55 protein-coding genes (1 of these 55 cut by a window edge) are annotated in these 55,096 nt (G+C 69.9%); 31 read left to right on the top strand and 24 right to left on the bottom strand.

Translation table 11 applies throughout. The features are described from left to right. Positions 1-417, bottom strand: partial view of a mechanosensitive ion channel family protein gene (locus FHP08_RS10535; RefSeq protein ID WP_147704428.1) — the 5' end (the start) only. 858 nt of this gene lie to the left of the window's left edge; 417 of the gene's 1,275 nt are visible here — the first part of the coding sequence; the start codon lies at positions 415-417; the stop codon falls past the left edge of the window. 70 nt (positions 418-487) lie between these two features. Then, the gene (locus tag FHP08_RS10530) at positions 488-1,270 is read right to left on the bottom strand and encodes an exodeoxyribonuclease III (RefSeq protein ID WP_147704427.1); all 783 of its coding nucleotides are present in this window, start codon (positions 1,268-1,270) and stop codon (positions 488-490) included. Positions 1,271-1,301: 31 nt separating this feature from the next. Between FHP08_RS10530 and pyrE the strand changes: the two genes are divergently transcribed. Further along, positions 1,302-1,976, top strand: a complete 675-nt coding sequence (pyrE, locus tag FHP08_RS10525) for an orotate phosphoribosyltransferase (protein WP_147704426.1) — start codon at positions 1,302-1,304, stop codon at positions 1,974-1,976. 29 nt (positions 1,977-2,005) lie between these two features. Here pyrE and FHP08_RS10520 read toward each other — a convergent pair whose 3' ends face one another. The 6 genes from FHP08_RS10520 to gatC all read right to left on the bottom strand — a co-directional run bounded on the left by FHP08_RS10520 (position 2,006) and on the right by gatC (position 7,210). Beyond that, positions 2,006-2,494, bottom strand: coding sequence for a glycine zipper 2TM domain-containing protein (locus FHP08_RS10520; protein ID WP_147704425.1), 489 nt, complete (start codon positions 2,492-2,494; stop codon positions 2,006-2,008). A gap of 175 nt (positions 2,495-2,669) precedes the next feature. Next, positions 2,670-3,413: an SDR family NAD(P)-dependent oxidoreductase gene (locus FHP08_RS10515; protein ID WP_147704424.1), complete on the bottom strand. Its 744-nt coding sequence runs from the start codon at positions 3,411-3,413 to the stop codon at positions 2,670-2,672. Between the two features lie 19 nt (positions 3,414-3,432). Further along, positions 3,433-4,932, bottom strand: a complete 1,500-nt coding sequence (gene gatB, locus FHP08_RS10510) for an Asp-tRNA(Asn)/Glu-tRNA(Gln) amidotransferase subunit GatB (RefSeq protein ID WP_147704423.1) — start codon at positions 4,930-4,932, stop codon at positions 3,433-3,435. Between the two features lie 19 nt (positions 4,933-4,951). Further along, positions 4,952-5,440: a hypothetical protein gene (locus FHP08_RS10505; RefSeq protein WP_147704422.1), complete on the bottom strand. Its 489-nt coding sequence runs from the start codon at positions 5,438-5,440 to the stop codon at positions 4,952-4,954. After that, positions 5,437-6,885, bottom strand: a complete 1,449-nt coding sequence (gene gatA, locus FHP08_RS10500; protein WP_147704421.1) for an Asp-tRNA(Asn)/Glu-tRNA(Gln) amidotransferase subunit GatA — start codon at positions 6,883-6,885, stop codon at positions 5,437-5,439. Before gatA ends, FHP08_RS10505 begins: the two co-directional genes overlap by 4 nt. Before the next feature lie 37 nt (positions 6,886-6,922). Further along, positions 6,923-7,210 (bottom strand): Asp-tRNA(Asn)/Glu-tRNA(Gln) amidotransferase subunit GatC, encoded by a 288-nt coding sequence (gene gatC, locus FHP08_RS10495; RefSeq protein WP_147704420.1) that lies wholly within the window; start codon positions 7,208-7,210, stop codon positions 6,923-6,925. 376 nt (positions 7,211-7,586) lie between these two features. On the opposite strand from gatC, the gene FHP08_RS10490 reads away from it, so the two are divergent. Genes FHP08_RS10490 through rodA form a run of 5 tightly spaced genes read left to right on the top strand, consistent with a single transcriptional unit; the run spans position 7,587 to position 13,125 of the window. Next, positions 7,587-8,630 (top strand): rod shape-determining protein, encoded by a 1,044-nt coding sequence (locus tag FHP08_RS10490; RefSeq protein ID WP_147704419.1) that lies wholly within the window; start codon positions 7,587-7,589, stop codon positions 8,628-8,630. A 1-nt stretch (position 8,631) separates the two neighbouring features. Continuing rightward, the gene (gene mreC / locus FHP08_RS10485) at positions 8,632-9,528 is read left to right on the top strand and encodes a rod shape-determining protein MreC (RefSeq protein ID WP_147704418.1); all 897 of its coding nucleotides are present in this window, start codon (positions 8,632-8,634) and stop codon (positions 9,526-9,528) included. A 9-nt stretch (positions 9,529-9,537) separates the two neighbouring features. Continuing rightward, the gene (mreD, locus tag FHP08_RS10480) at positions 9,538-10,047 is read left to right on the top strand and encodes a rod shape-determining protein MreD (protein ID WP_147704776.1); all 510 of its coding nucleotides are present in this window, start codon (positions 9,538-9,540) and stop codon (positions 10,045-10,047) included. A 13-nt stretch (positions 10,048-10,060) separates the two neighbouring features. Further along, positions 10,061-12,016: a penicillin-binding protein 2 gene (mrdA, locus tag FHP08_RS10475; RefSeq protein ID WP_147704417.1), complete on the top strand. Its 1,956-nt coding sequence runs from the start codon at positions 10,061-10,063 to the stop codon at positions 12,014-12,016. Continuing rightward, entirely contained in the window at positions 12,013-13,125 is a 1,113-nt protein-coding gene (gene rodA / locus FHP08_RS10470; RefSeq protein WP_147704416.1) for a rod shape-determining protein RodA, read from the top strand. Before mrdA ends, rodA begins: the two co-directional genes overlap by 4 nt. A 10-nt stretch (positions 13,126-13,135) precedes the next feature. Here the strand turns inward: rodA and FHP08_RS10465 are convergent, their stop codons facing one another. Further along, positions 13,136-14,122, bottom strand: a complete 987-nt coding sequence (locus tag FHP08_RS10465; protein WP_222707880.1) for an NAD(P)H-quinone oxidoreductase — start codon at positions 14,120-14,122, stop codon at positions 13,136-13,138. Between the two features lie 110 nt (positions 14,123-14,232). Between FHP08_RS10465 and cnbZ the strand changes: the two genes are divergently transcribed. Next, positions 14,233-15,030 (top strand): 2-amino-5-chloromuconate deaminase CnbZ, encoded by a 798-nt coding sequence (gene cnbZ, locus FHP08_RS10460; RefSeq protein ID WP_147704414.1) that lies wholly within the window; start codon positions 14,233-14,235, stop codon positions 15,028-15,030. 99 nt (positions 15,031-15,129) lie between these two features. On the opposite strand, the gene FHP08_RS18745 is transcribed toward cnbZ, so the two are convergent. Next, positions 15,130-15,264 carry a hypothetical protein gene (locus FHP08_RS18745; RefSeq protein WP_267285492.1) on the bottom strand — a complete coding sequence of 45 codons (135 nt, stop codon included), beginning with the start codon at positions 15,262-15,264 and terminating at the stop codon, positions 15,130-15,132. 106 nt (positions 15,265-15,370) lie between these two features. Between FHP08_RS18745 and FHP08_RS10455 the strand changes: the two genes are divergently transcribed. The 21 genes from FHP08_RS10455 to FHP08_RS10350 all read left to right on the top strand — a co-directional run bounded on the left by FHP08_RS10455 (position 15,371) and on the right by FHP08_RS10350 (position 36,172). Continuing rightward, the gene (locus FHP08_RS10455; RefSeq protein WP_147704413.1) at positions 15,371-15,820 is read left to right on the top strand and encodes a type 2 periplasmic-binding domain-containing protein; all 450 of its coding nucleotides are present in this window, start codon (positions 15,371-15,373) and stop codon (positions 15,818-15,820) included. 270 nt (positions 15,821-16,090) lie between these two features. Continuing rightward, positions 16,091-16,438: a cupin domain-containing protein gene (locus FHP08_RS10450; RefSeq protein ID WP_187272251.1), complete on the top strand. Its 348-nt coding sequence runs from the start codon at positions 16,091-16,093 to the stop codon at positions 16,436-16,438. A 52-nt stretch (positions 16,439-16,490) separates the two neighbouring features. Beyond that, complete coding sequence (locus FHP08_RS10445; RefSeq protein WP_147704411.1) at positions 16,491-17,489, top strand: tripartite tricarboxylate transporter substrate binding protein; 999 nt, start codon at positions 16,491-16,493, stop codon at positions 17,487-17,489. Between the two features lie 507 nt (positions 17,490-17,996). Next, a complete protein-coding gene (locus FHP08_RS10435; RefSeq protein WP_222707866.1) occupies positions 17,997-18,719 on the top strand; it encodes a uracil-DNA glycosylase family protein in 723 nt (240 codons plus the stop codon). After that, on the top strand, positions 18,716-19,654 hold the full coding sequence (locus tag FHP08_RS10430) for a 1-phosphofructokinase family hexose kinase (protein ID WP_147704408.1): 939 nt from the start codon (positions 18,716-18,718) through the stop codon (positions 19,652-19,654). The genes FHP08_RS10435 and FHP08_RS10430 overlap by 4 nt, the downstream gene beginning before the upstream one ends. A 90-nt stretch (positions 19,655-19,744) precedes the next feature. Beyond that, positions 19,745-20,131: a MerR family transcriptional regulator gene (locus FHP08_RS10425; RefSeq protein ID WP_147704407.1), complete on the top strand. Its 387-nt coding sequence runs from the start codon at positions 19,745-19,747 to the stop codon at positions 20,129-20,131. 144 nt (positions 20,132-20,275) lie between these two features. Beyond that, positions 20,276-21,487, top strand: coding sequence for an isovaleryl-CoA dehydrogenase (locus FHP08_RS10420; protein WP_147704406.1), 1,212 nt, complete (start codon positions 20,276-20,278; stop codon positions 21,485-21,487). Between the two features lie 10 nt (positions 21,488-21,497). Continuing rightward, positions 21,498-23,381: a bifunctional isocitrate dehydrogenase kinase/phosphatase gene (gene aceK, locus FHP08_RS10415; protein ID WP_147704405.1), complete on the top strand. Its 1,884-nt coding sequence runs from the start codon at positions 21,498-21,500 to the stop codon at positions 23,379-23,381. Continuing rightward, the gene (locus FHP08_RS10410; protein WP_147704404.1) at positions 23,378-24,574 is read left to right on the top strand and encodes an acetyl-CoA C-acetyltransferase; all 1,197 of its coding nucleotides are present in this window, start codon (positions 23,378-23,380) and stop codon (positions 24,572-24,574) included. The genes aceK and FHP08_RS10410 overlap by 4 nt, the downstream gene beginning before the upstream one ends. Positions 24,575-24,593: 19 nt before the next feature. Next, on the top strand, positions 24,594-25,271 hold the full coding sequence (locus FHP08_RS10405; protein ID WP_147704403.1) for an SDR family oxidoreductase: 678 nt from the start codon (positions 24,594-24,596) through the stop codon (positions 25,269-25,271). A gap of 4 nt (positions 25,272-25,275) precedes the next feature. Continuing rightward, positions 25,276-26,418, top strand: coding sequence for an acyl-CoA dehydrogenase family protein (locus FHP08_RS10400; protein WP_147704402.1), 1,143 nt, complete (start codon positions 25,276-25,278; stop codon positions 26,416-26,418). 4 nt (positions 26,419-26,422) lie between these two features. After that, positions 26,423-27,058 carry a glutathione S-transferase family protein gene (locus FHP08_RS10395; protein ID WP_147704401.1) on the top strand — a complete coding sequence of 212 codons (636 nt, stop codon included), beginning with the start codon at positions 26,423-26,425 and terminating at the stop codon, positions 27,056-27,058. 130 nt (positions 27,059-27,188) lie between these two features. Next, a complete protein-coding gene (locus FHP08_RS10390; protein WP_147704400.1) occupies positions 27,189-27,851 on the top strand; it encodes a TetR/AcrR family transcriptional regulator in 663 nt (220 codons plus the stop codon). A gap of 24 nt (positions 27,852-27,875) precedes the next feature. Beyond that, positions 27,876-29,483 (top strand): carboxyl transferase domain-containing protein, encoded by a 1,608-nt coding sequence (locus tag FHP08_RS10385; RefSeq protein ID WP_147704399.1) that lies wholly within the window; start codon positions 27,876-27,878, stop codon positions 29,481-29,483. Positions 29,484-29,561: 78 nt separating this feature from the next. Beyond that, the gene (locus tag FHP08_RS10380; protein ID WP_147704398.1) at positions 29,562-30,362 is read left to right on the top strand and encodes an enoyl-CoA hydratase/isomerase family protein; all 801 of its coding nucleotides are present in this window, start codon (positions 29,562-29,564) and stop codon (positions 30,360-30,362) included. Then, entirely contained in the window at positions 30,362-32,392 is a 2,031-nt protein-coding gene (locus FHP08_RS10375) for an acetyl/propionyl/methylcrotonyl-CoA carboxylase subunit alpha (RefSeq protein WP_147704397.1), read from the top strand. The genes FHP08_RS10380 and FHP08_RS10375 overlap by 1 nt, the downstream gene beginning before the upstream one ends. 5 nt (positions 32,393-32,397) lie before the next feature. Further along, entirely contained in the window at positions 32,398-33,327 is a 930-nt protein-coding gene (locus FHP08_RS10370) for a 2-hydroxyacid dehydrogenase (protein WP_147704775.1), read from the top strand. A gap of 150 nt (positions 33,328-33,477) precedes the next feature. After that, complete coding sequence (locus FHP08_RS10365) at positions 33,478-34,407, top strand: hydroxymethylglutaryl-CoA lyase (RefSeq protein ID WP_147704396.1); 930 nt, start codon at positions 33,478-33,480, stop codon at positions 34,405-34,407. After that, entirely contained in the window at positions 34,404-34,646 is a 243-nt protein-coding gene (locus FHP08_RS10360; RefSeq protein ID WP_147704395.1) for a DUF1289 domain-containing protein, read from the top strand. The genes FHP08_RS10365 and FHP08_RS10360 overlap by 4 nt, the downstream gene beginning before the upstream one ends. Continuing rightward, positions 34,643-35,563, top strand: coding sequence for an MBL fold metallo-hydrolase (locus FHP08_RS10355; protein ID WP_147704394.1), 921 nt, complete (start codon positions 34,643-34,645; stop codon positions 35,561-35,563). The genes FHP08_RS10360 and FHP08_RS10355 overlap by 4 nt, the downstream gene beginning before the upstream one ends. 33 nt (positions 35,564-35,596) lie before the next feature. Next, positions 35,597-36,172, top strand: a complete 576-nt coding sequence (locus tag FHP08_RS10350; RefSeq protein ID WP_147704393.1) for a GNAT family N-acetyltransferase — start codon at positions 35,597-35,599, stop codon at positions 36,170-36,172. On the opposite strand, the gene FHP08_RS10345 is transcribed toward FHP08_RS10350, so the two are convergent. From FHP08_RS10345 to FHP08_RS10305, 9 genes are all read right to left on the bottom strand, one after another. Next, positions 36,157-36,387, bottom strand: a complete 231-nt coding sequence (locus FHP08_RS10345; protein ID WP_147704392.1) for a hexameric tyrosine-coordinated heme protein — start codon at positions 36,385-36,387, stop codon at positions 36,157-36,159. The genes FHP08_RS10350 and FHP08_RS10345 overlap by 16 nt on opposite strands. 34 nt (positions 36,388-36,421) lie before the next feature. Beyond that, complete coding sequence (locus FHP08_RS10340; protein WP_147704391.1) at positions 36,422-37,324, bottom strand: SDR family oxidoreductase; 903 nt, start codon at positions 37,322-37,324, stop codon at positions 36,422-36,424. A 39-nt stretch (positions 37,325-37,363) separates the two neighbouring features. Beyond that, positions 37,364-38,623 carry a phenylacetate--CoA ligase family protein gene (locus tag FHP08_RS10335; protein ID WP_147704390.1) on the bottom strand — a complete coding sequence of 420 codons (1,260 nt, stop codon included), beginning with the start codon at positions 38,621-38,623 and terminating at the stop codon, positions 37,364-37,366. Positions 38,624-38,648: 25 nt separating this feature from the next. After that, positions 38,649-39,500, bottom strand: coding sequence for an ABC transporter ATP-binding protein (locus FHP08_RS10330; RefSeq protein WP_147704389.1), 852 nt, complete (start codon positions 39,498-39,500; stop codon positions 38,649-38,651). Between the two features lie 68 nt (positions 39,501-39,568). Continuing rightward, complete coding sequence (locus FHP08_RS10325) at positions 39,569-40,810, bottom strand: ABC transporter substrate-binding protein (protein WP_147704388.1); 1,242 nt, start codon at positions 40,808-40,810, stop codon at positions 39,569-39,571. A 108-nt stretch (positions 40,811-40,918) separates the two neighbouring features. Next, a complete protein-coding gene (locus FHP08_RS10320; RefSeq protein WP_147704387.1) occupies positions 40,919-42,004 on the bottom strand; it encodes a branched-chain amino acid ABC transporter permease in 1,086 nt (361 codons plus the stop codon). A 3-nt stretch (positions 42,005-42,007) separates the two neighbouring features. After that, entirely contained in the window at positions 42,008-42,901 is an 894-nt protein-coding gene (locus FHP08_RS10315) for a branched-chain amino acid ABC transporter permease (protein WP_147704386.1), read from the bottom strand. Between the two features lie 11 nt (positions 42,902-42,912). Further along, positions 42,913-44,871: a long-chain fatty acid--CoA ligase gene (locus FHP08_RS10310; RefSeq protein WP_147704385.1), complete on the bottom strand. Its 1,959-nt coding sequence runs from the start codon at positions 44,869-44,871 to the stop codon at positions 42,913-42,915. Continuing rightward, positions 44,871-45,665, bottom strand: a complete 795-nt coding sequence (locus FHP08_RS10305; protein WP_147704384.1) for an ABC transporter ATP-binding protein — start codon at positions 45,663-45,665, stop codon at positions 44,871-44,873. Before FHP08_RS10305 ends, FHP08_RS10310 begins: the two co-directional genes overlap by 1 nt. Positions 45,666-45,839: 174 nt before the next feature. On the opposite strand from FHP08_RS10305, the gene FHP08_RS10300 reads away from it, so the two are divergent. Next, the gene (locus FHP08_RS10300) at positions 45,840-46,475 is read left to right on the top strand and encodes a Crp/Fnr family transcriptional regulator (RefSeq protein ID WP_147704774.1); all 636 of its coding nucleotides are present in this window, start codon (positions 45,840-45,842) and stop codon (positions 46,473-46,475) included. A 68-nt stretch (positions 46,476-46,543) separates the two neighbouring features. On the opposite strand, the gene FHP08_RS10295 is transcribed toward FHP08_RS10300, so the two are convergent. From FHP08_RS10295 to mdeB, 3 genes are all read right to left on the bottom strand, one after another. Continuing rightward, entirely contained in the window at positions 46,544-47,398 is an 855-nt protein-coding gene (locus FHP08_RS10295; RefSeq protein WP_147704383.1) for a 3-hydroxybutyryl-CoA dehydrogenase, read from the bottom strand. Positions 47,399-47,934: 536 nt separating this feature from the next. After that, complete coding sequence (locus FHP08_RS10290; RefSeq protein WP_147704382.1) at positions 47,935-49,134, bottom strand: threonine ammonia-lyase; 1,200 nt, start codon at positions 49,132-49,134, stop codon at positions 47,935-47,937. 52 nt (positions 49,135-49,186) lie between these two features. Continuing rightward, positions 49,187-52,021, bottom strand: a complete 2,835-nt coding sequence (gene mdeB, locus FHP08_RS10285) for an alpha-ketoglutarate dehydrogenase (protein ID WP_147704381.1) — start codon at positions 52,019-52,021, stop codon at positions 49,187-49,189. Positions 52,022-52,205: 184 nt separating this feature from the next. On the opposite strand from mdeB, the gene FHP08_RS10280 reads away from it, so the two are divergent. Then, positions 52,206-52,694 (top strand): Lrp/AsnC family transcriptional regulator, encoded by a 489-nt coding sequence (locus FHP08_RS10280; RefSeq protein WP_147704380.1) that lies wholly within the window; start codon positions 52,206-52,208, stop codon positions 52,692-52,694. Positions 52,695-52,719: 25 nt separating this feature from the next. On the opposite strand, the gene FHP08_RS10275 is transcribed toward FHP08_RS10280, so the two are convergent. Continuing rightward, the gene (locus FHP08_RS10275) at positions 52,720-53,991 is read right to left on the bottom strand and encodes a DUF2254 domain-containing protein (protein WP_222707864.1); all 1,272 of its coding nucleotides are present in this window, start codon (positions 53,989-53,991) and stop codon (positions 52,720-52,722) included. 114 nt (positions 53,992-54,105) lie between these two features. On the opposite strand from FHP08_RS10275, the gene FHP08_RS10270 reads away from it, so the two are divergent. After that, the gene (locus tag FHP08_RS10270; protein ID WP_222707863.1) at positions 54,106-54,930 is read left to right on the top strand and encodes a DUF2189 domain-containing protein; all 825 of its coding nucleotides are present in this window, start codon (positions 54,106-54,108) and stop codon (positions 54,928-54,930) included. A 39-nt stretch (positions 54,931-54,969) separates the two neighbouring features. Here FHP08_RS10270 and FHP08_RS10265 read toward each other — a convergent pair. Beyond that, the coding region (locus FHP08_RS10265; protein WP_147704379.1) for an integrase core domain-containing protein at positions 54,970-55,096 on the bottom strand (127 nt) is incomplete at its 5' end.

Below are 55,096 nucleotides of genomic sequence, written 5' to 3'. Positions count from 1 at the left end.
GAGCTGCACGTGGCTCTTGATCGAGCGCACGGGGGGGCCGCCGTTGTCGCCCGAGCGAGCGTGCTCCGCCTGGACCGCGTCGAGCAGCGACATCAGTACCCGCACGACGTGCAGGACGGTGACCGCCACGGCAACGTTGCGGATGACCGTGGCCGCCGTCTCGGGCAGGAAGGGCACCAGCCCGACCGTGAACTGCACCACCAGCGACGGCAGGACCTGCGCCAGGCGGGCGAGGACCTCGCGGCACAGGACGACGCGCGCCACGCGCGACGGCGCCGACTCGGCCAGCCGGCCGAAGCCGCGCATCAGGATCAGGTGGGCGAGGCCCCTGGCGGCGAAAGCCAGCAGGGCCATGGCGGCCAGGCCCGAAGCGGCCTGGACCCAGTGCGGCTGATCCGCAAGGAACTGCAAGGACATGTTCACGAGTCTGACGCGTGGCCCCGGCCTTACGCCGGGCCCGCTGGAGAGGGCGGCCGAGTACGCGAGCTCAGGACGGGAAGTCGTAGTCGATCGTCAAGGGCGCGTGGTCGCTGAAACGCTGGTCCTTGTAGATCGCGGCTCGGCGGGCGCTGGCGGCTAGCGCCGGCGTGGCGATCTGGTAGTCGAGCCGCCAGCCCACGTTCTTCGCCCAGGCCTGGCCGCGGTTGCTCCACCAGGTGTAGCTCTCGTCGGTGGCCTCGGGATGCAGCCGGCGGTAGACGTCGACCCAGCCGACCTCGTCGAACACGCGGGTGAGCCAGGCGCGCTCCTCGGGCAGGAAGCCCGAGTTCTTCTGGTTGCTGCGCCAGTTCTTCAGGTCCTTCTCCATGTGCGCGATGTTCCAGTCGCCGCACAGCACGATCTCGCGGCCGCTCGCCGCGAGCTCGACCAGGTGCGGCAAGAAGCAGTCCATGAAACGGAACTTGGCCTGTTGCCGTTCCTCGGAGCTCGAGCCGGAGGGCAGGTAGATCGACACCGCGGTGAAGGCGCCGAAGTCGGCCTCGATGTAGCGGCCCTCGGCATCGAACTCGGGATTGCCGAAGCCGGTCCGCACCGCCTGCGGCGGCTTGCGCGAATACAGGCCCACGCCGCTGTAGCCTTTCTTCTCGGCGCAGTGGAACCGGCCTTGCATGCCGGCCGCCACGCGCAACGCGTCGTCGAGGTCGGCTTCCTGCGCCTTGAGCTCCTGGACGCAGAGCACGTCGGCCTGCTGGGCGGCTGCCCAGTCGAGCCAGCCCTTGCGGGCGGCGGAGCGGATGCCGTTCAGGTTCAGCGAGATCACTCGGAGCATGAGGGGAGCACGGGGCCGTTAAACTGTCGCGATGGATACCAGGCAAGAGTTTATTCGCTTTGCCCTCGCGGCCGGGGTGCTTCGCTTCGGCGAGTTCAGGACCAAGGCAGGGCGGCTGTCGCCGTACTTCTTCAACGCGGGCCTGTTCGACGACGGCGCGCGGCTGGGCAGGCTCGGCGAGTTCTATGCCCGCACGCTGCTCGAGGCCGAGGCGGCGGGCCGGCTGTCCTTCGACATGCTGTTCGGGCCCGCCTACAAGGGCATCACGCTGGCCTCGGCGACCGCGGTGGCGCTGGCCGGCATGGGCCGCAACCTGCCCTTCGCCTTCAACCGAAAGGAAGCGAAGGATCACGGCGAAGGCGGCACGCTGATCGGCGCGCCGATGAAGGGCCGCGTGGTCATCGTCGACGACGTGATCTCGGCGGGCACCTCGGTGCGCGAATCGGTGGAACTGATTCGCGCGGCCGGCGCCGAGCCCTCGGGCGTGCTGATCGCGCTGGATCGGCAGGAGCGCGGGGGCGACGCGACGACCCCCTCCGAGCACTCGGCCACGCAGGACGTGGCCCGGCTCTACGGGATTCCCGTGATCGCGATCGCCTCGTTGGCCGACCTGCTGGCCTTCCTGGAGTCGGGCGGCGCAGAGGCGCAGGCGCTGGCCGAGTACAGGCCGCAGGTGCAGGCCTACCGGGAGCGGTACGGGGTCTGAGCGGCCGGGCGCAGACCCGGCCGCGCGACCTATCGGTACAACTGGTCGTTCTCGATGCGCACCCGGTCGCCGACGCGCACGTTGGGTTGCTCGGCGTAATCGAAAGAACGGATTCCGCCGTTGTCCTGCTGCACGGTCACACGGTAGAGCTGGGTGACCGTCGGCGGCACCTGGTTCCTCTGAATGGCGTTTCCGACCAGGGCGCCGCCCACGACCCCCGCAACGGTGGCGATGTCCTGCCCGGTGCCGCCGCCGACCTGGCGACCCAGCAGGCCTCCCACCACGCCGCCGATGACCGCCCCGGCACCGATGCCGGACGAAGGCGGCTGCTGCTCGGTGCTGATCAGCTCGACATTGGTGACGCGCGCGTACTGGACGTAAGCCTGAGTGGTCGGACCCGAAGGATACGGAGTCGACGTCGTCGTGGTCGGCGACGTACCGGGAAGCATTGCGCAGGCCGACAGTGCCGCGATCGAGGCCGCAACTGCAACCCGCTGAAGTGTGTTGATGCCAGGCATGGAGGCCTCCTTGACAGGTCGATGCAAGCAGACCCATCATCCCACTCGCTGGCGCAACAAGGGGAAATTACCTTATCTCTATTAAGTATTAATCCTGACAACAATCAAACCCGACCGGATCGTGCAGCGGGTCAGGCGCGTTCTGCGGGCGCCGCTGGCGTGCCCCCCTCGCGCGTCACAGATGCCGGCCGCCGTCGACCACTATGCGGATGCCGGTCGAGGCCCGCAGGTGCGTGACGCAGGCCAGCACCGCCGATGCGACATCCTCCGGCTCGACAACCCGCTTGAGCGGCGTGCTCGCCGCAAGCTTCTCGAGCGTGTCGCGACCGCGGCCGGCGACGAAGTCGGTGGCCACCGCGCCCGGCGATACGCACAGGAAGCGCACCTCGGGCCCGAAGGCGCGGGCCATCGACATCGTCATCGTGTCGAGGGCGGCCTTGGCCGCGCCGTAGGCGATGTTGCTGCCCGAGCCCCGGAAGGCGGCGAACGAGGAAACGTTGACGACCACCGCGTCGCCCGCGGCCTTCAGGAGCGGCAACAGCGCGCGAACGACGGTGAACGGACCGCGCGCGTTGGCCAGCAGGATCTCGCCGAACAGCGCGTCGTCGAGCGTGTCGAGATCCGCGTGCGGGATCGGGCGGGTGTAGCCGGCCGAATTGACGAGGATGTCGAGTCGCCCGGCGGTGTCGCGCAGGTGGCGCGCCAGCGCCGCCGCGGCGGGCGGGTCTTCCAGGGGCAGGCTCACGCATTCGTGGCCGGCGCCCGGCAGCGATGCGCGCAAGGCCTCGGCCCGGTCGGCGCCCTGGTAATAACCGATCACGACACGCGCGCCGGCCTCGGCAAGCCGGCGCACCGTCGAGGCGCCGATGCCGCTGCTGCCGCCGGTGACGACCGCGACCTTGCCTTCGAGAGTCATCATGCGAGGGAGCTTCCGGCGATCAGCCCAGGCGCGCCCTGAGCAGGTCGTTGACCTGCTGCGGGTTCGCCTTGCCCCGGGTGGCCTTCATCACCTGACCGACCAGCGCGTTGAAGGCCTTGTCCTTGCCGGCGCGGAACTCCTCGACCGACTTCGGGTTGGCAGCCAGCACCTCGTCGACGATCTTCTCGATCGCGCCTGCGTCGCTGATCTGCTTCAGGCCGCGCGACTCGATGATCCGGTCGGCGAGGTCCGCGCCCCGGGACGGCTCGGCCCACATCGCGGCGAACACGTCGCGGGCGATCTTGCCGGAGATCGTGCCGTCCTGGATTCGCGCAATCAGCCGCGCAAGCTGGTCCGGCGCGACCGGGCTGGCCTCGATCTCGAGGCCGTCGCGGTTCAGCGCGGCGGCCAGGTCGACCATCACCCAGTTCGCCGCGGCCTTGGCCAGCGCCGGCCTGTCGGCGCTCTCGCCAGCGGCGGCGAGCAGGGCGGCGACCCCCGCGTCGAAGTAAGCCGCGGTGCCGCGGGTCGCGGTCAGCGTCGTGGCGTCGTAGCCCGACAGCCCGTATTGCTCGACGAAGCGTTGGCGAATCCCGGCCGGCAACTCGGGCAGCGAGGCGCGCACCCGCTCCACCCACTCCGGCTCGATCACCAGCGGCGGCAGGTCGGGGTCGGGAAAGTAACGGTAGTCGTGCGCCTCTTCCTTGCTGCGCATGGACCGGGTCTCGTCGCGGTCGGGATCGTAGAGCCGGGTCTCCTGCACCACGCGCCCGCCGTCCTCGATCAGCTCGATCTGGCGGCGCACCTCGCAGTCGATCGCCCGCTCGAGGAAGCGGAAGGAGTTCAGGTTCTTGATCTCGCAGCGCGTGCCGTACTCCGCCTGGCCCAGCGGCCGCACCGACACGTTGGCGTCGCAGCGGAAGGAGCCTTCCTGCATGTTGCCGTCGCAGATGCCGAGCCAGACCACCAGGCCGTGCAGGGCCTTCGCGTAGGCCACCGCCTCCTTTGCGGAGCGCATGTCGGGCTCGGTGACGATCTCGAGCAGCGGCGTGCCGGCGCGGTTCAGGTCGATGCCCGACATGCCGTGGAAGTCCTCGTGCAGCGACTTGCCGGCGTCTTCCTCGAGGTGGGCGCGGGTCAGGTGGACGAAGGTCTCGTGGACCTGCGACTCGCCGCCCCGGCCCTCGGTCTTCCACGCGACCGCCAGGCCGCCGCCGGACACCACCGGGATCTCGTACTGGCTGATCTGGTAGCCCTTGGGCAGGTCCGGGTAGAAATAGTTCTTGCGGGCGAAGACCGAGCGCGGCGCGATCTCGGCGCCGACGGCGAGGCCGAAGCGGATCGCGCATTCGACCGCCGCGCGATTGGCCACCGGCAGCACGCCGGGCAGCGCCAGGTCGACCGGGCAGGCCTGGGAGTTCGGCTCGGCGCCGAAGTCGGTCGATGCGCCCGAGAAGATCTTCGAGCGGGTGGCGAGCTGGGCGTGAGTCTCCAGCCCGATGACGATTTCCCACTGCATGGCGGCGTGTCCGTGCGAATCAGAGATTGCGCGCGCAGCCGCCGGCGGCCGGGTCGAACATCGCCGGCCAGGCCTGGTCGTCGATGCCGCGCGGCACGCAGCGGTTGGCGCAGTTCGAGTGGGCCAGCGTGATCCGGCGCGGCTCCTGCCAGACCAGCAGCTTGCAGGCGCTGCCGTCGCGGGCCACCAGCTCGATGTGCGGGCGGGTCTTCGTCTGCCGGAACTCGGCCAGGTCGAAGCGGCAGCTGCCCTTGCGGCCGACCGTGATCTCCCACGACAGGGCCTGGACCTGGTTGTTGCGAACGACCAGCCTTGCCCGCTCGCGAAAGCCGTCCTCTTCGGTCTGGGCGCAGGAGCCGTCGAGATTGATCGCGCGATCGGCGATCGGGGTCGGCCGGGGCGCTGACGGAAGGATGTCGGGCATCAGGCCGCAGGAGGCGAGCAGCGAGGCGGCGAGCGCAGCGAGCGCGAGGCGCGCCCGCCCGGCGGCGACCGGTCGTGCACTCATGCCGGCACCTTCAGGTGCCAGTCGGTGGCCTGCTGGAAGCGGTGCGCCACATTGAGCAGGCGCGCCTCCTCGAACCAGCGGCCCACGAGCTGCAGCCCGACCGGGCGGCCGTGCTCGCCGAAGCCGGCCGGCATCGACAGGCCCGGCAGGCCGGCCAGCGAAGCCGGCAGCGTGTAGACGTCGGCCAGGTAGTTGCGCACGGGGTCGTCGGTGCGCTCGCCGAGGTTCCAGGCCACCGTGGGCGACACCGGGCCGGCGATCAGGTCGACCGACCCGAAGGCGGCACGGAAGTCGTCGGCGATCAGCCGGCGCAGCTTCTGGGCCTGGAGATAGTAGGCGTCGTAGTAGCCGTGCGAGAGCACATAGGTGCCGATCAGGATCCGCCGCTTGACCTCGGCGCCGAAGCCCTCGGCCCGGGTGCGGCGGTACATGTCGTTCAGGTCGGCGTACTGCGCCGCGCGGTGGCCGTAGCGCACGCCGTCGAAGCGGCTCAGGTTGCTCGAGGCCTCGGCCGGCGCGATCACGTAATACGCCGGGATCGCAAGTTCGGTCTTGGGCAGCGAGATGTCCACGATGCTCGCGCCGAGCCCGCGCAGCGCGTCGAGGCCCCGCTCGACCGCGGCGCGCACGTCGTCGGCCAGGCCCTCGCCCATGAACTCGCGCGGCACGCCGATTCGCAGACCGTCGAGCGGGCGATCGAGGTCTCGGGAAAAGTCTTCCGCGGGCTGGTCGACGCTGGTGGAATCGCGCGGATCGAAGCCGGCCATGGCGGTGAGCAGCGCGGCACAGTCCTCGGCGCTGCGCGCCATCGCGCCCCCCTGGTCGAGGCTGGAGGCGAAGGCGATCATGCCGTGGCGCGACACCCGGCCATAGGTGGGCTTGACGCCGGTGATCCCGCACATGGCTGCGGGCTGGCGCACCGAGCCGCCGGTGTCGGTGCCGGTGGCCAGCGGCGCGAGCCCGGCAGCGACTGCCGCCGCCGCGCCGCCGGAGGACCCGCCGGCGATCGCCGAGCGATCCCAGGGGTTGCGCACCGGACCGAAGAAGGAGTTCTCGTTGGCGCCGCCCATCGCGAATTCGTCGCAGTTGGTCTTGCCCAGGCAGACCGCGCCGGCGACGGCCAGGCGCTCGACGACCGCGGCGTCGAAGGGGCTCACGTAGTGCTCGAGCATCCGCGAGCCGGCGGTCGAGCGCCAGCCGCGGGTCACGAAGATGTCCTTGTGCGCGACCGGGATGCCGAGCAGCGGGCCGCGCTCGCCGCGCGCCCGCCGGGCGTCGGCCTCGCGCGCCTGGGCGAGCGTGAGCTCGGGCTGCACGTCGATGAAGGCATTGAGCTCGCTGGCGGCGATCCGGTCGAGGAAGGCTCCGGCCAGCCCGACCGCGCTGGTTTCGCCGGTGTCGAGCGCGGAGCGCAGTTGCCTGAGGGAAGCGGTGTCGAGGTTCATGGCGGCGGATTGCGGCGCCGCAAGGGCGCCGCGTCGGTCATTCGATGACGCGGGGAACCAGGTAGAGGCCTCGCTCGACCGCCGGCGCCACGGCCTGGTAGTCGGCGCGCCGGTCGGGCTCGGTGACCTGGTCTTCGCGAAGGCGCAGGGCCAGGTCGCGCGCGTGGGTCATCGGCGCCACGCCGGTGGTGTCGACAGCCTGCAGCGTCTCGATCAGGCCGAAGACCGCATTGAGCTGGGCGAGCGTGCGGGCGGCCTCGTCGGCATCGAGCTCGATGCGGGCGAGCGTCGCGAGGCGCTGGACGTCGGACGATGTGAGCGACATGGGAGAATGGGCAAGCGACCGGGTGGGAGGGAGGCCGGGAAACAGGCCGGGAAACAGGCCGGGAAACAGGCCGGGAATGCCCCGGGACATCGGGATCGAAGCCGCCTGACGCCCGGCGATGCCCGCAACGCATCCGAAGCTGGGCCTTTCAGCTGCGATCCAGTCGGCTTCCGGCTGCAACTCCGAGTGGAAACCCGGCTGTAAATCCGCTGATTTTGCAAGGGATTATACGGTATCATTCGGGCGAATTTTCGTCGGCCGCGCGCGCCGCCAGTGCCCTTTCGACGCGTCGACCGCGCACCAGGCCGCCGTCGGCCGAACTTCCGATGCGCCCGGGTGCGACAATCCCGACCTTCGAACCCAGAACGGAAGCAACATGCTCGGGTTTCTCCGCAAGTATTTCTCCAACGACCTCGCGATCGACCTCGGCACCGCCAACACGCTGATCTACGTCCGCGGCAAGGGCATCGTGCTGAACGAGCCCTCGGTCGTTGCGATCCGCCAGGAAGGCGGCCCGAACGGCAAGCGCACGATCGCGGCCGTCGGCTCCGAGGCCAAGCAGATGCTCGGCCGGGTGCCCGGCAACATCGAGGCCATCCGCCCCATGAAGGACGGCGTGATCGCCGACTTCACGGTCACCGAGCAGATGCTCAAGCAGTTCATCAAGTTGGTGCACGAGTCGCGGCTGCTGTCACCCAGCCCGCGCATCATCATCTGCGTGCCCTGCGGCTCCACCCAGGTCGAGCGCCGCGCGATCCGCGAATCGGCGCTGGGCGCCGGCGCCTCGCAGGTGTTCCTGATCGAGGAGCCCATGGCCGCCGCGATCGGCGCCGGCCTGCCGGTTTCCGAGGCGGCGGGCTCGATGGTCGTCGACATCGGCGGCGGCACCACCGAGGTCGGCGTGATCTCGCTGGGTGGCATGGTCTACAAGGGCTCGGTGCGCGTGGGCGGCGACAAGTTCGACGAGGCGATCATCAACTACATCCGGCGCAACTACGGGATGATGATCGGCGAGCCCACCGCCGAGGCGATCAAGAACAACATCGGCTCGGCCTTCCCCGGTTCCGAGATCCGCGAGATGGAAGTGAAGGGGCGCAACCTGTCCGAGGGCATCCCGCGCAGCTTCACCATCACCTCCAACGAGATCCTCGAGGCGCTCACCGATCCGCTCAACCAGATCGTGTCGGCGGTCAAGATCGGCCTCGAGCAGACCCCGCCCGAGCTGGGCGCCGACATCACCGAGCGCGGCATCATGCTCACCGGTGGCGGCGCGCTGCTGCGCGACCTCGACCGCCTGCTGATCGAGGAGACCGGCCTGCCGGTGCTGGTGGCCGAAGACCCGCTGACCTGCGTGGTGCGCGGCTGCGGCATGGCGCTCGAGCGGATGGACAAGCTGGTCACCATCTTCACCAACGAGTAGTGTGGATCGCAGCCCGCCGCCGTTCTTCAAGCAGGGCCCGTCCGCCAACGTAAGACTTGCGTTCTTCTCGCTGCTGGCGATCGCGCTGCTGATCGTCGATGCGCGCTTCGAGACCATGTCGAAGCTGCGTCAGGGGATCGCGACCGTGCTCTACCCGGTCCAGCGCACGCTGCTGGTGCCGCGCGAGCTCGCGGGCACGGCCGGCGGGTACTTCGTCGAGATCGACCGGCTGCGCGCCGAGAATGCCGAGATGCGCCGCATCGAGGCGACCAATGCCCGGACCCTGCTCCAGGCCGAGCAGCTCGCCAGCGAGAACGCCCAGCTGCGGCAGCTGCTCGGCATGCGCGAGCGCACGCCGGTGCGCACCACGGTGGCCGAGGTGCTCTACGATGCCCGTGACGCCTTCTCGCGCACGCTCGTGGTGGACCGCGGCCAGCAGCACGGGGTGCAGGCCGGCCAGCCGGTCATCGACGCGCACGGCGTGATCGGCCAGGTGACGCGCGCGCACCCGCTGTCCAGCGAGGTGACGCTGGTCACCGATCGCAACTCCACGGTGCCGGTCGAGGTGCGCCGCACCGGGGCCCGCACGCTGGCCTGGGGCGGCAGCCTGCCCGGCACGATCGAACTGCGCTTCCTGCCGGTGGTCACCGACATCCGCGAGGGCGACGAGCTGGTCACCTCCGGGCTGGACGGCCTCTTCCCGCCGGGCCTGCCGGTGGGCCGGGTCAGCTCGGTCGCGCCCGGGTCGACCTCGGCCTTCCTGAGCGTGCGGGCGACCCCGGCGGCGCGCGTGGAACGCACGAAGCTGCTGCTGATCCTGCTGGCCGAGCCGCCCGCGCAGGCGCCGCCCGCCCCGGAACCGAAGGACTCGAGCGCGCGCCGCGCGCGAAGGGGCTGAACCATGCCGATGCCGCCGCAATACCTGCTGCTGCCAGCCAGCCGGGCCTTCATCACCTTCTCGCTGATCGCCGCCTTCGTGCTGAACCTGCTGCCCTGGGGCCGGATCCCGGGCGTGCCGGACTTCATGGCGCTCGCGCTGGTCTTCTGGAACATCCACCAGCCGCGGATGGTCGGCATCGGCATCGCCTTCCTGTTCGGCCTGCTGCTCGACGTGCACGACGCCTCGCTGCTCGGCCAGCACGCGCTCGCCTACACGCTGCTCTCCTACGGCGCGATGAGCCTTCACCGCAGGGTGCCCTGGTTCGAGATGCCGGCGCAGATGCTGCACGTGCTGCCGCTCTTCCTGCTCGCCCAGGCGGTCACGCTGGTGGTGCGGCTGGCCGTGGGCGGCGACTTCCCCGGATGGGGCTGGTTCCTGCCGGGCATCGCCACCACGCTGCTGTGGCCGTTGGCCGACCTGCTGCTGCTGGCGCCGCAGCGCCGCGCGGTCGACCGCGACGAGAACCGGCCGATCTGAGGCAGCGCCGGCGATGGTCGAAGTCCGGAACCCCGAACGCGAGCTGCGCCGGCTCAGGCTGCGGCTCGTCGCCGCGATGCTGTTCGTGGTGGCCTGCTTCGGGCTGCTCGTCGCGCGCTTCGCGTGGCTGCAGGTGCACCGCTACGAGGACTTCCACGCGCAGGCCGAGGAGAACAGGATCTCGCTGCTGCCGGTGCCGCCTTCGCGCGGGCTGATCTACGACCGCAACGGCGTGCTGCTCGCCGAGAACGTGTCGGCCTACACGCTCGAGCTCTCGCCCAAGCGGATCGGCTATGCGAAGCTCGACGCCACGATCGACGCGCTGACCCGGATCGTCGAGGTCACGCCGCTCGAGCGGCGCCGGTTCAAGCGGCTGGCCGACGAGAACCGCAGGGCCGACAGCCTGCCGCTGAAGACCCGGCTGACCGACGAGGAAGTGGCCCGGCTCGCGGTGCAGCGCTACCGCCTGCCGGGCGTGGAGATCCGGGCGCGGCTGTTCCGCCACTACCCGCTCGGCGAGACCGCCGCGCACGTGCTCGGCTACATCGGCCGGATATCGATCGACGACCAGAAGCGGCTCGAGGACCAGGAGCTGCTGTCGCGCTACGCGGGCTCCACGCACATCGGCAAGCTGGGCGCCGAACTGTCCTACGAGCGCGAGCTGCACGGCAAGCCGGGCGTCGAGGAGGTCGAGGTCTCGGCGGGCGGCCGCGTGGTGCGCACGCTGTCGCAGACGCCGCCGCAGCCGGGCGCCAATCTGTACCTGTCGATCGACATCCGGCTGCAGAAGCTGGCCGAGGACGTGTACGCCGGACGACGCGGCGCGCTGGTCGCGATCGAACCGAAGACCGGCGACGTGCTGGCGATGGTGTCGAGCCCCTCCTTCGACCCGAACCTGTTCATCGACGGCATCGACACGCAGACCTGGCAGGCGCTCAACGAGAACCCCGACCTGCCGCTGCTCAACCGGCCCTTGCGCGGCGCCTACCCGCCCGGGTCGACCTACAAGCCCTTCGTGGCGCTGGCCACGCTGAGCGCCGGCCTGGTCAGGCCCGGCGACACGATCAGCGACCCGGGGTACTTCCAGCTGGGCAACCACCGCTTCCGCGACTCGCGGCCCGGCGGCCAGGGCACCGTGGACCTGCGAAAGTCGATCGTGGTGTCGAGCGACACCTACTACTACAAGCTCGCCTACGAGATCGGCGTCGACAAGCTGCACGACCTGATGAAGCCCTGGGGCTTCGGCCAGCTGACCGGCATCGACCTGGAGCACGAGACCGCCGGCATCCTGCCATCCTCGGCCTGGAAGATGCGCCGCTACAAGAAGCGCTGGCTGCCGGGCGAAACGCCGTCGATCGGCATCGGCCAGGGCTACAACGCCTTCACGATCCTGCAGCTCGCGCACGCCACCGCCACGCTGGCCAACGGCGGCGTGGTGATGCGCCCGCACGTGGTGCGGGCGATCGAGGATCCGGCCACCCACGAGCGGCGGCAGATCGTCACCGGCGAGTCGAGCCGCATCCCGCTGCGCCCGGAACACCTCGAGCTGGTCAGGTCGGCGATGATCGAGGTCAATCGCTCGGGCACCGGCAGGCATGTGTTCGGCAAGGCGCCCTACTCCGTGGCCGGCAAGACCGGCACCTCGCAGGTGATCGGCATCAAGCAGGGCGAGCGCTACGACGCCAGGCGCATCGACGAGCGGCATCGCGACCACTCGCTGTTCGTCGCCTTCGCGCCGGCCGAAGCGCCCCGGATCGCGGTGGCGGCGATCGTGGAGAACGGCGGATTCGGCGCCCAGGCGGCGGCGCCGCTGGTGCGCGCGGTGCTCGACTACTACCTGCTCGGGAAGCTGCCCGACGACTTCCCCGGCGACGCCCTGCCGCCGCTGCCGGACGAGGCCGAGATGCGCGACATCCCGGAAAGCCTCGAACCCGAGACCGTGAATCCCCCCGAGGGCGAGCGCAGATGATCCACGAGAACCCGCCCCTGCTCACCCGGATCCGGCCCTGGGTCTTCGTGTTCGACGGCCCCCTCGCGGTCGGACTGGCCCTGCTCGTGGGGATCAGCCTGGTCACGATGTACTCGGCGGCCAGCGACTACGACGGCCGGATGTTCGACCACGTCCGCAACCTGTCGCTCGCATTCGTCGTGATGTGGGCGGCCGCCTGCCTGCCGCTGCCGTGGATGATGCGCTCGGCGGTGCCGCTCTACCTGCTGGGCGTCGCCCTGTTGATCGCGGTGGCGCTGTTCGGGGACATCGCGAAGGGCGCCCGGCGCTGGCTCGACCTGGGCGTGACGCGAATCCAGCCCTCCGAGCTGATGAAGATCGCCATGCCGCTGATGCTCGCCTGGTGGTTCCAGAACCGCGAAGGCGTCCGGCGCTGGTACGACTTCGCGATCGCCACGGTGCTGCTGCTCGTGCCGGTGCTGCTGATCGCCCGCCAGCCGGACCTGGGCACGGCGCTGCTGGTGTCTGCTGCCGGTCTCTACGTGATCTTCTTCGCCGGCCTGCCCTGGAAGGTGATCGCCGGCGGGATCGTGGCGGGGCTCGCCGCGCTGCCCCTGCTGTGGAGCGTGATGCACGACTACCAGAAGCACCGGGTGATGATGCTGCTGGACCCGACCTCGGACCCGCTCGGCAAGGGCTTCCACATCATCCAGTCGACGATCGCGGTCGGCTCGGGCGGCATCTGGGGGAAGGGATGGATGGAGGGCACCCAGGCGCACCTGGAGTTCGTGCCCGAGCGCACCACCGACTTCGTCTTCGCGGTCTTCGCCGAGGAGTTCGGCCTGGTCGGCAACGGCGTGCTGCTGCTCGTGTACCTGCTGGTCATCGGCCGCGGACTGGTGATCGCCGCCAGCGGGGCCAGCGTGTTCGCCCGGCTGCTGGCCGGCGCGATCACGCTGATCTTCTTCACCTACGCCTTCGTGAACATGGGCATGGTGACCGGTGTGCTGCCGGTGGTGGGGGTGCCGCTGCCGCTGATGTCCTACGGCGGCACCGCCATGGTCACGCTCGGGCTCGGCCTGGGCCTGCTGATGAGCATCAGCCGGCAACGCCGGCTGGTGCAGAGCTGAACCGCGAGCCTCAGCCGCCGGCCACCTCGAGCATGATCTTGCCGATGTGGGTCGACGACTCCATCAGCGCATGCGCCGCCGCGGCCTCGGCCAACGGATAGACCTTGTGGATGACCGGCAGCGCGCGGCCCTGCTCGAGCAGCGGCCAGACCTGCGCGCGCAGCGCATCGGCGATCGCGGCCTTGTCGGCGGCGCTGCGCGGACGCAGTGTGGAGCCGGTGAAGGTCAGGCGACGCGTCATCAGCGTGGTCCAGTCCACCTCGACCCTGGGCGCCTGAAGGAAGGCGATCTGCACCAGGCGGCCGTCCAGCGCCAGCGATTTCAGGTTGCGGCCGATGTAGTCGCCGCCCACCATGTCGAGGATCAGGTCCACCCCCTTCTTGTCGGTGAGCCGCCCGATCTCCTCGACGAAGTCCTGCTCGCGGTAGTTGATCGCGGCGGAGGCGCCGACGTCCAGGCAGACCTTCGCCTTCTGCGCGTTGCCCACCGTGGTGTACACGGTGGCCCCGCGCGCGGCCGCCAGCTGGATGGCGGTCAGGCCGATGCCCGACGAGCCGCCGTGCACCAGGAAGGTCTCGCCCGCGGCCAGGCGGCCGCGCTCGAACACGTTGGTCCAGACGGTGAAGTAGTTCTCCGGGATCGCGGCAGCCTGCAGCAGCGAAAGTCCCTTCGGCACCGGCAGCGCCTGCCCCTCGGGCGCCACGGCGTACTCGGCGTAACCCCCGCCGTTGGTCAGCGCGCAGACCTTGTCGCCGATCCTCCATTTCGAGGCGCCGTCGCCGAGCGCGACCACCTCGCCCGCCACCTCGAGGCCGATGAAGGGCGACGCGCCCGGCGGCGGCGGATACTTGCCCTGGCGCTGGATCACGTCCGGGCGATTGACCCCGGCGTAGGCCACGCGGATCAGCACCTCGCCCGGGCCGGGCGCCGGCAACGGGCCCTCGGCAGCCCTGAGGACCTCGGGCGCGCCGCCGGCGCCATGGTCGATGTAACGCATCGTCTGGGGGATCTGGGTCATGTTTGCGGATGATTCCGGTTGATGCGGGCTTGCGACAGTCTGCCGGCTCGCTCATAGTGGGCCCCGACCGAACGGCGGGGAGAAGGAAGTTGCCAACCTTACACAATTCCTCCGGAAGCGACTACGCGTACATCCCGGGCGGCCTGCCGTTCTCCTCCGCGGTCGTTGCACTGCCCGGTTTCGAGATCGTCCGCGCCCGCTTCGCGCGGCCGCTGCCGGTGGCCACCGGCTTCGACGCGATCGCCGCGCACCTGCGCGAGCACGGCCGGCCGCTCACCGCGCTGTGCGCGGCCGAACTGCGCTCCCCGGAGCCCTTCTCCTTCGACGGCTTCGCCGAGTTCAATGCATCGTGGGTCGGCACCCTGCGGCGCTGGGGCCTGGTGCGGCAGGAAGGCAATCCGGTGGCGCGCAGCAACGTGTGCCCGGTGCACCAGCCGCCGGCGGCTCCGGTCTTCCACGCCTTCTGCTACACGGTACCCTCGGCGGCCGCCCAGGCGGGCCTGCTCACCACCTCCGACCACTCCGAGCGCGCCCCGGGGCCCCGCAGCTTCGTGCTGGCCGGGTACGCGGAGTGGGCCGAGGGGACGGCTTTTCCTGACGGCATCGTGGCGCGCGGCGACCGGTCGAGCGCCGGGCTCGAGCAGAAGGCCGCATTCGTGCTCGACACGCTGCAGCGGCGATGCCTGCAGTTGGGCGGCGACTGGCGGGCGCTCACCGCGGTGCAGGTCTACACCGAGCACGACATCGGACCGCTGGTGGCCAGCCAGTTCGCGCCGCGCGGCCTGCTGCCGCTGGGTTTGCACTGGTACCCGTGCAAACCGCCGGTGCAAGGGCTGGAGTTCGAGATCGACGCGCGCTGCGTGCGGCGGGAACTGGTCATCGACTGAGGTCGTGTCCCTGTCACGACGCCATTCGGATCGGGACACGTTCTCGCAGTCTCCCGTTCTCGTCAGCGTCATCATCATGGACGCAGGACTCTCGGCCGATCAGGCCGGCTTGTCCCGTCTCTTGCGGATCGCCGCCACGCTTCGCGCCAGCGCGGCCAGCATTGCGATGTCGCCTTTGCCTACATGGGCCCCGTGGTGCTGCCACACGTCCTTCAGCGCGTACACGTAGCTCACCGTGAAGCTGGCCGACGGCCCCGTCAGGCTTGATCGCGTCCGGCATCGTCGCCCTCCGCCAGGAGGGTGGCGCCGGGCAGCGCAGCATCCCGAGCTCCTCATCGAGTTGGTCACCTGCTCGCAGCAGGTCAACGTCAACCGGCGCGAGGCCGGCGTCTTCGTGAGCTTCTTCGAGCCCGGCGGCCGAGGCATGACCGGCCGGCGGGTCGACAACCTTGCCCTGAGCCGGTACGGCGCCGAGGCCTGCTTTCGCGAGCACGGCCGCCCGGCCTCGGTGGCCGGCCTCGATCGCCACTGGTTCGCCGGCTATCTGGAAGACATGATCCAGGTCGACGCTGTGCACTGGCTCGATGAGGTGATCGTCGATCCGAGGACGCGGCTCCGCTCGAACAGCATGACCGCGCAGGCGACCGCCGCATCGGTCGGCATGGGGCGGAGCCGCTGCCGCGTTTCTCGGTCGAGAACGAGCCGGCAGCAGGCCCGTTCCGGCCCGCCGGCAGGGTTCGTTCGATCCGGCGTGCAGACCTGCGGCATCTGCGTCTCGAAGCCGCAATAGAGCATCTGGTACAGCCGAGTCCGGCTCGGTCGATCACCACTGAGATCCCTGCCCGACCAAGGGCTGACGTCTCGCAGGAAAGGGATGCGCGCCCGATACTTCGGCGACGCGCCACGCCGACACAGGCATCGCCCCGACAATCCGTTCGGCCGCGCGAGATGACACCAGAAATGCGCACAGTAGTGTGCGGATTCTCTGCTTGTCCCCTGCGACCCCAGGCGCATCATTGCCGAGTGGTCATCGCAGGCGACTCGACATCAGGAGACTCACGTGTCGGAACGCGCTCCAGGCAAGAACTACGACGTCGCAAGCATCATTGAAGTTGCCCGAAGCGCAGACGTGTGGGTTCGGGAGTTCACGGTGCAGATCGGAGAAGAGGTGCCATGGCATCGTCACAGCGAGGTTCGTGATCGCTGCTACGGCCTGGAGGGCCTGGTCCGCGTCCAGTTTGTCAATCCCCGCGACAGCGTCGAATCCCTGCTGCTCGCCCCGGGAGAATCCTGTGACCTGCCACCTGGCACTGCCCATCGGCTCACCTGCGCACAGGGGAACCGAGCGCGCTATCTCCTCGTCCAGACGGGTTCCTACGATTTCGTGAAGGTTCAGTCGCCCGAATGAGCCCTGCGGCCAAGCGGAAGCGACCTGCCACCCCAAGCCGGAAGGAGCCGAGATGAATCTTCCCGTACGCCACCGCGTCGCAACGCTGTCACGCCGTCGATTCCTCGCCATGGCCGCCGCGCTGGGCGCCGCGCCGAAGGCCAGCGCGGCGAACGACTTCCCCTCGCGCGCAATAAGGATACTTGTCGGGTTCTCTGCGGGCAGTCCGTCGGACCTCCTTGCCAGGGGCGTCGCCGAGAAGATGCAGAACCACCTCGGCCAGCCAGTCGTTGTCGAGAACAAGCCCGGGGCCGGCGGGATCATAGCGGCCCGCAGCCTCTTGAGCGCACCCGCCGATGGCTACACCCTGCTCGTGGTGTCCGCCGCGCATGCGGCCGCCCCGGTCGTGACCCGCAACCTCGGATTCGATCCCGTACGCGATCTCGCCGGGATCACCAGGATCGCGAACGTACCCAGCCTGTTGGTGGTCAGCCCCGCGCTCGGCGTCAAGAGCCTGGCCGAACTGCTCGGGCGAATGCGCGAGGCGCCAGGAAAGCTGAACTTCTCGTCCCCGGGAAAAGGCAGCGCGAACCACTTCGCGGGCGAGTACATGCTTGCCGAGGCCGGCGTGGAGGCCATCCACATTCCGTACCGCGGCGTGCCCGAGGCCGTCTCCGCGGTCATGGCGGGGGACAGCCAGTTCTCCTTCGTCCCGATACCCAATGCCTTGCCGCTCATCGCGAGCGGCAAGCTGCTGGCGCTCGCAACCTCGACAGGCGAGAGGTCGAAGGTCGCCCCCGATCTGCCGACCGTGGCCGAAGCCGGCATATCGGGTTACCGGTTCGACCCGTGGTTCGGCCTGCTTGCAAGCGCCGGGGTGCCCGGCGAGGCACGGGCGACCCTGATCGCCGCCGCCGTGAAGTCCTTGTCGTCCCCGGACCTCGCGTCGCGCTTCGGAACCGCTGGCGCCGAAATCAGCGCTTTGCCGGGACGGCGCTTCGACGAGTACATCGAGAAGGAGATTGCGAAGTTCAGGTACATCGCGACCCGGGCTAAGATCGAGCCAACCTGAGCGACGCAGGTGTCGGGGTCGCGGGCATCGAGGCACGCAATGCCAGACCCTCACAAGGGTCGGTGAGGCTTGGCTTGGGCTGCGCCGAGGGAGCCGAGTTGGGCGGATCTTCGTACGCCAGGCTCGCCATGGTCGGGGCCCAGACTCCATCCCCCCCGTCCTTGACCGTCCGCGCCGGACGGTATTAGGCTTTGACCCGAGGCGCCGGCCCGTCCGGCGCCGCCGAATCCGACAGCGGTTCGCGCATGACCGACCACCCCCGGGCCCGAGTTGCCCGGTTCGGCAGCCGGCATCGCTCGAGGAGAGGCAGCCGCCACTCGCGGCTCACGGGGGCGCGGTAGACATCCGCGCCCCTTTCTTTTGCGGCAGCCCGACTCGCCACCGCCCCACCGCAGCACCGCCATGCCGACCTCGTCCCCTTCCCCCTTCCCCGTTCCCCCTTCGCCTCCCTCATCCGCCGACCGCCTCGTCACCGCCGCGCTTGCGCTGCGCGACCGGATCGACACAATGCGCTTCTCGGCGCCGGTTGCTCACGTCTACGACCCGCTGGACTATGCCTGGGCGGGTCACGAGGCCTATCTTCGGCGCTTCGGCGGCGGCCGCAAGCGGGTCGTCTTCCTCGGCATGAATCCCGGGCCCTTCGGGATGATGCAGACCGGCGTGCCCTTCGGCGAGGTGGCGGCCGTGCGCGACTGGATGGGCATCGAGGCGCCGATCGGCCGTCCCGCCGCCGAGCACCCGAAGCGACCGATCGAGGGATTCGCCTGCGGGCGATCCGAAGTGAGCGGTCGCAGACTGTGGAGCTGGGCTGCGGAGCGCTTCGGCGCGGCGGAGCGCTTCTTCTCGGAGTGCTTCGTGCTGAACTACTGCCCGCTGGTCTTCCTGGAGGCGGGCGGCCGCAACCTCACGCCCGACAAGCTGCCGACGGCCGAACTCGGCCCCTTGCAGCAGGCCTGCGATGCCCACCTGCGCGCGGCGCTGGCGGCCTTGCAGCCGGACTGGGTCATCGGCATCGGGGTCTGGTCGATGAAACGGGCCCTGGCCGCGCTGGGCGGCGATGCGGCCGGCAGTCGCGGCGCCGACGCGGCCCCGGCCGAGGCCCTGCCCTCGTCCCGCCGCCCGCGCATCGATACCATCCTGCACCCGAGCCCGGCCTCGCCCGCCGCGAACCGGGGTTGGGCGCCCGCGGTCGACAAGCGCCTGGCCGAACTGGGCGTGTTCGACCGATGACCCGGATCCTCACCATCACGCCGAACCCGGCCCTCGACCTCTCGACCACGACCGAGACGGTCAGGGACACGAGCAAGCTTCGCTGCACCGCGGCCCGCTTCGACCCCGGCGGCGGCGGGATCAACGTGGCCCGTGTCGTCCGGCGGCTCGGCGGCGACTGCCTCGCCGTGTTTCCGGTGGGCGGCGCAACCGGGCAGCGCCTGCGGGGCTTGCTCGAGGAGGAGGACCTTCCCTGCCACTGTGTCGACATCGCCGGAGAGACGCGGGAGAGCTTCTCGGTTCGCGAGCGCTCCACCGGCCGCGACTTCCGCTTCGTGTTGCCGGGCCCCGAGCTCGCGCCGGCCGAGTGGCAGGCCTGCCTCGACGCGCTCGCGACGCATGCGAGACCGGGCGGCTTCGTGGTCACGAGCGGCAGCCTCCCGCCGGGCGCGCCCGCCGACTTTCACGCGCGGGTGGCGCAGCGGGCGCGCGCTGTCGGCTGCCGGGTGGCCGTCGACGCCTCCGGTCTGCCGCTCGCCGAGGCGCTGAGGGCCGGCGTGGACCTGGTCAAGCCGAGTCTGCGGGAGTTGCGCGAGCTGACCGGACTGCCGCTCGCCACCGAACCGGAACGGCTGGCGGCCGCACGCGCGCTCGTGCGAGACGGGCGGGCCGGCATCGTGGCCTTGTCGCTGGGCGCCGAAGGCGCGCTGCTGGTCGGCGCCGGCACCGAGCTGCGCGCCCCGCCGGTGCCGGTCGAGGTCGCCACCACGGTCGGCGCCGGAGACAGCTTCCTGGCCGGCCTGATCTGCGTGCTGGCCTGCGGCGAGCCGCTCGAAGAGGCCTTCCGGACCGGCATGGCGGCGAGCGCCGCCGCCCTGCTGGGCCTCGGCACCACGCTCTGCCGGGCATCGGACGTGCGGCGGCTGCGCGAGGCGGTGACGATCGCGCGCATCTGAGCGCTGCGCCCGCTGGACCGCGGGGCGCTCGAACGGCGCCCGGGTCGCCGCGAGTTGACGTTTACGTAAAGTGTCGACGATGATCCACGCATGGCGACCTACACGATCAGCGAGCTGGCGCGGGAGTTCGACGTCACCCCGCGGACGATCCGCTTCTACGAGGACCAGGGGCTGCTGGCCCCCGAGCGCACGGGCACCGGGGGACGGCAGCGGGTCTACTCGCAGCGCGACCGCACCCGGCTCAAGCTCACGCTGCGCGGCAAGCGGCTCGGCCTGTCGCTGTCCGAGGTCCGCGACCTGATCGACATGTACGACTCGCCGTCGGGCACCGTCGCCCAGCTCGAGAGCTTCCTCGCGGTGCTCGCGCGGCACCGCCGCACCCTCGAGCAGCAGCTGCGCGACCTGAACGAGACGCTGGCCGAGATCCGCACCCATGAGGCCCGCGCCCGCAGCCTGCTGGCAGAGCACGGCAAATGATGTTTACGTTGACGTTAACGTAAACTACCGCGGGCGCCCCGGCGAGCCGCGCCGTCGCGGCCCGGATCCGCGAGGCCGGGCGTACGATCACGGCTGGGCCCAGGCACGATTCCCCGAGACACGCTCCCCAAGGAGACCGATTTCATGGTGACGATCCCCGGACTGCAGTTCGACCTCGGCGAGGACATCTCGATGCTGCGCGACGCGCTGCAGCAGTTCACCGCGAACGAGATCACCCCGCGCGCCGGCGAGATCGACCGCAGCGACCAGTTCCCGATGGACCTGTGGCGCAAGTTCGGCGAGTTGGGCGTGCTCGGCATGACGGTTCCCGAGGAGTACGGCGGCACCGACATGGGCTACCTGGCGCACATCGTGGCCATGGAGGAGATCTCGCGCGGCTCGGCCGCGGTGGGCCTGTCCTATGGCGCGCACTCGAACCTCTGCGTGAACCAGATCAACCGCAACGGCACCGCCGAGCAGAAGCGCAGGTACCTGCCCAAGCTGGTCTCCGGCGAATGGGTGGGCGCGCTGGCGATGTCCGAGCCGAACGCCGGCTCCGACGTCGTCTCGATGAAGCTGCGCGCCGACTTCCGCGGCGACCGCTGGGTCCTGAACGGCTCGAAGATGTGGATCACCAACGGCCCCGACGCCGACGTGCTGGTGGTCTACGCCAAGAACGACATCGAGGCCGGCCCGCGCGGCATCACCGCCTTCCTGATCGAGAAGGGCTTCAAGGGCTTCTCGGTGGCGCAGAAGCTCGACAAGCTGGGCATGCGCGGCAGCCACACCGGCGAGCTGGTGTTCGAGGACTGCGAGGTGCCCGCCGAGAACGTGCTGGGCGGCCTGGGCGAGGACCCGCTGACCGGCGTGGGCCGCGGCGTGAACGTGCTGATGAGCGGGCTGGACTTCGAGCGCGCGGTGCTCTCCGGCGGCCCCCTGGGGATCATGTCTGCCTGCATGGACGCGGTGGTGCCCTACGTGCACGATCGCAAGCAGTTCGGCCAGCCGATCGGCGAGTTCCAGCTGATGCAGGGCAAGCTCGCCGACATGTACACCACCATGATGGCCACCCGTGCCTACGTCTACGAGGTGGGCAAGCAGTGCGACCGCTCGCGCGGGGGCAAGGTCGACGTGCGCAGCCTGCGCAAGGACGCCGCCGGCGCGATCCTGTTCGCCGCCGAGAAGGCCACCTGGATGGCTGGCGAGGCCATCCAGTGCCTGGGCGGCAACGGCTACATCAACGACTACCCGACCGGGCGGCTGTGGCGCGACGCCAAGCTCTACGAGATCGGCGCCGGCACCTCGGAGATCCGCCGGATGCTGATCGGCCGCGAACTCTTCGGCGAGACCCGCTGAGCGCATCGCCATGAAGCCCGCCGCGCCCGTCGCGATGCTGCCGGCCGCGATCGCCCGCGCGGTCCTGGCGGGCTTCGACCGGCACTACGGACTGTTCCGCTACAACGCGCAGCAGGCCAAGGCGCGCTTCGAGCGCGGCGACTGGCATGCCATCCGCAGGCTCGCCAGCGAGCGGATCGCGTTCTACGACCAGCGGGTGCGCGAGGCGGCCACGCGGATCGAGCACGAGTTCGGCGCCATTTCCGGCCCCGACGGATCGGGGGGCGCCGCGCTCCCGGATCCCGCCGGGGCGGCCGCGGCCCAGGATCCGCTGTGGCAGCAGGTCAGGCGCGAGTACGTGGCGCTGCTGGCCGAGCACCGGCAGCCGGAACTCGCCGAGACCTTCTTCAACTCGGTCTGCGCCAAGATCCTGCACCGCACCTACTTCCACAACGCGTTCATCTTCGTGCGGCCGGCGGTCGCCACCGACTACCTCGACTCGGAGCCGCCGTCCTACCGCGTCCACTACCCGCTGGCCGAGGGCTGGCAGCCGGCCCTGCACAGGATGATCGTCGACCTGGGTTTCGCCTGTCCCTTCGTGGACGTGGACCGCGACCTCGACCTGGTCCTGCAGACGCTCGAGGCCCAGGTGCTGGGCGAGGAAGCGCCCGCGGTGGACTGCCAGCTGCAGGTGCTGCGCGGCCTGTTCTTCCGCAACAAGGGCGCCTACCTGATCGGCCGCGTGGTGAACGACAGCGAGCTGATCCCGTTCGCGATTCCGATCCTGCGCGACTCGCAGGGCCGCCTCTACCTCGACGCGCTGCTGGTGGGCAGCGACCGCATCGAGGCGCTGTTCAACTTCTCGCGCGCCTACTTCATGGTCGACATGGACGTGCCCTCGGCCTACGTGCGCTTCCTGAAGACGCTGATGCCCACCAAGCCAGAGTCCGAGCTCTACACGATGCTCGGCCTGGCCAAGCAGGGCAAGACGCTCTTCTATCGCGACCTGCTGCAGCACCTGCACAATTCGCACGACCGCTTCATCCTGGCGCCGGGCATCCGCGGGCTGGTGATGCTGGTGTTCACCCTGCCCTCCTTCCCTTACGTGTTCAAGCTCATCCGCGACAAGCGCGGCAAGGACGTGAGCCGCGAGCACATCGAGGAGCGCTACCAGCTGGTGAAGTTCCACGACCGCGTGGGGCGGATGGCCGACACCTGGGAATACTCCGGCGTGCCCTTCCCGAAATCGCGGGTGGACACCCGGCTCCTGCAGGAGCTGCTCGACAGTGCGCCCTCGATGATCGAGGACGACGGCGATTCCATCGTGATCCGCCACCTGTACATCGAGCGGCGCATGGTGCCGCTCAACCTCCACCTCGAGCGCGCCGACGACGCCGAGCGCGAGCGCGCGGTCATCGAGTACGGCCAGGCGATCAAGGAAATGGTGGCGGCGAACATCTTCCCCGGCGACATGCTCTACAAGAACTTCGGCATGACCCGCCAGGGCCGGGTCGTGTTCTACGATTACGACGAGATCGCCTACCTGACCGACTGCAATTTCCGCCGCATCCCCGAGGCGCGCACCCCCGAGGACGAGATGGCCTCCGAGCCCTGGTACCCGGTGGCGCCGAACGACGTTTTCCCCGAGGAGTTCGGCACCTTCCTGCTGGGCGACCCGCGCGTGCGCAGGGCCTTCATGGCCCATCACGCCGACCTCCTCGACCCGCAGTACTGGCAGCTGCGCCAGCGCCGCGTGCGCGCCGGGCTGCTCGAAGACGTGTTTCCCTACCCCGACGCGCTACGCTTCCGGCACCGGCTCGCCCCGGCCGGGGGCAGCACCGACGCGGCCACCGGCGCCGCTGCGGCGCCGGCCGCGCCTTCCTCCAACGCCCCTCTTTCCAGGAGTCTCACATGAGCGATCCCGTCGTCATCGTTTCCGTCGCCCGCACGCCCATCGGCGCCATGATGGGCGAGCTGTCCGGCCTGGCCGGCCACCAGCTCGGCAGCATCGCGATCAAGGCCGCGGTGGAGCGCGCCGGTCTGAAGCCGGAACAGGTCCAGGAAGTCATCATGGGCTGCGTGCTGCCCGCGGGCCAGGGCCAGGCGCCGGCGCGCCAGGCCACGCTGAATGCCGGCCTGCCCGCCTCTTCCGGCGCCACCACGATCAACAAGGTCTGCGGCTCCGGCATGAAGGCCGCGATGCTCGCGCACGACCTGCTGGTGGCCGGCAGCCAGGACATCGTCGTGGCCGGCGGCATGGAGAGCATGAGCAACGCGCCCTACATGATGCTCAAGGGACGCGGCGGCTACCGCTACGGCCACGGCACCCTGTTCGACCACATGGCCTACGACGGCCTGGAAGACGCCTACGAGAAGACGCCCAACGGCGGCGGCAAGTCGATGGGCCAGTTCGCCGAGGACTGCGCGAACAAGTACACATTCACCCGGGAGGAGCAGGACGCCTATGCGATCGAGTCCACCCGCCGCGCACTGGCCGCCAACACCGACGGCTCCTTCTCCTGGGAGATCGCGCCGGTGACCGTGTCCGGCCGCAAGGGCGACGTGATCATCGACAAGGACGAGTCCCCGTTCAAGGCCAACCCGGACAAGATCCCGTCGCTCAAGCCCGCCTTCCGCAAGGACGGAACGGTCACTGCCGCGACCTCGTCGTCGATCTCCGACGGCGCCGCCGCGATGGTCATGATGCGCGAGTCCACCGCGAAGAAGCTCGGCCTGAAGCCGGTCGCGAAGGTCGTCGCCCACGCCACGCACTCGCAGGCGCCGCAGTGGTTCACCACCGCCCCGGTCGGCGCGATCGACAAGGTCTGCAAGAAGGCCGGCTGGACCGCCAAGGACGTGGATCTCTTCGAGATCAACGAGGCCTTCGCGGTGGTGGCCATGGCGGCAATGAAGGAGCACGGACTGCCGCACGACAAGGTGAACGTGAACGGCGGCGCGGTGGCGCTGGGCCACCCGATCGGCTGCTCGGGGGCGCGCCTGATCGTCACGCTGATCGGCGCGCTGCGCAAGCGCGGCGGCAAGCGCGGCATCGCGTCGCTGTGCATCGGCGGCGGCGAGGCCACCGCGCTGGCCGTCGAGCTGGCCTGAGCGGCGGAGGCGCGAGCGCATGCCCTCGGCCCTGATCCTCGGCGCCTCGCGCGGCATCGGCCTGGAGTTCGCCAGGCAGTACCTGGCCGCGGGCTGGACCGTGCACGCCACCCACCGCAGCGAGCCCGACCGGCTCAAGCTGCGCGACCTGGGCGCCCACACGCTGAAGCTCGACGTGCTCGACCCGGGCGAACTGGCCGGCGTGGCCTGGCAGCTCGACGGCGAGCGGCTCGATGTGGTCGTGGTGAACGCGGGCGTCTACGGCCCCCGCACCAGCAACCTGCAGAAGCCGCCGACCGACGAGGAGTTCAAGCTGGTGATGCGCACCAACGTGCTCGCGCCGATGCGCTTCATCCCGATCGTGGGGCCGCTGCTGGCGCCCGCGCGCGGCACGCTGGCCATCCTGTCGAGCCGCATGGGCTCGATCTCCGAAGCCGGCGCGAGCTACGGGATGCTGTACCGCGTGTCGAAGGCCGCCGAGAACATGGTGGCCAAGCTCGCGCACGCCGAGCTCTCGCCCACCGGCGTGCGGGTGCTGGCGCTGCACCCGGGCTGGGTGCGCACCGACATGGGCGGGCCGAACGCCGACGTGGCGGTCGAGGACAGCGTGGCCGGCATGCGCCGGGTCATCGGCGACCCGATGGCCTGGCCGGGCGGCAGCTTCCTCGATTACCGCGGCCAATCCCTTGCGTGGTGACGCCATGATCCTGAACGAAGACCAGACGATGATCCGCGACGCGGTGCGCGACTTCGTGCGCGAGCAGGTCGCGCCGAACGCAGCCGCCTGGGACCGCGGCTGCACCTTCCCGGCCGACGCGCTGAAGGGCCTGGCCGCGCTCGGCTGCTACGGCGTGGCGGTGCCCGAGCAGTGGGGCGGCGCGGGGCTGGACTACCGGTCGCTCGCGATCGTGCTCGAGGAGATCGCCGCCGGCGACGGCGCGACCAGCACCGTCGTGTCGGTCAACAACTGCCCGGTCTGCTCGATCCTGATGGCCTTCGGCAGCGACGCGCAGAAGGACCGCTGGCTGCGCCCGCTCGCGTCCGGCGAGATGCTCGGCGCCTTCTGCCTGACCGAGCCGCAGGTGGGCTCCGATGCCTCGGGGCTCAAGACCACCGCGACCCGCGACGACGGCCACTGGGTGCTGAACGGCGTCAAGCAGTTCATCACCTCCGGCAAGCACGCCGATGTCGCCATCGTGATGGCGGTCACCGACCGCGAGGCCGGCAAGCGCGGGATCTCGGCCTTCCTGGTGCCCACCGGCACGCCCGGCTACATCGTGGCGCGGCTCGAGGACAAGGTCGGCCAGCATGCGTCGGACACCGCGCAGATCGTGTTCGAGAACTGCCGCGTGCCGGCCGCGAACATGGTCGGCGAGGAGGGCCAGGGCTACCGGATCGCGCTGTCGGGGCTCGAAGGCGGGCGCATCGGCATCGCCTCGCAATCGGTCGGCATGGCGCGCGCGGCCTTCGAGGCGGCGCTCGCCTATTCGAAGGAGCGGATCGCCTTCGGCCGGCCGATCTTCGACCACCAGGCGGTGAACTTCCGGCTGGCCGACATGGCCACCCGCATCGAGGCGGCGCGCCAGCTGATCCTGCACGCGGCCTCGCTCAAGGACGCCGGCAGGCCCTGCCTGAAGGAGGCCGCCATGGCCAAGCTGTTCGCCTCGGAGATGGCCGAGAAGGTCTGCTCCGACGCCATCCAGATCCACGGCGGCTACGGCTACGTGAGCGACTACCCGGTGGAGCGGATCTGGCGCGACGTGCGCGTGTGCCAGATCTACGAAGGCACCAGCGACATCCAGCGCATCCTGATCGGGCGGGCGCTGGCGCAGGAAGGGGCTTGAAACGATGAGCGAGTACACGCTGTACTGCTTCGCCCAGTCGGGCAACGCCTACAAGGCGGCGCTGATGCTGAACCTGTGCGGGGCCGACTGGCAGCCGCGATTCGTGGACTTCTTCAAGGGCGAGACCCGGACGCCGGCCTATCGGGCGATCAACCCGATGGGCGAGGTGCCGGTGCTCGAGCACGACGGACGCAGGCTCGCGCAGTCCGGCGCGATCCTCGATTACCTCGCCGATCGATTCGGCCGCTTCGGCTGGAAGGACGACGACGAGCGCCGCGAGGTGCTGCGCTGGCTGCTGTTCGACAACCACAAGCTGACCAGCTACATCGCCACGCTGCGCTTCATGCTGCAGTTCGCGAAGACCGGCGAGACACCGGTCACCGAATGGCTGCGCAGCCGCATCAAGCCGGCGCTGTCGGTGCTCGAAACGCAACTCGGCAGCCGCCCCTTCGCAGTGGGCGAGGCGCCCACGATCGCCGACCTGTCGCTGTGCGGCTACCTGTTCTGGCCCGACGAGTTCGGCGTGGAATGGGCCGACTGGCCGAACATTTCCGCCTGGCTGGACAGGATCCGGGCACTGCCAGGCTGGGTGCACCCCTACGAGCTGATGCCCGGGCATCCGCTGCCGGCGAAGCGCTGAGCGGCAGCCGGCCCGCCCGCGGCAGCCGCGCGCACCGGATGCCCGGAAGTAATTAAACGGTCAGCTGTTCAATTAATCGACTATACTTTCCCTTCCCGGGGACACCCGAACTGCCCACGCACCCAAGGCCATGGCTCGAACCACCGGCTCCGACGGCGCCCGCACCGAGGAAGCGATCCGCGAAGCCGCGGTCGCCCTGATCGCGGCGCGCGGCTTCGAGGCGACCACGCTGCGCGAGATCGCCGACAAGGTCGGCGTGCAGCCGGGCACCATCTACCGGTACTTCCCCAGCAAGGCGCAGCTGCTGGTCGCGCTGCTGGTCGAGCACCTCGAGTACCTGCTCGAGAGCTGGTCCACGGCCCAGCCGCGCACCGACGACCCGGTCGAGCGGCTGCGCGCCTTCGTCGCCTTCCACATCCGCTCGCACACGCTGCGCCGGCGCGAGGCCTTCGTGGCCAACATGGAGCTGCGCAGCCTGTCGCCGGCCGACCGCGCGCGCGTGGTCGCGCTGCGCCGTCGCTACGAGGACCTGCTCACCGGGATCCTGCGCGACGGCATCGCGCGCGGCGCCTTCCGGCTGCCCGACGCGCGCATCGCCACCTTCGCGATCCTCGCGATGCTCACCGGCGTGGGCGCCTGGTACCGCGAAGGCGGCCGGCTCGACAAGCACGCGCTGATCGACACCTACACCCGCCTGACGCTGCAATGCGCCGGCGCGGAATCGGCGCCGCCCGCGGCCGCCGCACGCACGACCCGGCGCCAGGCCCTTGCCCTGGCGAAGACGACCGCATAGCCCCCCGACACGAACGGACATCCGATGGCCAAGATCGAATCCAGGCTGAATCCCCGCGACGAACAGTTCCAGTCCAACGCGCAGGCGATGCGCGCGCTGGTCGGCGAGCTGCACGTGAAGCTCGCCAGGACCGCCGAGGGCGGCGGCGAGGCCGCCCGCGCCAAGCACGCGGCGCGCGGCAAGCTGCTGCCCCGCGAGCGCGTGCAGCTGCTGCTCGATCCGGGCTCGCCCTTCCTCGAGCTCTCGCCGATGGCGGCGCACGGCATGTACAACGACGACGCGCCGGCGGCAGGCATCATCACCGGCATCGGCCGGGTGGCCGGCACCGAGTGCCTGGTCGTGTGCAACGACGCCACGGTCAAGGGCGGCACCTACTACCCGATGACCGTCAAGAAGCACCTGCGCGCGCAGGAGGTGGCCCGCGAGAACAACCTGCCCTGCATCTACCTGGTGGACTCGGGCGGCGCCAACCTGCCCAACCAGGACGAGGTCTTCCCCGACCGCGAGCACTTCGGGCGCATCTTCTACAACCAGGCCACGATGTCGGCCCAGGGCATCCCGCAGATCGCGGTGGTGATGGGCTCGTGCACCGCGGGCGGCGCCTACGTGCCGGCAATGAGCGACGAGGCCATCATCGTGAAGGAGCAGGGCACGATCTTCCTGGGCGGCCCGCCGCTGGTGAAGGCGGCCACCGGCGAGGTGGTCAGCGCCGAGGACCTGGGCGGCGGCGACGTGCACACCCGGCTCTCGGGCGTCGCGGACCATCTGGCGCAGAACGACGCCCACGCGCTGGCGCTGGCCCGCCGCGCGGTCGCGAACCTGAACCGGCGCAAGCCCCGGCAGCTCGACCTGGGCGAGCCGGTCGAGCCGGCCTACCCGGCCGACGAGCTCTACGGCGTGATCCCCACCGACACCCGCAAGCCCTGGGACGTGCGCGAGGTGATCGCGCGCATCGTGGACGGCTCCGAGTTCGACGAGTTCAAGGCGCGCTACGGCACCACGCTGGTCACCGGCTTCGCCCGCATCCACGGCATGCCGGTGGGCATCGTGGCGAACAACGGCATCCTGTTCTCGGAGTCCGCGAACAAGGGCGCGCACTTCATCGAGCTGTGCGCGCAGCGCAAGATCCCGCTGGTGTTCCTGCAGAACATCACCGGCTTCATGGTGGGCCGCAAGTACGAGAACGAGGGCATCGCGCGGGCCGGCGCCAAGCTGGTCACCGCGGTGGCCTGCGCGCAGGTGCCCAAGTTCACCGTGATCATCGGCGGCTCCTTCGGCGCCGGCAACTACGGCATGTGCGGCCGGGCCTACTCGCCGCGCTTCCTCTGGATGTGGCCCAACGCGCGGATCAGCGTGATGGGCGGCGAGCAGGCCGCCTCGGTGCTGGCCACCGTGCGGCGCGACGGCATCGAGGCGCGCGGCGGCAGCTGGAGCGCCGACGAGGAAGAAGCCTTCAAGGCGCCGATCCGCGACCAGTACGAACGCCAGGGCCACCCCTATTACGCCACCGCGCGGCTCTGGGACGACGGCATCATCGACCCGGCCGACACGCGCCGCGTGCTGGCGCTCGGCCTGTCGGCCGCGCTGAACGCGCCGATCCCGGAAACGCGCTTCGGCGTGTTTCGCATTTGACGCGCTTCGGCGTGTTCCGCATCTGAGCCCCGGACCTTTCCGGCCTCTCACGCACCCGATACCGAACCGACCTTCGCCATGAACTACCAGACCATCGAAACCCAACTCGCTCCCGGCATTGCCCTCATCTGGCTGAACCGGCCCGATGTGCGCAACGCGATGAACGACACGATGATCGCCGAGCTGACCGACGCCTTCGAGGCGGCCATCGACGACGACACGATCCGCGCGATCGTGCTGGCCGGGCAAGGCAAGGCCTTCTGCGCCGGCGGCGACCTGAACTGGATGAAGCGCGCCGGCGAGATGAGCCCCGAGGAGGCCTTCGAGGACTCGCGCAAGCTCGCCAGCCTGCTGCGCACGATCCACGACAGCCCCAAGCCGGTGATCGCGCGGGTGCATGGCGCGGCCTTTGCCGGCGGCATGGGACTGGTCGCGGCCTGCGACATCGCGGTGGGCAGCCACGAGGCGAAGTTCTGCCTGTCCGAGGTCAAGCTCGGCCTGGTGCCTGCCATGATCAGCCCCTTCGTGCTCGGCCGCATCGGCGCGGCGCACGCCCGGCGCTGGACCCTGACCGCCGAGGTCTTCGGCGCAGCGGAAGCCTGGCGGATCGGCCTGCTCGACGACATCTCCCCCGACGACGAGCTCGATGGAACGATCAACGGGCTCCTCGGCCACCTGGTGCAGGCCAGTCCGGCCGCGCTGCGCGAGGCCAAGCGGCTGATCCGCGACGTGGCCGGCAAGCCGATCGACGACGCGCTGACCGACGACACCGCGCGCCGCATCGCCGCGATGCGCGCCTCCCCCGACGGGCAGGAAGGCATGGCTGCCTTCTTCGAGAAGCGCAGGCCGTCGTGGTTCATCGACCCGGAGAACGCGTGATGTTCGACAAGATCCTGATCGCCAACCGCGGCGAGATCGCCTGCAGGGTGGCCGCGACCGCGCGCCGGATGGGCATCCGCACGGTGGCCGTCCATTCCGACGCCGATGCCGGCGCGAAGCACGTGGCGGCCTGCGACGAGGCGTACCGGCTGGGGCCGGCGCCGGCACGCGAGTCCTACCTGCGCGCCGATCGCATCCTGGAGATCGCCAGGCACTGCAGCGCGCAGGCGATCCACCCGGGCTACGGCTTCCTGTCCGAGAACGAGGCCTTCGCGCGCGCGGTGCACGACGCCGGACTGGTCTTCATCGGACCGCCGGCCGACGCGATCGCGGCCATGGGCAGCAAGTCGGCCGCCAAGGCGCTGATGGAGAAGGCCGGCGTGCCCCTGGTGCCCGGCTACCACGGCAGCGAGCAGGACCCGGTCTTCCTGGCGGCCGAGGCCGAGCGGATCGGCTTCCCGGTGCTGATCAAGGCCAGCGCGGGCGGCGGCGGCAAGGGCATGCGGATCGTCGAGCGCGCCGACCAGTTCGCCGCTGCGCTGGCCTCCTGCCAGCGCGAAGCGCGCAACGCCTTCGGCGACGAGCACGTGCTGATCGAGCGCTACGTGCTGCGGCCGCGCCACATCGAGATCCAGGTCTTCGCCGACACCCACGGCAACTGCGTGCACCTGTTCGAGCGCGACTGCTCGGTGCAGCGCCGCCACCAGAAGGTGATCGAGGAGGCCCCGGCGCCGGGCATGACCGCCGAGCGCCGCGCCGCGATGGGCGACGCCGCGGTGGCCGCCGCGCGTGCCGTCGGCTACGTGGGCGCCGGCACCGTGGAGTTCATCGCCGACCAGGCCGGCAGCTTCTGGTTCATGGAGATGAACACCCGGCTGCAGGTCGAGCACCCGGTCACCGAGATGATCACCGGCCAGGACCTGGTCGAGTGGCAGCTGCGGGTCGCCGCCGGCGAGCCGCTGCCGAAGGCGCAGCGCGAGCTGTCGATCGACGGGCACGCGATCGAGGTCAGGCTCTACGCCGAGAATCCCGACAAGGGTTTCCTGCCTTCGATCGGCACGCTGAAGCGGCTGCGCCTGCCCGACGGCGAATCGTTCGCGATCGGCAGCGCGACGAGCGCCGGCGGCGCCAGTGCCGGCGTGCGCGTCGACAGCGGCGTGCGCGAGGGCGATGCGATCACGCCGCACTACGACCCGATGATCGCCAAGCTGATCTGCCACGGCCGGGACCGCGCCGAGGCGCGCCAGCGAATGGCCGGCGCGCTCGCGCGGGTGCAGGCGGCGGGCGTGCAGACCAATGCCGCCTTCCTGTCGCGGCTGATGCGCGACCAGGCCTTCGCCGCCGCCGAACTGGACACCGGCCTGATCGAGCACCGGAAGGCCACGCTGCTGCCCGAGCCAGCGGCGCCCGGCCTGCGGACGCTGGCGCTCGGCGCCGCGGCCGTGATCGCCCTGGAGCGCGCGGCCGCCACGGCTGGCCCGAGCGACCCGTGGGCGGTCACCGACGGCTGGCGACACGGTGGCGCCTGGCTGGCGCGGCCGATGCGCTTCGGCTTCGCCGGCGCCGAGCACGAAGTCGTGGTCGAGTACGCTGCGGCAGGATGGACCGTGCGAGCCGGCGAGCAGGCGGTCTGTCTGGCCGCGCTGCGACTGGACACCGGCACCGGCACGCTGCGCGGCCTCGCCGGCGACGGCGCCTTCGAGATCGGCGTGGCGCTCGACGGCGAGACGCTGCACCTCTTCGGGCCCGACGGACCGGTCGCGCTGCACTGGGCGGGCCCGCTCGCGCACGCCGGCGACGACGCCCACGAGGGCGGTGGCCTGAGCGCGCCGATGCCCGGCAAGGTGGTCGCGGTGCTGGTCGAGGCGGGCGCAAGGGTTTCGCGCGGCCAGCCGGTCGTGGTCATCGAAGCCATGAAGATGGAGCACACGATCGCCGCACCGGCCGACGGCAAGGTCACCGAGCTGCGCTACCGGGTCGGCGACCAGGTCGCCGAGGGCGCCGCGCTGATCGGCTTCGAGCCGGCGTGAACCCGATGCTCCGGATCGCGATCACCCACCCCGAAGCCGAGGCGCGCGAGCGCTGGTGCGCCGCGCTGTCGGCGCTGCTTCCGCAGGCGCGCGTCGAGGGCTGGCGGCCCGGCGCCGAGCCGGCCGACTACGCGGTCGGCTGGTACCCGGAGTCCGGGTTCTTCGCCGGCCAGCCGCGGCTGCGGGCCCTGTTCAGCGCCGGCGCCGGCGTGGACCACCTGCTGCGCCATCCCGATCTGCCGGCCGCCTTGCCGGTGGTCCGGCTCGAGGATGCCGGCATGGCCGAGCAGATGGTCGAGTACTGCCTGCACGAAGTGCTGCGCCTGCAGCGGCGCGCGCCCGACTACGAGCGCCTGCAGCGCGAAGGCCGCTGGCAGGAGCTTCGTTCGCTGCGCCGGGACGAGCTCGAGGTCGGCGTGTTCGGCCTGGGCGTGCTCGGCGCGCAGGTGGCGCGCGCCTTCGCCGCGCTGGGCTATCGGGTGCGCGGCTACTCGCGCTCGCCCAAGGCGGTCGAGGGCGTGAACTGCTTCGACGAAGGCCGGGGCCTGCAGGCCTTCCTCGAAGGCTGCCGCGTGCTGGTGCTGCTGGCGCCGCTCACGCCCGGCACCCGGGACCTGTTCGATGCCCGGCGCCTGGCCTGGCTGCCCGAAGGCGCCTGGCTGGTGAACGTCGCGCGCGGCGCGCTGGTGGTCGACGAGGCGCTGCTGGCGGCGCTGGACTCGGGCCGGCTGGCCGGCGCCACGCTCGACGTCTTTCGCGAGGAACCGCTGCCGGCCTCGCATCGATTCTGGACGCATCCCGGGGTGCGGATCACGCCACATGTGTCGGCAGTCACGCTGCCCGAGATCTCCGCCAGGCAGGTGGCGAGCAAGATCACGGCGCTGGAGCGCGGCGAGCCGGTGAGCGGCCTCGTCCTGCGCGAGCGCGGCTACTGACTCGGCAGGACCAGAACCACGGAGGCTTCGCAAACGCGGCGGCCGGGGAGGCAATCAGGGCCGCCCGGGCAGCATCGCGCGCGAAGCGGCACAATTGGAACCTGGCAATCGAACCGGCTGCATGCCCAAGCAAGCGGAAGCCCGAAGCAAATGAAGCTGCCCACGAAAGTCCTGATCACCGAAGTCGGTCCGCGCGACGGCCTGCAGAACGAGAAGCAACCGGTGTCCACCGAGGTGAAGGTCGGATTGTGTGAGCGCTTGCTCGCCGCGGGCGTTCGGCAACTCGAAGCCACGTCCTTCGTCTCGCCGAAGTGGGTGCCGCAGATGGCCGACGCGGCCGAGGTGATGGCGCGCATCCCGCGGCCGGCCGGCAGCCGCATCTCGGTGCTCACCCCCAACATGAAGGGCTTCGAGACGGCGCTGGCTGCCGGCGCGCAGGAAGTCGTGATCTTCGGCGCGGCCAGCGAGGCCTTTTCCCAGCGCAACATCAACTGCTCGATCGCCGAGAGCATCGAGCGCTTCCGCCCGGTGGCCGAGGCGGCCAAGGCGAACGGCCTGCGCCTGCGCGCCGCGGTGTCGGTGGCCTATGGCTGCCCCTACCAGGGCGAGGTGCCCGTCGAGTCGGTGGTCGACGTGTCGCTGCGGATGCGCGAGCTCGGTTGCGACGAGATCGGCATCGCCGACACCATCGGCGTGGCCAACGGCGGCCAGGTGCAGCGCGTGCTCGAGGCGGTGCTGCGCGAGCTGCCGGCCGACGCGATCTCCGGCCACTACCACGACACCTGCGGCCAGGCAGTGGCCAACGTGCTGGCCAGCCTGCAGGTGGGCATCGAGCGCTTCGACACCTCGATCGCCGGCCTGGGCGGCTGCCCCTTCGCCAGGGGCGCCACCGGCAACGTGGCCACCGAGGACGTGGTCTACCTCCTCCACGGCCTGGGCATCGAGACGGGGCTGGATCTCGATGCGCTGGTCGAGGCCGGCCAGTGGATCTCGGCGCAGCTCGGCCGGCGCAGCAACTCGCGCGCCGGCAACGCGATCGCCGCGAAGCGCGCGGCCCGGCAGGAAGCCGCCACCGCATGACCGGGACCAAGCCGCCGCCCCGCCCCGCCTTTGCGGGGCGCACCCGCTCGCCTTGCATCTCGGTGTGCCGGATCGATCCGGTCGATGGCCTGTGCGTGGGCTGCCTGCGCACGATCGACGAGATCGCGAACTGGGGCGCCATGCCGCCCGAGCAGCGGGTCGAGGTCTGGCGGCTGATCGCCGAGCGACGGGAGGCCAAGGACGTGGCGAAGGCAGCCGCCGCGGGCCCGCGCGGATGAACCATCTGCCCGACACGGTCCGCTTCGTCGAGCGCGACTGGCTCTCCTCCAACCAGGTCTTCCTGGTCGACGGCGACGCGGCCACGATCGTCGACACCGGCTACGTCAAGCACGCACCGATGACCGCCGCCATCGTCGGCCGCCTGCTCGAGCAGACCGGCACCCGGCTCGCGCGCATCGTGAACACCCACCTGCATTCGGACCATTGCGGCGGCAACCGGATGCTGGCCGAGCGCTTCGGCGGCCGGACCCTGGTCCCCGAGGCCAGCCTCGCCGACGTGGCCCACTGGAACGAGCAGGCGCTTACATTCGCGGCTACCGGCCAGCGCTGCGACCGCTTCGAGGCGCACGGCGGCATCTCGCCCGGCGACGAGCTGGTGATGGGCGGGCTGCGCTGGCGCGCGCACGCGGCGCCCGGTCACGATCCCAAGAGCCTGGTCTTCCACTGCCGCGCGGCGCGGCTGCTGATCTCGGCAGACGCCCTGTGGGAGCAGGGCTTCGGGGTGATCTTCCCCGAGATCGAGGGGGAGTCCGGCTACGACGAGCAGCAGGCGATCCTGGAACTGATCGCCACGCTGGAGGTCGACCTGGTGCTGCCCGGCCACGGCCCCGCCTTCACAGACGTGGCTGCCGCGCTCGACACCGCCTTCTCGCGCCTGAGGGCACTGCGCGAGGACCCGACGCGACAGCCCCGCCACGGGCTCAAGGTGCTGGTCAAGTACCTGATGCTCGACCTGGAGCGGATCGAGACCGAGCGCTTCGTCGAGCGCATCCGCGCCGCATCGATCCCGCGCCACGCGGCACAGCGCCTGGGCATGACACCCGACCAGGCGATCCGCGACGCCATCGCCCAGCTTGTCGCCCAGGGCCAGCTCGCCGAAGATGCCGGCTGGCTGACCGACACCAGCGCCGCCTGAGCCCGCCGACGACGATCGTCACGGAGACGCCCCATGATCCAGCCCGCGAGCCTCGCCATCCGCGACAGCCACGACGACGACCTCGGGGCGATCCAGGCGATTTACGCGCACCACGTGCGACACGGCGGCGGCTCCTTCGAGCTCGAGCCGCCGGACCTGGTCGAGATGATGCGCCGGCGCGCCGACGTGATGCGCAACGGCTTCCCCTACCTGGTGGCGGTGAGCAAGACGGACGGACGCGAGCGGGTGCTCGGCTATGCCTACGTCAACTTCTTCCGGCTTCGGCCCGCCTATCGCTTCACGGTCGAGAACTCGATCTACGTCGACCCGGCCGCCCAGCGCAGCGGCGTGGGCAAGCGGCTGCTGAACGAGTTGATCGCCCGCTGTGAAGCGGCGGGCCTGCGGCAGATGGTGGCGGTGATCGGCGACAGCCGCAATACCGGCTCGATCGGGCTGCACGCCGCCTGCGGCTTTCGTTTCGCCGGCGTGCTGCGCAGCACCGGCTGGAAGTTCGACAGCTGGCTCGACACGGTGCTGATGCAGCGCGAGCTGGGGGCCGGCGACCGCAGCGCGCCGGACTCGCCCCAGGCCGCCTACCCGCGCCAGTAGCCGTTCGCCGCTGCGATCGTCTGGAAATTGATCGCCACCACCTGCGAGACCGCAGTCAGGCTGTCGGCATTCTCGGCGTAATCGGGGCGCAGCCGGTCGCGAACCTCGGCCGAGGGCTGCGTGTACTTGACGCCCATGCGGGCGAGCTTGATGGCCAGTTCGAAACCCTCCTGTGGTCCCGAGGTCAGCAAGGTGGTCAGCCATTGATCGGCCATGGGGCGTTCTCCTTCTTCGGTGCCGTCGAGCCTATCAGCCCCTCTGCGCCCGGTCCAGCGCGTTATGCGCCTCGATCCGCTCGCGCGCCTCGCGCCACTGCTCGTCGGTCCAGTCGCGCAGCGGATAGAAGTTCCCGCCGTTGGCCAGGTAGTTCCCGCCGTCCATGAAGACCAGCTGCCCGGTGAGCCAGTCGCAGCCGCCCGACATCAGGAACGCCGCCAGGTTCTGAAGTTCGGCCATGCTGCCCGGTCGGCGCATCGGATTCATGGCCCGGGAACGCGCGCCCGGCTCCTCGCCCGGGTTGAGCCGCTTGCTCATGCCTTCGGTGGGGATCTCGCCGGGGCCGATCGCGTTGAGCCGGATCCCGTAGCGCGCCCATTCGGTGGCCAGCGAGCGGGTCATCGCGGCGATGCCGGCCTTGCTCATCGCGGAAGGCACCACGAAGGGCCCGCCGTTCTCGACCCAGGTCACGATGATCGACATCACCGAGTTCATCGGCATGCCGGGCTTCCAGCCGCCGGCGCGCCGCGTCTCGTCGATCCAGTGCCGGCCGACCGCGTTGGTCACGTAGAAGGTGCCGTGGAACACGATGTTGGCGATCGCGTCGAAGGCGCGCGAGGACAAGGCTTCGGTGGGGCTGATGAAGTTGCCTGCGGCATTGTTCACCAGGCCGGTGAGCGGGCCCTCGGCGAAGATCTCGTCGACCATCGCCTCGACCGCCTGCGCGTCGCGGATGTCCACCGCGAAGGTCGTCACCTCACCGCCGTGCGCGCGCATCATCTGCTGCGCGGCCTCGTCGAGCACCGCCTTGCGGCGACCGCAGATCGCGACGCTGGCGCCGAGCTGCAGGAAGCGCTCGCTCATCGCCCGGCCCAGGCCGGTGCCGCCACCGGTCACCAGGATCCGGTGTCCCCGCATCAGGTCTTTCTCGAACATCCTTGCCTCGCCAATCGGGTCCGCGCTCGCGGATGGACCTCAATCGTACTTCCTGGCGTCCTCGATCACCTTGCCGTCGTTCGGCAGGCTGCCGGGCGCGACCAGCGCCACCTCGCCGCGCAGCTTGGTGACCTCGCGCACCGACTCGGCCAGCGCGGCCGCCAGCGCCTCGCCGCCGCCGGAGGCGGCCACGACCGAGTCGCCGGCCTCGCAGCGCAGCGTCATCCGGTCGTTGGCCATTTCGCCCTCGACGACCAGGCGAGCGCGCGCCACACCCGGGTGCCGGCGCACGATCTCGTGCACCTGTCCCGGGTGAACGAACATCCCGCGCACCTTGGTGGTCTGGTCGGCACGCCCCAGCCAGCCGCGGATCCGCACGTTACTGCGTCCGCAGGGCGAAGGGCCGCGCATCACCGCGGACAGGTCGCCGGTGCCGAAGCGGATCATCGGGTAGACCGGGTTGAAGCTGGTGACGACCACCTCGCCGACCTCGCCGTCGGGCACCGGGTCTCCGGTGCCGGGGCGCACGATCTCGAGGATCAGGTCCTCGTCGAGGATCATGCCTTCCATGGCCTCGGACTCGTAGGCCACCATGCCGAGGTCGGCCGTGCCGTACCACTGCAGCACGGTCGCGACGCCCTGCTGGTGGAACCAGCTGCGCAGGCTGGGCGGCAGCGCCTCGGCCGCCACCAGCGCGCGCTTCAGGTTCGAGATGTCGAGCTTCAGCTCCTGCGCCTTCTCGACGATGATCCGCAGGAAGGACGGCGTGCCCGCGTAGGCGTCGGGCTTCAGCGTGCGGATCAGGTCGATCTGCTGCTCGGTGTTGCCGATGCCGGCCGGGATCACCGCGCAGCCCAGCTTGCGGGCGCCGCCGTCGACCATCCAGGCGCCCGGCGTCAGGTGATAGCCGAAGCAGTTCTGCACCACGTGGCCCGGGCGGATGCCCGCCGCGTGCAAGGCCCGCGCCACCCGCCAGGGATCGTCGCCGGCGCCCTCCGGGTCGAAGATCGGGCCGGGCGACATGAACAGGCGCCCGAGCCTGCCCGGCGCCACGGTGGTCAGGCCGCCGAACGGGGGGCGCGCCTGCTGGATGTCCTTCAGGTCGCCCTTGCGCAGCACCGGCAGCGCCGCGAGCGCCTTGCGCGAGCTGACGTCGCCCGGAACGACTCCGGCGAGCCGCTCGCGCCAGCCCGGCGCCTTGTCGATCGCGCGCGCGATCAGGCCCGGCAGGCGCGCCATCAGCGCGCCCTCGCGTGCCTCCGGAGACCGGGTCTCGAGTTCGTCGAAATGCTGGCTCATGGGTTCACCCGCGCGCGCCTGGCGCTCACAGCCAGCGCTTGCGCCGCTTGTAGGACTTCAGGTTCTTGAAGGACTTGCGCTCGTGCTCGCCGCCGCCCAGGTAGAACTCCTTGACGTCCTCGTTGTTGATCAGGTCTTCCTGGGCGCCATCCAGCACGATCTTTCCCGACTCCATGATGTAGCCATGGCTGGCGGCCTTCAGCGCCATCCGCGCGTTCTGCTCGACCAGCAGGATCGTGATCCCGAGCTCCTTGTTGAGCTGGCGGATGATGTCGAACACCTCCTTGACCAGCAGCGGCGACAGGCCCATCGACGGCTCGTCGAGCAGGATCATCTTCGGCCGCGCCATCAGCGCGCGGCTGATCGCCAGCATCTGCTGCTCGCCGCCCGACAGGTAGCCGGCCAGCCCGGTGCGCTCGCGCAGCCGCGGAAAGAAGTCGAAGACCATGTCGAGGTCCTTCTTGACCCCGTTGTCGCGGCGCGTGTAGGCCCCGAGACGCAGGTTCTCGATGACGGTCATGTCCTCGACGATGCGGCGCCCCTCCATGACCTGGAAGATGCCCTTGCGCACGATGTCCTCGGGCGCCATGTTGGCGATCTCCTCGCCCATGAAGCTCACGTTGCCGCGCGTGACCTCGCCGTCTTCGGTGCGGAGCAGCCCCGAGATCGCCTTCAGCGTGGTCGACTTGCCCGCGCCGTTGGGCCCGAGCAGCGCGACGATCTCGCCCTCGGGCACCGAGAGGCTGACGCCCCGGAGCACGAGGATCACCTCGTCGTAGACGACCTCGATGTTGTTGACCGTCAGGATCGGCGGCTTCGTCGCGGCCTTCTTCTCGGCCGCCACGGGCCCGGCCAGGACGGAATCGGCTTGCGCCATCGGTAGCTACTCCACTGCTTTCGGGGAGACCCCCTCTTCCGCGGGGGAAGAGGGGGCGGGCAGGTCGCTTACCAGCCGAGCCACTCGGGCTTGCGCGGGATGTCCGCCTCGCCGGCCTTCGAGATCGACTGCTGGCCGTCCTTCGAGTTGGCGCGATAGATGAACACCTTGGTCGTGCCGCGGTGGTCTTCCGCAGTCCAGGTGGACGGGATGCACACGCCCTGCAGCTCGGCCGGAACGTGGTCCCTGAACTGCTCCATCGCGGCCTTGATGTTCGGGCCGGTCACGCCGCCGCTCATCTTGGAGGCGGCGACCATGGCGTCGCGCATGTAGAAGGCGGAGCAGATGCCGCGCATGTAGTGGACCGGACGGTACTCGTTGCCGCCGGGGTCGGACATCTTCGAGATCTCGCGCACCGTCTTCATCCCCGGCGCGTCGGACTTCCAGTCGGCGCCGCCGACCACGAACATGACGCCGTCGGCCGCATCGCCCGCACCGCGCAGCGCGTTCTCGTCCATGCCCCAGACGTTGGCCAGGAACTGCGTCTTGACGCCCACCGTCTCGCAGGACTTCAGCAGCGAGATGGTCGAGCCGCCGGTGTTCGCCAGGAAGGCGTACTGGGCGCCGGAGTCCTTCAGGCTCAGGCACTGGGCCTTGAAGTCGCCGGGCTTGAGCGAATACTGGATCGGCGGCATCACCTGGAAGCCGAGCTCGGTCGCGTAGGCGGCGCAACCTTCCTTGGGCGCGTTCGGGTACGGGTGGTTGTCGCCGAGGTGAACGAACTTGGGTTGCGCGATGTTCTTGGCCTTCGCGTCGGCAGCCGCCCACTGGACGAGCGCGCGGCAACCGTCGGTGTAGGACGGGCCGTAGAAGAAGTTGTAGGGCGCCGCCTTGGTGCCCTTCGGGCCCTTTCCTTGCGGATCGGTCAAGTGGCCCGAATAGGACGCCGAGAAGTTCGGCACCTTGTCGGCCGCCTGGAACCCGACCAGCGCCTCGGTATCGGCCGTGCCCCAACCCTGGATCGTGACGGCCTTGTCGGTGCCCACCCACTTCTTGTAGGTGGCGATCGCGCGCGGCGCGTTGTAGCTGTAGTCGACGGTCTCGAACTTCAGCGGCTGGCCGGCGATGCCGCCGTTCTTGTTGATCCAGGCCATCGCGTCGGCCACGCCCTGGCCGTAGGGCTTGCCCACGTCGGAGGTCGGGCCGGTGAAGTCGACCAGGTGGCCGACGAAGATGGGATCGGCGGCCGAGGCGGAACCTGCCCCGAGCACGAGCGCCGCGGCTGCGGCGGCGAATACGGTGGTCTTCATCTGCTGTCTCCTCTTGTGGATCACGGACCCGGTGAACGAATCGCTTGTGGAACCGCTTGTCATGGACTGCCTCCTCCTCGGGCGCCGCCGGATGCCGGCGCCCCCTGGCTAGTACGAGAACGGATAGAGCTTCCAGTACGCCTTGATCATCTTCCAGCGATGGGCGAGCCCGTCGGGCTCGAAGATCAGGAAGAGCACGATGGCCAGGCCGATCGCGCCTTCCTTCAGGAAGGCGATGCCGTCGGTCAGGGCCGGAAAGTAGCCGCCTGCCGCCTGCGAGAAGGCCTGCACGGTCTCGGGCAGCAGCACCATGAACGCCGTGCCCATCAGCGTGCCCATCACGCTGCCCATGCCGCCGATGATGATCATGCCCAGGAACTGGATCGAGAGCAGGATCGTGAACGACTCGGCCGACACGAAGCTCAGGTAGTGGCCGAACAGCGCGCCCCCCACGCCCGCATAGAAGGCGGCGATCCCGAAGGACAGCACCCTGTACCGGGTCAGGTTGATGCCCATGATCTCGGCCGACAGGTAGTGGTCGCGCACCGCGATGAAGGCCCGCCCGTCGCGGCTGCGCAGCAGGTTGGCGCCGACCAGGTAGAGGATCACCACGTAGGTCAGCACCACGTAGAAATAGTGACGGTCTCCCGCGATCTGCATGCCGAAGATGCTGAACGGCTGCGCGATCGTGCCGGACGATCCGCCGGTGAACCAGTCGGCGCGAGCGAAGAAATCCTCGAGGATGAACTGGGCGGCAAAGGTCGCGATCGCCAGGTACAGGCCCTTGATTCGCGCCGCCGGGATGCCGAAGAGCATGCCGACCACGGTGGTCATCAGGCCGGCCAGCGGAATGGCCCAGAAGACCGGCACGCCCCAGCTGTTGTTGAGCCAGGCCGAGGCGAAGGCGCCGAAGCCGAAGAAAGCCGCGTGACCCAGCGAGATCTGCCCGGTGAAGCCGACCAGGATGTTCAGGCCCAGCGCGGCGATGCCGTAATAGCCGATCTGGATCAGCAGGTTGAGGTGGTAGGCGCTCAGCAGCTCGGCGCCCCCGATCTTCAGCGGCGCGAGGCACAACAGGAGCACCGCCGCGATCGCGAAGCCGCGCGAGGCCGGCGTCGGGAAGATCGTGGTGTCCTTGCGGTAGCTGGTCTTGTACTGGCCGCAGGGGATCAGGGCCGAGGAAGTGGTCGCCATGCCTCAGATCCTCTCGATCTGCTTGGTGCCGAACAGGCCGTAGGGCTTGATCATCAGGATCACGATCAGCGCGTAGAAGGGCGCGACCGTGTACAGGTTGCCCCAGTTCAGGTACTGGCTGTCGACGAACTCGGCGAGGTTCTCGAGCACGCCGATGATCAGCCCGCCGACGATCGCGCCGATGATCGAATCGAGCCCGCCCAGGATGACCGCCGGAAAGACCTTGATCCCGAAGAAGGACAGCGCCTGCGACACCCCGTTGACCATGCCGACCACCACGCCAGCCAGCGCGGACACGACGGCGGAGATCGCCCAGGCCGCGGCGAACACGGTCTTGACCGAGATGCCCAGGCTCTGCGCGACCTGCTGGTTGAAGGCGGTGGCGCGCATGGCCAGACCCATCCGCGAGAACTTGAAGAACCAGGCGAAGCCCGCCATGATCACCAGCGATATCAGCATCGACATGATGTAGGGGGTCTGCACGTTCAGCCCCAGGATGTTCATGGACTTCGACGCGAACACCTCGGGATAGGGCGCGGTCCAGACGCCGAACATCCACTTCATCATGGCCTGGAAGAAGATCGACAGGCCGATCGTGACCATGATGACCGAGATGATCGGCTCGCCGATCATGGGCCTGAGCACGAGCACCTGAAGCAGGATCCCGAACACCGCCATGAAGGCCAGGGTGATCGGGAATCCGAGCCAGAACGGCACCTTCATGCTGGTGAGCAGCCACCAGCAGGTCCAGGCGCCGATCAGCAGGAACTCGCCCTGCGCGAAGTTCACGATCTGGGTGGACTTGTAGATCAGCACGAAGCACATCGCCACGACACCGTAGAGCGTCCCGATGATGATGCCGTTGACGGTGAGCTGGATCAGGAGATCGGTGTTCATGCGCGTTCTCGCTATGCGGCCCGCTCGGCGGACGCCGGCCGCCCGGCGCTCGCGGCGGCCGGGCCGGTGTCGAGCAGCTTCTCGACCACCAGGTCGGTCTGGATGCGCGACGTGGTGCCGTCCTGGAATCGGATGATCGTGTCCACGTGGACCTTGGGCGTGTCGCCGTAGATCGCGTCGATGATGTCGGCGTACTTCTCGGCGATCACGTTTCGCCGCACCTTGCGGGTGCGGGTCAGCTCGCCGTCGTCCGCGTCGAGCTCCTTGTAGAGCAGCACGAACTTGCGCACCCGTTGCGGCTCGGGCAACGTGGCGTTGACCTTCTCGACCTCTTCGCGCAGCAGCCGGTAGACCTCGGGCTGCGACGACAGGCTGGTGTAGTTGGTGAACGCGATGCTGCGCTGCTCTGCCCACTTGGACACGATCGAGTAGCGGACGCAGATGATCGCGGCCAGGTAGGGCCGGTCGTGCCCCAGGATGACCGCCTCGGCGATGAAGGGCGAGAACTTGAGCTTGTTCTCGATGAACTGCGGCGAGAAGCGCGTGCCGGTGGACGTGGTGGCCAGGTCCTTGACCCGGTCGATGACGACCAGGTGCCCGTTCTCCTTCTTGATGTAGCCGGCATCGCCGGTGTACATCCAGCCGTCGCGCACGTCGGCCCTGGTGGCATCTTCGTTGCGGTAGAAGCCCAGGAACATGCCCGAGGTGCGCGCCACGATCTCGCCTACGCCGTTCTTGTCGGGCTGGTCGATGCGCAGCTCGGTGTCGCCGAAGGGCAGGCCCACGGTGTCGAAGTCCACGTCGTCGAGCTGGTGGATCGTGTAGGCGCCGGCCAGCTCGGTCTGGCCGTAGATCTGGCGCAGCGGCACGCCCATTGCCTGGAAAAAGCGGAAGGTCTCGGGGCCCAGCGCCGCGCCGCCGGTGGCGGCCGACTTCAGGAAGGTGAAGCCCAGCCGGTCGCGCAGCGGCCGGAACAGGATCAGCTCGGCGAGCCAGGAGCGGCGCTTCTGGTCGAGCGCCTGGAGCCCGAGCCTCATGCCCAGCTCGAACATCTTCTGCTTGAAGCGCGTGGCGTCCATCATGCGCGCCCGCACGTCGGCGGCGATCTGCTCCCAGACCCGCGGCGCGAGCAGCACGAAGGTGGGGCCGATCTCGCGCAGGTCGGCCATCATCGTCTCGGGCTCCTCGACGAAGTTGACCGTGATGCGGCAGATCAGCGGCTGGGCCACCGCGTAGATCTGCTCCATGATCCAGGGCAGCGGCAGCACCGACACGTAGTTGTCGCTGGGCAGCTTCGGGTCGGCGCCCAGGTAGGCGGCACAGTGCCCGAGGAAGGGCCCGGCCTGCAGCATGGCCAGCTTGGGGTTGGACGTGGTGCCCGAGGTCGTGCAGAGGATGGCGACGTCGTCGGCCTTGCCCAGCGCGACCTCGTCGGCAAAGCGCGAGGGCTCGCGGGCCTCGAGGCGCGCGGCCATGGCCTTGAGCTCGTCCCAGCTGACCAGGCGCGGATCGTGGTACTTGCGCATGCCGCGCGGGTCGAAGTAGACGATCTTCTCGATGCTCTTCGAGTTCTCGGCGACCTCGAGCAGCTTGTCGACCTGCTCCTCGTCCTCGGCCAGCACGACCCGGACCTGGGCGTAGTCGACCAGGTAGGCGACCTCCTGGGGCATCGCGTCGTGGTAGACGCCCAGCGACATGCAGCCCACCGAGTGGATCGCGAGCTCGCTCCAGACCATCTCGGGCCGGTTCTTGCCGATGAAGCTCACGACCTCGCCGCGCTTCACGCCCAGCTCGATCAGGCCGAGCGCGATCTCCTTGACGCGATCCCGGTAGTCGGCCCAGGTGAACTCGTTCCAGATCCCGAATTCCTTCTCGCGCATCGCGACCTCGCCGGGCCAGCCCCCGGCGTTGTGCAGCAGCAGCTTCGGGAAAGTGTCGTGGCGGACGACGTCGCCGTACTCGGGTTGCATCAGGCGGCCTCGTCGTCTTCCACGCCCAGGTAGGCGCGCTTCACGTGCTCGTTGTTCATGATCTCGTCGGGCAGGCCGTCGGCGATCTTGCGACCGAAGTCGAGCACGATCACGCGATGCGAGATATCCATGACCACGCCCATGTCGTGCTCGATCATGATCACCGTCATGCCCCACTCCTCGTTCAGGTCGACGATGTAGCGGGCCATGTCCTCCTTTTCCTCGAGGTTCATGCCGGCCATGGGCTCGTCGAGCAGGATCAGGTCGGGCTTGACCGCCACCGCGCGCGCCAGCTCGACCCGCTTGCGCAGGCCGTAGGACAGCGTGCCGGCGACCGCCTTGCGGATGTGGCTGATCTCGAGGAAATCGATGATGTCCTCGACGTGGCGGCGGTGCTCGAGCTCCTCGCGCTGCGCGCCGCCGAACCAGTACAGGCCGCCGGTCAGGAAGTTGTTCTTCAGCAGGTGATGCCGGCCGACCATGATGTTGTCGAGCACGGTCATGTGGCTGAACAGCGCCAGGTTCTGGAAGGTGCGCCCGAGCCCCAGCGTGGCGCGCTGGTTGGGCGTGAGGCGGGTGATGTCCTGCCCCTTGAACCAGACGCTGCCGCTGGTCGGCGAGTACCGCCCCGAGATGCAGTTGAGCATCGAGGTCTTGCCCGCGCCGTTGGGGCCGATGATGGAAAACAGCTCGCCGGGCCGGACTTCGAAGCCGACCTCGGTGAGGGCCTGCACGCCGCCGAACCTGAGCGAGATGTCGCGCGCCTGCAGGATGGGCGCCGATTCGCTAGTCAATGTCTCCTCCTCCGCCTCGTGATCGAGGTCTGGAGCCGCCCGCGGCGGCTCCGGCACTAGATTAGTCTATGCCAACCCGGCCGGTATAGTTGTCGTCCGTCCGACAAACTCCGGGGGAAAGGAATCTTGCCGGTGGCACGATCGCTCGACGACCTGCTGGACCTGTCGCCGTGGATGAGGCAACTCGACGCGCCGCAGCAGGCGCGCGTGCGCCGCGACCTGATCGAGCGGACCGTGCCGGCCGGCGCCTTCGTCTGCCGCAAGGGCGAGCCGATCGAGCACTGGTTCGGCGTCATCGACGGCCTGGTCAAGATAAGCAGCGTCTCGGCCGACGGCAAGTCGGTCACCTTCATCGGCGTGCCGCCGGGCGGCTGGTACGGGGAAGGCTCGCTGCTCAAGGCCGAACCGCGCCGCTACGACGCCGTCGCCCTGCGCGACAGCCGGATCGCCCTGATGCCGCGAGCCACCTTCCAGTGGCTGCTGGACTCCAGCATCCCGTTCAACCGCCACCTGCTGATCCAGCTCAACGAACGGCTCGGCCAGCTGATCGCCACGCTGGAGTCCGACCGGCTGCTCGGGCCCGACGCCCGGGTGGCGCGCTGCCTGGCCCAGATGTTCAATCCGCTGCTCTACCCGGAACTGGGGCCCCGGCTCGAGATCTCGCAGGCCGAGCTGGGCTTCCTGACGGGGCTCTCGCGCCAGAGGGTGAACCAGGCGCTGCAGCTGCTGTCGCGGCGCGGCCTGCTGAACGTGGAGTACGGGTCGATCACCGTCCTGTCGCTGGACGCGCTACGCGGCTTCGAGGAATGAGGAGCGGGGGCGCCGCCCAGCGCCGGTGATCGAGCCGGGGCCCGCCGCAAGGGTCGGGCCCGAGCCGGTCACTTCGAATAGTCGTAGAAACCGCGGCCGGTCTTGCGGCCCAGCATGCCGGCGTCGACCATCTCGCGCAGCAGCGGCGCCGGGCGGTACTTCGGGTCGTTGAAGTTGTTGTAGAGCACTTCCATGACCGCCAGCTCGACGTCGAGCCCGATCAGGTCGCACAAGGCCAGCGGGCCGATCGGGTGGTTGCAGCCCAGCTTCATGCCGGCATCGATCTCCTCGGCACTGGCCAGGCCCTCCTGCAGCGCGAAGATCGCCTCGTTGATCATCGGGCACAGGATCCGGTTGACCACGAAGCCGGCGCTGTTCTTCACGCCGATCGGGGTCTTGCCCAGCCGCTCGGCCAGCTCGGTGACCGTGGCCACGGTTTCGTCCGAGGTGCGCAGCCCGCGGATCACCTCGACCAGCGCCATCACCGGCACCGGGTTGAAGAAGTGCATGCCCACGAAACGGTCCGGATGATGGAGCGCAGTGGCCAGCTTCGTGATCGAGATCGACGAGGTGTTGGTGGCGATGATCGCGCCGGGCTTCGCGATGCCCGAGACGTTCTGCAGGATCTTGACCTTCAGCGCCTCGTTCTCGGTGGCCGCCTCGACGACCAGGTCGGCCGCGGCCAGGTCCTCGGGATTCGTGGTCGTCTTGATGCGCGACAGGATCTCGAGCTTGCGGACCTCGTCGATCGAGCCCTTCCTGACCAGGCGGTCGAGCGAACCGGAGACGGTCTTCAGCCCCTTCTCGATGGCCGCGTCGTTGATGTCCTGCATGATCGCGTCGATGCCCGCCACCGCGCAGGCCTGCGCGATGCCGTTGCCCATGGTGCCGGCGCCGATGATGCCGACGGTCTGGATGCTCATTTCGGGGTCCCTGTTTCGTCGAGTGGAAGATGGGCGAATTCTATCGGGCCTCGGGGGTGGCGCTTCGGTCGGGGCGTGCGCCCGCGACCGGAGCGGGACCCGCCCCGGTCGCTGGAGGCTGCGGCACGGTGCGGCCGGAGGCCACCCAGGAGGCCCTGACGAATCGTGGCTTGGCCGAAGGCGGCGATGACGGCAAGAGCACAAGCGGACGCTGAATCACGGAAACAGGCTCGCGACCCAACAACGTCAAGCCGTCCGGCTCCCGTACGCCACCGACGTCTAGCTAGCGGTCGGCCGGAGGCGGCGGCAGCCGGGTGCTTGTGCGCTGGCGCGGGAGCGCAGTGAAGACCCGGCGAGCGAAGCGAGAGCGGAACGCTGTCTGAAGCCCGCCGCAGGCGGGCTGAGTTGCGTTCCGCGACGGGGCTGAACGCCCGCGCGACCAAGCGTTTCCGCGAAGCGGACAGCGCACCGCACCCGGCTGCCGCCGCCTCCGGCCGACTGCGGGCGCCAACCGCGGGTGCCGGGCGCGGCAGGCGTCACCCGGTCCGCGCCGCGAACCCCGCCTCCGCGAGTCGCGCCATCAGCGCCCGCACATGCTCCGGCCCGCGCGTCTGCACGACGATCTCCACCTCCACCCGCTGCGAGCCCACGCTGCCGAAGGCACGCTCGTGGCGGATCTGCTCGATGTTGGCCTGCTCCTCGGCGAGGATGCCGGTGACCTGCGACAGCGCGCCCGGCACGTCGCGGATGTCCACGTAGAGCCGGGCCAACCGGCCGGTGCGGGCCATGCCCCGCTCGATGATCGAGGCGAGCAGCAGCGGATCGATGTTGCCGCCGCACAGCACGAGCCCCACCCGCCGCCCGCGGAAGCGCTCGGGGTGGCGCAGCAGCGCGGCCAGGCCGGCGGCGCCGGCGCCCTCGACCACCGTCTTCTCGACCTCGAGCAGCAGCAGGATCGCCCGCTCGATATCGCCCTCGCCGACCAGCACGACCTTGTCGACCCGCTTGCGGATGATCGGCAGCGTTCGCTCGCCGAGCCGGTTCACCGCGATGCCCTCGGCGATCGAGCCGGCGCCGACCTCGTGGTGCGTGCCCTCGAGCGCGTCGTAGACCAGCGCGAAGCGCTCGGTCTGCACGCCGGTGACGCGAATGCCGGGCTTCAGGTGCCTGGCGGCGGTCGCGATGCCCCCGATCAGGCCGCCGCCGCCGATCGGCACGACGAGTTCGTCCAGTTCCGGCTGCGCGCGCAGCATCTCGATGCCGATCGTCCCCTGGCCCGCGATGACCAGGTCGTCGTCGAAGGGGTCGATCATCGTGAGGCCGCGCTCGGCGGCCAGCCTGAGGCCCTGCTCGCGCGCGTCGTCGAAGCGATCGCCGTGCAGCACCACCTCGGCGCCGAACTCGCGGGTGCGCATCACCTTCACGCCGGGAGTGAAGCGCGGCATCACGATGGTGGCCGGTATGCCCAGCCGCTTCGCGTGCCAGGCCACCCCCTGCGCGTGATTGCCGGCGGACACCGCGATCACGCCGCGGGCGCGCTGCGCGTCGTCGAGCTGCGACAGGCGGTTCAGCGCGCCGCGCTCCTTGAACGAGGCGGTGAACTGCAGGTTCTCGAACTTCAGGTAGACCTGCGCGCCGGTGATGTCGGACAGGGTCCGCGACAGCAGGCAGGGCGTTTCGACGACCTGGCCGCGAATGCGGCTGGCGGCGGCTTCGATGTCGGCGAATTCGATCATCGCCGCATTCTGGCGCGGACGGCGGCGGCTGGCTACCGCGGCCCGCCCCGATTCACACCGTCCAGGGGTCGGGAGCCTCGCCGGCGACCTTCCAGCGGCTCGCCGCCTCGGCTGCCTGCTCGCGGCTCAGGACACCGTCGTCGCACAGCGCCACCACGGCCGCCCACGCGATCGACTTGGCGTCCACCTCGAAGAACTCGCGCAGCCTCGCGCGGGCGTCGCTGCGCCCGAAGCCGTCGGTGCCCAGCGTGACATAGCGGCGCCCCTGCGGCAGCCAGGCTCGGATGCTCTCGGGCACCAGCCGCACGTAGTCGGTGGCCGCGACGACCGGGCCTTCGGTGCCGGCCAGGCAGCGGTGCACCCAGCTCCCGCCACTCGAGGCGCCGCCCGTGCCCCCCGCCAGCGCCTGCCGGCGCGCCCGCTCGGCGCTCATCCCGTCGCGTGCCAGCTCGGAGAAGCTCGTCACGCTCCAGACGTCGGCCGCGACGCCGGCCTCGGCGAGCAGGTCGGCCGCGGCAATGGCCTCGCGCAGGATCGCGCCGGCGCCGAGCAGCTGCACGCGGGGGGCGGCGGGCTTCGCGCCCCGGCGGCCCTGGTACGGCGGCCCCGACGCGGCGACATCGGCCGCGCGGAAGCGGTGCATCCCGCGCAGGATGCCTTCGCGCACCGCCGGATCGACCTCGATCGCCGCCGCGTCGTCGCCGCCCGCCGCGCCCGGCAGGCTCGGCTGCGCGTAGTTCTCGTTGCCCACCGTGATGTAGTGGAACACGTCGCGCTGCTCGACGAGCATCTCGCGCATGCCGGCGTCGACGATGACCGCCAGTTCGCCGGCGAAGGCCGGATCCCAGGCCTTGCAGTCGGGCACCGTCATCGCCTGCAGGTGGCTCGATCCGTCCTGGTGCTGCAGGCCTTCGCCGGCCAGCGTGGTGCGGCCCGAGGTGGCGCCGATCAGGAAGCCCCGCGGGCGCTGGTCGGCCGCCGCCCAGATCAGGTCGCCCACTCGCTGGAAGCCGAAGATCGAGTAGTAGATGTAGAAGGGCAGCATGGCCAGGCCGTGCGTGGAGTACGCAGTGGCGGCGGCGGTCCACGAGGACAGCGCGCCGGCCTCGGTGATGCCCTCTTCCAGGATCTGACCGCAGACGTCTTCGCGGTAATACAGCATCGAGCCGGCGTCTTCCGGCTCGTAACGCTGGCCCTGCGGCGAATAGATGCCCACCTGCCGGAACAGGTTGGCCATGCCGAAGGTGCGCGCCTCGTCGGCCACGATCGGCACGATGCGCGGCCCCAGCGCCGGGTCTTTCAGAAGCTGGCCGAGCATCCGCACGAAGGCCATCGTGGTCGACATCTCCTTGCCTTCGGCGGCCAGCGCGAAACCGGCGTAGCGGCCGATCGGCGGCACCGGCACCGGCTCGCAGTCGCTGCGCCGCGCCGGCAGGTAGCCGCCGAGCTTCTCGCGCTGCCTGCGCAGGTAGCGCATCTCGTCGCTGTCCTCGTCGGGACGATGGAACTCCAGCGCGAGCGCCTGCTCGTCGGAGAGCGGCAGAGCGAAGCGATCGCGGTAGGCCAGCACCGCGTCGGGATCGAGCTTCTTCTGCTGGTGGGTGGTCATCCGGCCCTGGCCGGCCGACCCCATCCCGTAGCCCTTCATCGTCTTGGCGAGGATCACGGTCGGCTGGCCGCGGTGCGACATCGCCGCCCGGAAGGCCGCGTGCACCTTCACGATGTCGTGGCCGCCGCGGTGCAGGCGATCGATCTGCGCGTCGGTCATCGCCTCGACCAGCGCCGCCAGCTCGGGCGATTGCCCGAAGAAGCGCTCGCGGTTGTAGCGGCCGTCCTTCGAGGACAGGGTCTGGAACTCGCCATCCACCGTTTCAGCGAAGGCGCGCATCAGCGCCTGGCCGCGGTCGCCCTCGAACAGTGCGTCCCAGTCCGAACCCCAGACCACCTTGACCACGTTCCAGCCCGCGCCGGTGAACACGCCCTCGAGCTCGTCGATGATCCGGCCGTTGCCTCGCACGGGTCCGTCGAGCCGCTGCAGGTTGCAGTTGATGACGAAGACGAGGTTGTCGAGGCGCTCGCGCGAGGCCAGCGCCAGCGCGCCGATCGACTCGGGCTCGTCCATCTCGCCGTCCCCGAAGAAGCCCCAGACCTTGCGGTCGCTGGCGGCGATCAGGCCGCGATGCTCCAGGTAGCGCATGAAGCGCGCCTGGTAGATCGCCGAGATCGGGCCGATGCCCATCGAACCGGTCGGAAACTGCCAGAAGTCCGGCATCAGCCAGGGGTGGGGGTAAGAGGACAGACCCTGCAGCCCCTTCTTCGCGGCGCCGACTTCCTGACGATAGTGCTCGAGCGCCGAAGCAGGCAGGCGCCCCTCGAGATAGGCGCGCGCGTAGACGCCGGGCGCCGAGTGCGGCTGGAAGAAGACCAGATCGCCCCCGAACTGCTCGTTGCGGGCCCGGAAGAAGTGATTGAAGCCGACCTCGAACAGGTCCGCCGCCGAGGCGTAGCTCGAGATGTGGCCGCCCAGTTCACCGTAGGCCTTGTTCGCCCGGACCACCATCGCCAGCGCATTCCAGCGCACGATCGCCGCGATCCGCTGCTCGAGGTCGAGGTTGCCCGGAAAGCGCGGCTGGGCCGCCACCGGGATCGTGTTCCGGTAAGGCGTGACCAGCTGCGGTCGCCAGCCGACCTGCTGGGCGCGGGCGTGCTGGGCCAGCCTGTCGAGCAGGTACCTGGCGCGCTCCGGGCCCTGGGTGGCGATCAGCGACTCGAGCGCCTCGAGCCACTCGGCGGTCTCGGACGGATCGGCGTCGACCGGCGGCTCGTCGAGCTTCGGGGGCTCGGGAAGCGCAGCGGGCAGCCAGTTCTGGGAGGAGAGGTCGGTCATGGGGGACTCCGTGGCGGCAGGCCGGCGCAGCGGCCCGCCCTCGCCGCGGACGGGTCCCGCGGCGACGAGCGGGGCGATATCGCGCACTCTAGGCGCTCGGATGCCGAATCGGGTGCCGAATAAGGGCACGCGACCGTAAGGTTTCGGCATAAACTGCCGAAAACAGACGGATATACAGAGTTTCATGCCACCCACAAGCGCTGCCGACAAGCTCGATGCGATCGACCGCCGGATCCTCGCGGCCTTGCAGGAGGACGGCCGGCTGACCAACGTCGAGCTCGCGCGGCGGGTGAACCTGTCGCCCTCGCCCTGCCTGGCCCGGGTCAAGGCGCTGGAGAGGCGAGGGCTGATCCGCGGCTACGTGGCGCTATGCGACCCGCTGGCGCTGGGCCTGTCGCTCAACGTGTTCATATCGGTGAGCCTGGAGCGGCAGCGCAAGGACGCGCTGGAGACCTTCGAGCAGCGGGTCAGCGAGCACCCCGAGGTGATGGAGTGCTACCTGATGACCGGCGACTCCGACTACCTGCTGCGTCTGGTGGTGCCCGACATGCAGTCGCTCGAGCGCTTCATCGTGGACCACCTGGCGAAGATCCCCGGGGTGGCCAACATCCGGTCGAGCTTCGCGCTCAAGCAGGTCCGGTACAAGACGGCGCTGCCGCTGGGCGGCGGCTGAGGCTCCCCCGGTCGGCGCCTCGCCTTCAGCGGGCGCCGACCCGTTTCGCGAGCTCCGCCAGCCGCTCGCGATCCGCCGCCCGCGTGAGCGCCGGCCGAGCGTGCTCGAGCGCGGTCGCGGACATCCGCCGCGCTGCGCGCTTCACCTCGTGGCCGCCGGCATCCGCGAGCATCGCCAGCGACTTCTGCAGCCGGATGCCCACCTCCACCGTGCCGGCACCGTCGCGTGCGATCGGCGCGAACAGGTCCTCGAACAGGTCGTCGGCCGACAGCGGCGGCACGCGCACCGAGGGATAGGGAAGGTCCTCGCCCGGGTCGCTGGGCCCGTCGGACCGGCCGCGCTCGCCGCACCACCGGTCGAGCACCCGCACCCCGGTGCCCAGGATGTCGATCGCGGTGCCCGGGTCGTTGACCGCCGGCGACAGCGCCCGCGACGCGATCTCGGCCAGCACGACCAGTCCGAAGCGCGGATCCTGATCGTAGGTGCGCGAATCGCCCACGGTGAAGGCCTCGCGCACCGCCTTGCAGCGGGCCTCGTCGTCGAAGTCGGTCCAGGCGAGCGGCTGCGTGCGATGAACGAAGGCTCCGGGCAGCGCCGCGACCCACACGCTGCCGGCCTCGCCGGCCGCGGCCTGCAGCGCGTTCATGTCGACGTGCTTCACGTAGCCGATCGCATGGCCGTGCACCGCCTTCGCCGAGGCCGGCACCTCGCCCGGCGGCCGTCCGCCCAGGCAGGGCATCGCGATCCGGTCCTCGAAAGCCTGCCGGGCGGCGCGTTCGACCCGGTTGATCGTGTCGCCCATCCGGCCCAGCGTGGACAGATGCGAGATCCAGCGCAGCAAGGTGACCACGATCACCACGATGACGAACACGGTCGCGCCGAACAGCACCAGCCGGCCGCTGTCGCCGTAGACGCCGGTGCTCAGCGCGATGATCCCGACCAGGCTGAACAGGAAGGCGCCGAGGAAGGTCGACATCGCGTTCTGCGAGGTCGCATCCTCGAGCAGCAGCCTGGTGGCCCGAGGCGTCACCGTGGACGCCGCCGACGCATAGGCCGAGACCATCGTGGTCAGCGAGAAGATCGTCACCGTGAGCATGCTCGACGCGATGATGCCGAGCACGTTGTCGAGCGCATCGGCGCCGACCAGCGCCGACCATTCGGGCGGGATCCGCGGGCTGGCGATCGGCGCCACCAGGGCGGTCGCCACCGCGAACAGCGAGAACAGCGAGGCCCGGAACCAGAGCTTGCGGACCGCCGTCTCGATGAGCCACTGCCAGCGCGATTTCATCCGTGCCATGGGCAGCGCAGCCTCCTGGTGCGGGGTCTTCCGAAGCCGGATACGATACAGGTTCGCAGATAGCCGAGGCGCCCGAAGCGCCCAATCGGCAGGCATGCCCACGGGAGACGAAAGATGACCGAGACGAACGATCCGTCGATGCGCGCCGTCGATGGGCCGCAGGCAGGGCGCGCGTCGGAAACCGCCCCGGCGGCGGCGCCGCCGGCGATCCCGGTGGCCTCGGGCCTTCCGCTGACCGCCCCCTTCGACTGGCTGGCGGCCGGCTGGCAGGACTTCCGCGCCACCGGCTTTCGCGGCGCCTTCTACGGCCTGGTCTTCGCGCTGATGGGGCTGGCGATCTTCATGATCTACGAAACCCGCTGGCAGCTCACGATGGGCCTCACGGCCGGGTTCTTCCTGCTGGGTCCCTTCGTGTGCACGGGCCTCTACGAACTGTCGCGCCAGCGCGAGCGGGGCGAGGCGCCCAGCCTGCCCGCATCGATGACCTGCTGGAAGCGCAACCTCGGCGCGATCGGTTTCTTCGCCGCGATCCTGACTTTCCTGATGATCGTCTGGGCCCGGGTCTCGGTGGTGCTGTTCGCGCTGGCCTCGACCACCGAGTTCCCGACCATGCACAGCATGATCGGTCAGATCGTCTCGCCGACCAACCTCGAGTTCCTGCTGCTGTGGACGGCGGTCGGCTTCGTGTTCGCATCGCTGGTGTTCGCGATCTCGGTGGTGTCGGTGCCGCTGATGCTCGACCGCCGCAGCGACACGATGATGGCGATCTTCTCGAGCGCCCGCGCGCTGGCCACCAACCCCGGTCCGGTCTACCTGTGGGCGCTGCTGATCGTGGCGATCATCGGCGCGAGCCTGCTGCTGTGGTTCGGCCTGCTGATCGTGACCGCGCCGCTGATCGGCCACGCCACCTGGCACGCCTATCGGGCGCTGATCCGCTGAAGGCCCGCCGGCGCAGCCGCCGTCGGCGCTCGGCCCGGGCTAGCTGTGAAGCGTCAAGACGTTGTTGTCTGACGCGGCGTTGAGTCTGGAGATCGGCGGCACGCCGCCGATGCCCTGATGCGGGCGGTGCCAGTTGTAGTGGTGCTGCCACTTCGCAAGCATCTGG

The organism is Zeimonas arvi (assembly GCF_008039575.1).
GTDB classification, from domain to species: domain Bacteria; phylum Pseudomonadota; class Gammaproteobacteria; order Burkholderiales; family Burkholderiaceae_E; genus Zeimonas; species Zeimonas arvi.
The sequence above is the reverse complement of the archived record's forward strand: the minus strand, read 5'-3'. Positions and strand labels throughout refer to the sequence as shown.

Bases quoted from the DNA above. Each gene is read 5' to 3' on its own strand.
- FHP08_RS10300 (WP_147704774.1), top strand. From the start codon at position 45,840: ATGAGGCAACTCGACGCGCCGCAGCAGGCGCGCGTGCGCCGCGACCTG.
- FHP08_RS10370 (WP_147704775.1), top strand. From the start codon at position 32,398: ATGCTCCGGATCGCGATCACCCACCCCGAAGCCGAGGCGCGCGAGCGC.
- FHP08_RS10280 (WP_147704380.1), top strand. From the start codon at position 52,206: ATGCCACCCACAAGCGCTGCCGACAAGCTCGATGCGATCGACCGCCGG.
- FHP08_RS10320 (WP_147704387.1), bottom strand. From the start codon at position 42,004: ATGGCGACCACTTCCTCGGCCCTGATCCCCTGCGGCCAGTACAAGACC.
- FHP08_RS10325 (WP_147704388.1), bottom strand. From the start codon at position 40,810: ATGAAGACCACCGTATTCGCCGCCGCAGCCGCGGCGCTCGTGCTCGGG.
- FHP08_RS10345 (WP_147704392.1), bottom strand. From the start codon at position 36,387: ATGGCCGATCAATGGCTGACCACCTTGCTGACCTCGGGACCACAGGAG.
- mreD (WP_147704776.1), top strand. From the start codon at position 9,538: ATGCCGCCGCAATACCTGCTGCTGCCAGCCAGCCGGGCCTTCATCACC.
- FHP08_RS10425 (WP_147704407.1), top strand. From the start codon at position 19,745: ATGGCGACCTACACGATCAGCGAGCTGGCGCGGGAGTTCGACGTCACC.
- mdeB (WP_147704381.1), bottom strand. From the start codon at position 52,021: ATGACCGACCTCTCCTCCCAGAACTGGCTGCCCGCTGCGCTTCCCGAG.
- FHP08_RS10335 (WP_147704390.1), bottom strand. From the start codon at position 38,623: ATGAGCCAGCATTTCGACGAACTCGAGACCCGGTCTCCGGAGGCACGC.
- aceK (WP_147704405.1), top strand. From the start codon at position 21,498: ATGAAGCCCGCCGCGCCCGTCGCGATGCTGCCGGCCGCGATCGCCCGC.
- FHP08_RS10310 (WP_147704385.1), bottom strand. From the start codon at position 44,871: ATGCAACCCGAGTACGGCGACGTCGTCCGCCACGACACTTTCCCGAAG.
- FHP08_RS10275 (WP_222707864.1), bottom strand. From the start codon at position 53,991: ATGGCACGGATGAAATCGCGCTGGCAGTGGCTCATCGAGACGGCGGTC.
- FHP08_RS10420 (WP_147704406.1), top strand. From the start codon at position 20,276: ATGGTGACGATCCCCGGACTGCAGTTCGACCTCGGCGAGGACATCTCG.
- FHP08_RS10505 (WP_147704422.1), bottom strand. From the start codon at position 5,440: ATGAGTGCACGACCGGTCGCCGCCGGGCGGGCGCGCCTCGCGCTCGCT.
- FHP08_RS10360 (WP_147704395.1), top strand. From the start codon at position 34,404: ATGACCGGGACCAAGCCGCCGCCCCGCCCCGCCTTTGCGGGGCGCACC.
- FHP08_RS10315 (WP_147704386.1), bottom strand. From the start codon at position 42,901: ATGAACACCGATCTCCTGATCCAGCTCACCGTCAACGGCATCATCATC.
- FHP08_RS10400 (WP_147704402.1), top strand. From the start codon at position 25,276: ATGATCCTGAACGAAGACCAGACGATGATCCGCGACGCGGTGCGCGAC.
- FHP08_RS10405 (WP_147704403.1), top strand. From the start codon at position 24,594: ATGCCCTCGGCCCTGATCCTCGGCGCCTCGCGCGGCATCGGCCTGGAG.
- FHP08_RS10465 (WP_222707880.1), bottom strand. From the start codon at position 14,122: ATGCGTTACATCGACCATGGCGCCGGCGGCGCGCCCGAGGTCCTCAGG.
- FHP08_RS10375 (WP_147704397.1), top strand. From the start codon at position 30,362: ATGTTCGACAAGATCCTGATCGCCAACCGCGGCGAGATCGCCTGCAGG.
- FHP08_RS10350 (WP_147704393.1), top strand. From the start codon at position 35,597: ATGATCCAGCCCGCGAGCCTCGCCATCCGCGACAGCCACGACGACGAC.
- FHP08_RS10520 (WP_147704425.1), bottom strand. From the start codon at position 2,494: ATGCCTGGCATCAACACACTTCAGCGGGTTGCAGTTGCGGCCTCGATC.
- gatC (WP_147704420.1), bottom strand. From the start codon at position 7,210: ATGTCGCTCACATCGTCCGACGTCCAGCGCCTCGCGACGCTCGCCCGC.
- mrdA (WP_147704417.1), top strand. From the start codon at position 10,061: ATGGTCGAAGTCCGGAACCCCGAACGCGAGCTGCGCCGGCTCAGGCTG.
- FHP08_RS10355 (WP_147704394.1), top strand. From the start codon at position 34,643: ATGAACCATCTGCCCGACACGGTCCGCTTCGTCGAGCGCGACTGGCTC.
- FHP08_RS10295 (WP_147704383.1), bottom strand. From the start codon at position 47,398: ATGAGCATCCAGACCGTCGGCATCATCGGCGCCGGCACCATGGGCAAC.
- FHP08_RS10395 (WP_147704401.1), top strand. From the start codon at position 26,423: ATGAGCGAGTACACGCTGTACTGCTTCGCCCAGTCGGGCAACGCCTAC.
- FHP08_RS10515 (WP_147704424.1), bottom strand. From the start codon at position 3,413: ATGATGACTCTCGAAGGCAAGGTCGCGGTCGTCACCGGCGGCAGCAGC.
- FHP08_RS10430 (WP_147704408.1), top strand. From the start codon at position 18,716: ATGACCCGGATCCTCACCATCACGCCGAACCCGGCCCTCGACCTCTCG.
- FHP08_RS10270 (WP_222707863.1), top strand. From the start codon at position 54,106: ATGACCGAGACGAACGATCCGTCGATGCGCGCCGTCGATGGGCCGCAG.
- FHP08_RS10385 (WP_147704399.1), top strand. From the start codon at position 27,876: ATGGCCAAGATCGAATCCAGGCTGAATCCCCGCGACGAACAGTTCCAG.
- FHP08_RS10330 (WP_147704389.1), bottom strand. From the start codon at position 39,500: ATGGCGCAAGCCGATTCCGTCCTGGCCGGGCCCGTGGCGGCCGAGAAG.
- FHP08_RS10530 (WP_147704427.1), bottom strand. From the start codon at position 1,270: ATGCTCCGAGTGATCTCGCTGAACCTGAACGGCATCCGCTCCGCCGCC.
- FHP08_RS10340 (WP_147704391.1), bottom strand. From the start codon at position 37,324: ATGTTCGAGAAAGACCTGATGCGGGGACACCGGATCCTGGTGACCGGT.
- FHP08_RS10410 (WP_147704404.1), top strand. From the start codon at position 23,378: ATGAGCGATCCCGTCGTCATCGTTTCCGTCGCCCGCACGCCCATCGGC.
- FHP08_RS10490 (WP_147704419.1), top strand. From the start codon at position 7,587: ATGCTCGGGTTTCTCCGCAAGTATTTCTCCAACGACCTCGCGATCGAC.
- pyrE (WP_147704426.1), top strand. From the start codon at position 1,302: ATGGATACCAGGCAAGAGTTTATTCGCTTTGCCCTCGCGGCCGGGGTG.
- FHP08_RS10445 (WP_147704411.1), top strand. From the start codon at position 16,491: ATGAATCTTCCCGTACGCCACCGCGTCGCAACGCTGTCACGCCGTCGA.
- gatA (WP_147704421.1), bottom strand. From the start codon at position 6,885: ATGAACCTCGACACCGCTTCCCTCAGGCAACTGCGCTCCGCGCTCGAC.
- FHP08_RS10380 (WP_147704398.1), top strand. From the start codon at position 29,562: ATGAACTACCAGACCATCGAAACCCAACTCGCTCCCGGCATTGCCCTC.
- FHP08_RS10365 (WP_147704396.1), top strand. From the start codon at position 33,478: ATGAAGCTGCCCACGAAAGTCCTGATCACCGAAGTCGGTCCGCGCGAC.
- rodA (WP_147704416.1), top strand. From the start codon at position 12,013: ATGATCCACGAGAACCCGCCCCTGCTCACCCGGATCCGGCCCTGGGTC.
- gatB (WP_147704423.1), bottom strand. From the start codon at position 4,932: ATGCAGTGGGAAATCGTCATCGGGCTGGAGACTCACGCCCAGCTCGCC.
- FHP08_RS10390 (WP_147704400.1), top strand. From the start codon at position 27,189: ATGGCTCGAACCACCGGCTCCGACGGCGCCCGCACCGAGGAAGCGATC.
- FHP08_RS10290 (WP_147704382.1), bottom strand. From the start codon at position 49,134: ATGATCGAATTCGCCGACATCGAAGCCGCCGCCAGCCGCATTCGCGGC.
- FHP08_RS10435 (WP_222707866.1), top strand. From the start codon at position 17,997: ATGCGCTTCTCGGCGCCGGTTGCTCACGTCTACGACCCGCTGGACTAT.